Annotated in this window: 29 protein-coding genes (1 of these 29 only partly in view); 6 read left to right on the top strand and 23 right to left on the bottom strand. The window is 68.5% G+C overall.

The genetic code is table 11. The annotated features are described in order from the left end of the window. The 4 genes from GOPIP_RS13220 to GOPIP_RS13200 all read right to left on the bottom strand — a co-directional run. Positions 1-3,789, bottom strand: a 3,789-nt coding sequence (locus tag GOPIP_RS13220) for a type I polyketide synthase (protein WP_006370185.1), incomplete at its 3' end; no start/stop codon positions are given. Then, complete coding sequence (locus GOPIP_RS13215) at positions 3,786-9,368, bottom strand: type I polyketide synthase (RefSeq protein ID WP_244421148.1); 5,583 nt, start codon at positions 9,366-9,368, stop codon at positions 3,786-3,788. The genes GOPIP_RS13220 and GOPIP_RS13215, both read right to left, overlap by 4 nt. A gap of 83 nt (positions 9,369-9,451) precedes the next feature. Then, positions 9,452-11,212, bottom strand: a complete 1,761-nt coding sequence (locus tag GOPIP_RS13210; RefSeq protein WP_006370183.1) for a fatty-acid--AMP ligase — start codon at positions 11,210-11,212, stop codon at positions 9,452-9,454. 534 nt (positions 11,213-11,746) lie between these two features. Beyond that, positions 11,747-12,445 carry a thioesterase II family protein gene (locus tag GOPIP_RS13200; protein WP_006370182.1) on the bottom strand — a complete coding sequence of 233 codons (699 nt, stop codon included), beginning with the start codon at positions 12,443-12,445 and terminating at the stop codon, positions 11,747-11,749. 122 nt (positions 12,446-12,567) lie between these two features. Between GOPIP_RS13200 and GOPIP_RS13195 the strand changes: the two genes are divergently transcribed. After that, on the top strand, positions 12,568-13,191 hold the full coding sequence (locus tag GOPIP_RS13195) for a precorrin-8X methylmutase (protein WP_170320202.1): 624 nt from the start codon (positions 12,568-12,570) through the stop codon (positions 13,189-13,191). A 10-nt stretch (positions 13,192-13,201) separates the two neighbouring features. Then, positions 13,202-14,740, top strand: coding sequence for a precorrin-3B C(17)-methyltransferase (gene cobJ / locus GOPIP_RS13190; protein ID WP_006370180.1), 1,539 nt, complete (start codon positions 13,202-13,204; stop codon positions 14,738-14,740). 52 nt (positions 14,741-14,792) lie between these two features. On the opposite strand, the gene GOPIP_RS13185 is transcribed toward cobJ, so the two are convergent. From GOPIP_RS13185 to dprE2, 4 genes are read right to left on the bottom strand one after another with little or no spacing between them, the layout of a single operon-like run. Beyond that, positions 14,793-15,581, bottom strand: a complete 789-nt coding sequence (locus GOPIP_RS13185) for a cobalt-precorrin-6A reductase (RefSeq protein WP_006370179.1) — start codon at positions 15,579-15,581, stop codon at positions 14,793-14,795. Continuing rightward, complete coding sequence (locus tag GOPIP_RS13180) at positions 15,550-16,347, bottom strand: cobalt-precorrin-4/precorrin-4 C(11)-methyltransferase (protein WP_006370178.1); 798 nt, start codon at positions 16,345-16,347, stop codon at positions 15,550-15,552. Before GOPIP_RS13180 ends, GOPIP_RS13185 begins: the two co-directional genes overlap by 32 nt. Next, a complete protein-coding gene (locus GOPIP_RS13175; protein ID WP_006370177.1) occupies positions 16,344-17,627 on the bottom strand; it encodes a bifunctional cobalt-precorrin-7 (C(5))-methyltransferase/cobalt-precorrin-6B (C(15))-methyltransferase in 1,284 nt (427 codons plus the stop codon). Before GOPIP_RS13175 ends, GOPIP_RS13180 begins: the two co-directional genes overlap by 4 nt. Further along, positions 17,624-18,400, bottom strand: a complete 777-nt coding sequence (gene dprE2, locus GOPIP_RS13170; protein ID WP_435528936.1) for a decaprenylphospho-beta-D-erythro-pentofuranosid-2-ulose 2-reductase — start codon at positions 18,398-18,400, stop codon at positions 17,624-17,626. The genes GOPIP_RS13175 and dprE2 overlap by 4 nt, the downstream gene beginning before the upstream one ends. A gap of 85 nt (positions 18,401-18,485) precedes the next feature. Between dprE2 and GOPIP_RS13165 the strand changes: the two genes are divergently transcribed. After that, positions 18,486-18,902, top strand: coding sequence for a PPOX class F420-dependent oxidoreductase (locus GOPIP_RS13165; protein WP_006370174.1), 417 nt, complete (start codon positions 18,486-18,488; stop codon positions 18,900-18,902). An 18-nt stretch (positions 18,903-18,920) separates the two neighbouring features. Here the strand turns inward: GOPIP_RS13165 and GOPIP_RS13160 are convergent, their stop codons facing one another. Further along, positions 18,921-20,039 (bottom strand): M24 family metallopeptidase, encoded by a 1,119-nt coding sequence (locus GOPIP_RS13160; RefSeq protein WP_006370173.1) that lies wholly within the window; start codon positions 20,037-20,039, stop codon positions 18,921-18,923. A gap of 121 nt (positions 20,040-20,160) precedes the next feature. On the opposite strand from GOPIP_RS13160, the gene GOPIP_RS13155 reads away from it, so the two are divergent. Continuing rightward, the gene (locus GOPIP_RS13155; RefSeq protein WP_035727973.1) at positions 20,161-21,129 is read left to right on the top strand and encodes a 5'-3' exonuclease; all 969 of its coding nucleotides are present in this window, start codon (positions 20,161-20,163) and stop codon (positions 21,127-21,129) included. A gap of 39 nt (positions 21,130-21,168) precedes the next feature. On the opposite strand, the gene GOPIP_RS13150 is transcribed toward GOPIP_RS13155, so the two are convergent. The 11 genes from GOPIP_RS13150 to dop all read right to left on the bottom strand — a co-directional run bounded on the left by GOPIP_RS13150 (position 21,169) and on the right by dop (position 33,850). Then, positions 21,169-22,224, bottom strand: a complete 1,056-nt coding sequence (locus GOPIP_RS13150; protein WP_006370171.1) for a DUF4333 domain-containing protein — start codon at positions 22,222-22,224, stop codon at positions 21,169-21,171. Positions 22,225-22,455: 231 nt separating this feature from the next. Next, on the bottom strand, positions 22,456-25,296 hold the full coding sequence (locus GOPIP_RS13145; protein WP_050955264.1) for a DEAD/DEAH box helicase: 2,841 nt from the start codon (positions 25,294-25,296) through the stop codon (positions 22,456-22,458). A gap of 91 nt (positions 25,297-25,387) precedes the next feature. Further along, positions 25,388-26,383, bottom strand: coding sequence for a twin-arginine translocase subunit TatC (tatC, locus tag GOPIP_RS13140; protein ID WP_006370169.1), 996 nt, complete (start codon positions 26,381-26,383; stop codon positions 25,388-25,390). 11 nt (positions 26,384-26,394) lie between these two features. Then, complete coding sequence (gene tatA / locus GOPIP_RS13135) at positions 26,395-26,667, bottom strand: Sec-independent protein translocase subunit TatA (RefSeq protein ID WP_006370168.1); 273 nt, start codon at positions 26,665-26,667, stop codon at positions 26,395-26,397. Between the two features lie 90 nt (positions 26,668-26,757). Then, a complete protein-coding gene (locus tag GOPIP_RS13130; RefSeq protein ID WP_006370167.1) occupies positions 26,758-27,765 on the bottom strand; it encodes a helix-turn-helix transcriptional regulator in 1,008 nt (335 codons plus the stop codon). Next, a complete protein-coding gene (locus GOPIP_RS13125) occupies positions 27,765-28,763 on the bottom strand; it encodes a helix-turn-helix transcriptional regulator (protein ID WP_006370166.1) in 999 nt (332 codons plus the stop codon). The genes GOPIP_RS13130 and GOPIP_RS13125 overlap by 1 nt, the downstream gene beginning before the upstream one ends. Positions 28,764-28,779: 16 nt before the next feature. Then, on the bottom strand, positions 28,780-30,138 hold the full coding sequence (gene pafA, locus GOPIP_RS13120; protein ID WP_014360026.1) for a Pup--protein ligase: 1,359 nt from the start codon (positions 30,136-30,138) through the stop codon (positions 28,780-28,782). A gap of 84 nt (positions 30,139-30,222) precedes the next feature. Continuing rightward, a complete protein-coding gene (gene prcA / locus GOPIP_RS13115; RefSeq protein ID WP_006370161.1) occupies positions 30,223-31,038 on the bottom strand; it encodes a proteasome subunit alpha in 816 nt (271 codons plus the stop codon). Next, positions 31,035-31,904 carry a proteasome subunit beta gene (gene prcB / locus GOPIP_RS13110; protein WP_006370160.1) on the bottom strand — a complete coding sequence of 290 codons (870 nt, stop codon included), beginning with the start codon at positions 31,902-31,904 and terminating at the stop codon, positions 31,035-31,037. Before prcB ends, prcA begins: the two co-directional genes overlap by 4 nt. Then, positions 31,901-32,092, bottom strand: coding sequence for a ubiquitin-like protein Pup (locus GOPIP_RS13105; RefSeq protein ID WP_006370159.1), 192 nt, complete (start codon positions 32,090-32,092; stop codon positions 31,901-31,903). The genes prcB and GOPIP_RS13105 overlap by 4 nt, the downstream gene beginning before the upstream one ends. 258 nt (positions 32,093-32,350) lie before the next feature. Further along, positions 32,351-33,850 carry a depupylase/deamidase Dop gene (dop, locus tag GOPIP_RS13100; RefSeq protein WP_006370158.1) on the bottom strand — a complete coding sequence of 500 codons (1,500 nt, stop codon included), beginning with the start codon at positions 33,848-33,850 and terminating at the stop codon, positions 32,351-32,353. 159 nt (positions 33,851-34,009) lie between these two features. On the opposite strand from dop, the gene glgP reads away from it, so the two are divergent. Then, a complete protein-coding gene (gene glgP, locus GOPIP_RS13095; protein ID WP_170320201.1) occupies positions 34,010-36,565 on the top strand; it encodes an alpha-glucan family phosphorylase in 2,556 nt (851 codons plus the stop codon). Positions 36,566-36,598: 33 nt separating this feature from the next. On the opposite strand, the gene GOPIP_RS13090 is transcribed toward glgP, so the two are convergent. From GOPIP_RS13090 to GOPIP_RS13080, 3 genes are all read right to left on the bottom strand, one after another. Then, positions 36,599-39,151, bottom strand: coding sequence for an FHA domain-containing protein (locus GOPIP_RS13090; protein ID WP_006370156.1), 2,553 nt, complete (start codon positions 39,149-39,151; stop codon positions 36,599-36,601). Between the two features lie 193 nt (positions 39,152-39,344). Next, entirely contained in the window at positions 39,345-41,186 is a 1,842-nt protein-coding gene (gene arc, locus GOPIP_RS13085; protein ID WP_006370155.1) for a proteasome ATPase, read from the bottom strand. Between the two features lie 173 nt (positions 41,187-41,359). After that, a complete protein-coding gene (locus GOPIP_RS13080; protein ID WP_006370154.1) occupies positions 41,360-42,190 on the bottom strand; it encodes a tRNA (adenine-N1)-methyltransferase in 831 nt (276 codons plus the stop codon). A gap of 191 nt (positions 42,191-42,381) precedes the next feature. On the opposite strand from GOPIP_RS13080, the gene GOPIP_RS13075 reads away from it, so the two are divergent. Continuing rightward, positions 42,382-42,860, top strand: partial view of a RecB family exonuclease gene (locus GOPIP_RS13075; RefSeq protein WP_035727954.1) — the 5' portion only. It continues 436 nt past the right edge of the window; only the first 479 of its 915 coding nucleotides appear in the window; its start codon is at positions 42,382-42,384; the stop codon falls past the right edge of the window.

Here is a 42,860-nt window from a genome sequence, read left to right as displayed (position 1 = left end):
GGCGACGAGCGGATCGAGACGTGTGCCCGGAGTGCGCGAGACGGCGACGACGGTGTGCGCCCCGCGGTCGGCGAGGTGAGCGATCAGGTGCGGGCCGATGTGTCCGGTGGCGCCGACGACCAGATGTGTCTGTCCGGTGATCGGTTCTCCCCCGACATCGTCGGACGATCTCACGCCCGCACGCAGTCGCGGGACACGACGTGCGCCGGCCCGGTAGACCACCTGATCCTTGTGATCGTCGGCGCCGATCTCGTCGAGCAGATAGCGTGCGACGACGCCGCCGGGGACCGAGGCGTCGACGTCGAGGACACCGCCCCAGATCTCGGGATGTTCCAGCGCCAAAGTGCGTCCCAGTCCCCACAGGGCGGCGTGCGCGGGGACGGCGTGATCGCCATCGGCCAGCGGTGCGCCGTTGCGGGTGATCAGGTGCAGCCGGGGTCGGGTGCCACTCGACACGGCAGCGCCGACGAGGCGACGCGCCACTGAGAACAACCGATATGCCGGTTGCGCAGAGAACGGATCCGCCTCTGTGGCCGGGGCGAAGATCACACGATCGGCGCCGGAGATGCTCTGGCTCAACGTTTCCGAATCGTCCGTATCGTCGGCGAATGTATCGGGGTCGATCGGGATGATCTGCGAGCCGCCGGGAAGCGTGGCGCGCAGCACGGTGATCGACTCCGTATCGACACCGTCACCGACGATCACCCAGCGCTGCGGGTGCACGAGCGTCGAGGTGCGGGGTGCCGGCATCGTCGGCCAGGCCAGGTGATGCCACCACGATCGGGGGACGCGACCGTCGGCGGGATAGGAAGGTGACCCTGCTCCGGGCCCCGCCGACGCTCCCGGGGATCGGGTGGGTGTGGGCAGCCAGAACGGCGTGTGTCGCCACGGCGTGCGCGGTAGTACCGGATGCGGTTCGGCCGGATGCGGGGTCGACGGAACACCCTGGGCGGCAGCGTGATACGCGCGGTGGAACGAGATGGTGTCGTCACGGTCGCGGTGCAGTGTCGCGACGACCTCGGCGTCCTCGGCCCCCGACTCCTCCAGGCATTCGACGAGCGCCTGGCCGAGGATGGGGTGCGGGCTGATCTCGACGAAGGTCGCATGGTCTTCGGCACCGCGGGCGACCGCCTGTGCCAGCCGTACCGGCATCCGCAGGTTGTCGGCCCAGTAGTCGGCGTCGACCACCGGAGCGGCGGAGTCCGCGGATGCCGGGTGCACGGTGGACAGGAACGGTATCCGAGCGGGCCGCGGAGCCAGGTCGGCCAATGCCGAACGCAGTGGTCCCAGAAGCGGATCCATCAGCGCGGTGTGCGAGGCGACCGTCATGGCGACCCTGCGCGCGAACACGCCGTCGGCGAGGACCTCGGCGAGCACCGCGTCGACGGCCTCGGGTGGACCGGCCACCACCGTCTGCCGCGGTGCGAGGTGACCGGCGATCTCGACGCCCGGATGTGCTGCCAGTCGTGCCGCGACCTCATCGCACGAGAGGCGCAGGACCGCGACACCGCCGGCCGGGGCCGCCGACATCAACCGCGAGCGGATACCGATCACGGCAAGTCCCTCGGCGACGGTGAGCATGCCGGCGACGACCGCGGCGCTCACCTCCCCCATCGATTGCCCGATCACCGCGTCGGGATGCACACCGTGATGTGCCCAGAGCCGGGTGAGCGCCACCTGCAGGCCCATCAGTACCGGTTGCACCTCGGCGTCACCGTGCAGGTCGCGGCGCTCGGCCAGAGCGTTGCGCAGTGAGAATCCGACGTGGTCGAGAAAGTCGGCCTCCATCTCGTCGACGGCGTCGGCGAAGGCGGGTTCGTCGGCGAGCAGAACGGCGGCCATCCCGGCCCACTGGGAGCCCTGGCCCGAGTAGACGAACACGGTACCCGTTGCGCGCGCGGCGTCCTCCCGTGGCGGGGTCACCCCGACGGCAACAGCTCCATCCACCGTGTCGCCACCGGCGAGGGCGCGCAGTCCGGCGATCGTGCCCGCCCGATCGCGGGCGGTGACGGTGGCGGTCACCGGCAACACCGCCCGGTGATGATTGAGGGTGTGGGCGATGTCGGGGACCGGGATCCCGGCACCGTCGGTGGTCATCCAGTCCGCGACTGTCGCGGCGAGATCGACGACCCGCTCGGCGCTGCGGCCCGAGAGGACCAGGGTGCTCACCGCCGGGGCGAGCATGTCGACGGGCGGCGGATCGCGATGCACGACGGGTGCCTGCTCGACGACGATGTGCGCATTGGTGCCACCGAAACCGAAGGACGACACGCCCGCTCGTCGTGGTCGTCCGGTACTCGGCCATGCCCGCTTGGTGTCGACGACCTGCAGCCGCAGTTGGTCGAATGGTATGTGGGGGTTGGGTTCTCGCTGATGCAGAGTGGCCGGGATGGTGCCGCGCGAACACGCCAGGACGGTCTTGATGAAACCTGCGATCCCGGCGGCAGCCTCGAGGTGCCCCAGGTTGGTCTTGACCGCACCGAGTAGCAGAGGCGCGTCGGCAGGGCGCCCACGGCCGAGCACCGTGCCCAGTGCGCGGGCCTCGATCGGGTCACCGAGCAGGGTCCCCGTCCCGTGGGTCTCGACGTAGTCGATCTCGCGCACGCCGATGCCCGCGCGGGTGTACGCGGTGCGCAGCACCTCCATCTGCGCGGCGGGATTGGGGGCGAACAGCCCATTGGAATGGCCGTCCTGGTTCACCGCGGTACCGCGGATGACGGCGAGGATTCGGTCGCCGGCGGTGAGCGCGTCATCGAGACGCTTGAGGATGACCGCCCCCGCTCCCTCACCGCGCACGAAACCGTCGGCGGCGGCGTCGAAGGCATGACACGCGCCGGTCGGCGACAACGCGCCGGACTGATCGAAACCGGCGAACACCGCCGGCGTCAACAGTAGGTTCACCCCGCCCGCGACCGCGACGTCTGCTTCACCGGACCGCAGGCTCTGGGTCGCGAGGTGGATCGCCACCAACGACGACGAACACGCCGTGTCGATCGTCAACGACGGGCCACGCAGATCGAGGACATAGGACAGCCGATTGGCGATGATGCTCAGGGCCGCACCGAGATTGCTCCACGCGTCGATCGTCGGCAGGTCGGTGGACGCGAGATACCCGTATTCGCCGGCGCAGGCGCCGACGAAGACACCGGTCGGCGACCGGCGCAGGGATTCGGGTCGGATCCCGGCATGTTCGAGGGCTTCCCAGACGACCTCGAGCATCAGACGCTGCTGCGGATCCATCTTGGCCGCCTCGCGGGCGGTGATCTCGAAGAAGTCGGCGTCGAAACCCTCGACGTCGTCGAGGAAGGAGCCGTGGCGGGTGGTCGAGGCGAGGGCGTCGACAACCTCGGGACGACCGTCGTCGAAACGGTCCCACCGGCCCCGCGGCACGGTGGTGACGGCATCACCGCCGGCACAGAGAAATTGCCAGTACTCGTCGGGACCGCTGATCCCGCCGGGGAATCGGCATCCGATGCCGACCACCGCGATCGGACCGTCGTCGGCCGATGATCGCCCCGCCGATGCCGACTGCGGTTCGACGTGGTCCCCGAGGCACAGGTGGGCCACCAGCGCGTCGATCGTCGGATGCTCCCAGAACTCGACGGGCGAGACCTGCCTGCCGAGGAACTCGGTGAGTTCACCGGAGATCATCACCGAGTCCCGGGAACCGAGCCCGAGATCGGCCAGCGCCACCGTCGGATCGATGTCGCTTGCCGGGCGATCGACGAGGGCGGCGAGCCGCGTGGTCAGCCAGTCGCGCAGAACGGATTCGAGGTCGTCGGCGCTCATCGGAGACCGTGCTCCGCACCCAGCGGTGACGGCGCGGACTCGGCGTCGGCGAAGAGATCGTCGAGCAGGCCACCGGAATCCTCGGCGGGCAGTTGTGCGGCCGGCTCGTCGTCACCGGCGATCCGGGTGGCGAGGTAGTCGGCCAGCGCATCGATGGTCGGGTGATTCCACAGCATCGTCGCCGACAGTTCGAGACCGGCCAGTTTCTCGGCATCCCGGCGGATCGACATGGCCATCAGCGAATTGAGGCCGAACTCGGCGAAGGGGACGTCGGTGAGCAGGTCGGCCTCCGACATCCGCAGTTCCCGGGCCAGGATCGCTCGCAAGCCGTCGCGCAATCCGGCGAGCAGGTCGGGCCTGGCCATCTGCGACCACGACGGTGTGCCAGTGGTGGCGTCGTCGGCGTTCGGTGCGGGCGGTGGTGGCGGGAGAACGACTGCTTGTGCCACACCGGATTCGGAGATCAGGTCCCAGGCGTGCAGTGCCTCTGCCGGGGTGACGGGCCGGGATCCGCGGCGGGCGAGTTCGGCGGTGACGATGTCGGCGTCGACCGCGAACCCCAGTCCCTGCCAGGCGACCCAGTCGATCGTCAGGGCCGGGGTACCGGTATGGCGGCGCAGGCGCGCGAGCGCGTCGAGGTAGGCGTTGGCCGCGGCGTAGCCGCCCTGGCCCGCAATACCGAAATGCACACCGGCGCTCCCGGTCATCTCGAAGAAGTCCAGGCTGTCGCCGAAGACCTCGTGCAGTATCTGCGCCCCGGCGATCTTGGGTCGCATGACGGTGGTCAGTGCGGTGTCGTCGGTCTCGGTGAGCAGTCTGTTCTCGGTGACCCCGGCCGCGTGCACGACACCACGGATGGGTGCGGCACCCTCATCGTCACGACGGCTGAGGAAGGCCTGCACGGCCGCGCTGTCGGCGACGTCGAGTGCGACGACTGTGACGGTGATGCCGCGACTCTCCAGGTCGCGCACGGTGTTGATGCGGTCGCGGAGGATCGGGTCGAGATCGGCTCGGTCCCAGTCGCGGCGCGCCGGCAGACCGGTGCGGCCGACCAGGATGAGCCGGCGGGCACCGTGATCGACGAGCCGTCCGGCGATCACGCGGCCGAGTGCCCCGAGTCCCCCGGTGACGAGGTAGGCGGCATCCGGGCGGCAGCGCAGCATGACGCCGGCGCGTGGTGCGGGATGCGTTGCCTCGCCGCGGGTCTCGGTGTCGTCGCGGGACTCGGGGGTCTGGAGGGGTTCGAGGCTCGGACGGAGCAGCCGACCGTCGCGCAAGGCGGCGATACCGCCCCACGGCCGACCGAGCCGCTCGGTGATCAGCGGCGCCGCGGTGGCCGGATCGGCACCTGCGGCCAGATCGATCAGTCCGCCCCACGCGTCGGGGTGCTCCTCGGCCATCACCGTGGCCAACCCCCACAGCGCGCTCTGGGGCAGATCGCCGGGCGAGTTCGGTTCGCGCACACCGCGGGTCACGATCCACAGGGTCTGCGAGGTCGCGTTCCGGGCCATCCGTGCGATGACGGCGGTGACCTCCGAGGTCATTCCCGCCGCGGCAGCAGCATGATCGGCAGCCAACTGATCGGGGTCCGCCGCGGTGGTGGGAGCGACGTAGATGACGTGGCGGGCGTCCTCGGCCCGATCGCGGCATGGCACTCCCGCACGCGCGAGTGCCACGGCGAGGGCATGCGCGTCGCCGAGCACAGCCACCGCGTCGCTTTGTGCGATCGTCGTCGGTGAGGCCGTGTCGGTTCCGACGTCCTCGCGCCACACCACGGTGCGGACCAGCGACTGCGGATCGGCTTCCGCCACAGCGGATTCGGCCACACCGGGTTCGGCGTCGACCAGGGTGAACCGCAGGCCGCGGACGAGGAGGGCGTCGTCGGCGTCCTCGGTGGATCCGACTATGTCGACCACGAGGTCGGCATCGTCGGACACCACTCGGCGGATGTCGAGGACGGCGCGGGTGCCGCGCAGGGTTATCGGCAGGAGCACCGAGTCGATCCGGGCGGGAACCATCAGGTCGCGGGTCGAGTCGTCGACGAGTCGGGCGACGTGGGCCGCCGCGTCGAGCATCGCGGCCGGCGAGGGCTCGGGTAACCCGATGTCGGCCAGCATTCGGCCGGTGCTGCGCGCGACGCGTGACACCTCCCAGGCGAAGGGCTGCCCCTGCACGCCCCATTCGGCGAGGAGATCTGCGGTCGAGGAGGTCGGCGTCATCGCCACCAGGTCGGCGGTGTCGATCGGCCGGGAACCGTTGTCGGGGTGGGGGCTTGGGCGCCGGCCCGGCAGGGTCGACGATGTCGGTCGCGCGGTGACGTGGCGGACCCACCGCGAGGTGTCGTCGTCGGTGATCGCCGAGGACGAGATGGACACCGAGTCGGCGTCGGCGACGACGTGGATGCGTCGCGGCCGGTCCACCGCGATCGGATGGCGCAAGCCGATGTCGGTCAGCGCGTCGGCACCGAGGTGGGCCGCGGCGGCGCCGAGGGTGGCCACGAGCACCGAGACGGGGACCACCTCGAGTCCGTGCAGCAGGTGATGTCCCGGGTACGGCAGGGCCTCGGGGGTGAGGTCGGCGCGCCAGAGGTGGGTGATGTCACCGACCGCGATGTGCTCGCCGAGCAGGGTGCCCGGTCGTGGGGTGAAGCCGGCGCTCGCCGCACGCGACCGGGAGGAGCGGGCGCGGGTGGCGAACCAGTGCCGGGAGTGATGCCACGGTGTCGTCGGCAGTTGCGGATGCGGACTGGACGGATCCGGTGCCGGGATGTGGCGGCGATCGGTGCGTGCGATGTTCAGATGGGTGTGAAAGGTTGTGACCTCGTCTGCATCACGCAGGAGTGTGGGTACGGCGTGATGATGGATGTCGGAAAGGGTCTCGTCGATCGCGTGGGTCAGTAACGGGTGCGGGCTGACCTCCACGAACACTCCGTGGTCGGCGCCCGCCCGGGCCACCGCCGACGCGAACCGGACGGGATTGCGCAGATTCGCACACCAGTAGTCGGCGTCGAAGGTGGGTTCTCCGGTGTCGAGCGTGGTGCTGAGCAGCGGCAGGTGGGGACGCCGGGGGCTCAGATCGGCCAGTGCCGCACGCAGATCGGGCAGCACGGGATCGATGATCGGGTGGTGGGAGGCGACGTCGACCTCGACCCGCCGGGCGAGACGATCCTGCGCCGCCACCCGATCGACGACGGCATCCACCTGTTCCGGGGCGCCGGCGATGACGCATTGCCTCGGTGAGGCCAGCACCGCGACGGTCACGCCGGGAAAGCCCGCGACGAGTTCGTGGGCGGAAGGGGCGTCGAGTTCGATGAGCGCCATGGCGCCTTGTCCGGCGAGCCGCCGCATGAGGCGCGACCGTGTGGCGATGACCTTCAGGCCGTCGGCCACGCTGAGCGCGCCGGCGACGACGGCCGCTGCCACCTCACCCATCGAGTGGCCGATGACGGCGTCGGGGACGATGCCGTGGGCGCGCCACAGTCGCGTCAGGGTGAGCTGGAGGCCGGTGAGGACCGGCTGGATGTGGTCGATCCCGGTGACCGGGGCACCGGAGCGGACGACCTCGATGAGCGAGAATCCGACCTGCTCGACGAAGTCCGGTTCGATCTCCTCGAGCGCGTCGGCGAAGGCCGGGTCATGGGCCAGCAGACCACGCGCCATCCCGACCCACTGCGATCCCTGGCCGGAGTAGACGAACACCGTCCCGGGGCGACACGGCTGCTCGTGGGCGGCGACGACACCGGGTGCGCTCACCCCGTCGGCGAGCGCCCGCAACCCGATGATCGCCGCGGCATGGTCGGTCGCGACGACGGTCGCGAAGGCGCGTGCGCGATCACGGTGGTGATCGAGACCATCGACGACCTCGGCGAGCGGCACCGAGACACCGTCTCCGTCGAGCCAGTCGGCGAGAGCGCCGGCCGTGGTCGCGATGCGCTCGCGAGATCTACCTGCCACCACCAGGGTCGCGATCGGGGACTTCGGTGATCGGCCGGTGCTGTCCATGCTCCCGGCCGCCGGTCCGGTGAGGGCTTCGGGCTCCGGCGCCTGCTCGAGGACGAGATGGGCGTTGGTACCGCCGAAACCGAAGGCCGACACCCCGCCGCGACGGGGCCTGCCCGTCGTGGGCCACGGTGTCGTTTCGGCCACCACCTTCAGGCGCAGGTTGTCGAAGTCGATGTGTGGATTCGGTTCTGAGAAGCCCGGAGTCGCCGGGAGGCAACCCTTCTCGAGGGCCAAGGCGACCTTCAGGAAACCAGCGATGCCGGCCGCGGCCTCGAGGTGACCGAGATTCGATTTCACCGCGCCGATCAACAGCGGGTCGTCGGCGGGGCGTCCCCGACCGGCGACCGCGCCGAGGGCCCGCGCCTCGATGGGATCTCCGAGCAGGGTGCCGGTGCCGTGTGCCTCGACGTAATCCACCTCGCGCGGCCCGATGCCCGCGGAGATGTAGGCGGCCCGCAGCACGGCCATCTGCGCCGACGGATTGGGCGCCATCAGCCCGTTGGAATGACCGTCGGAGTTGATGGCACTCCCCCGCACCACCGCGAGGACGTGGTCGCCGTCGCGGCGGGCGTCGGCAAGACGTTTGAGTACCACGACGCCGCATCCCTCGGAGCGGACGTAGCCGTCGGCGGCGGCGTCGAACGAGTGGCACCGCCCGCTCGGCGACATGGCGTCGTTGCGGTCGAAGCTGCGCGTGATCGCCGGGGAGAGCATGACATTGACACCTGCGGCGAGCGCCGTCGACGACTCACCCGAGCGCAGACTCGCCACCGCGAGGTGGATCGCGACCAGCGACGACGAACATGCGGTGTCGACGGTGATCGACGGACCACGCAGATCGTAGTGATAGGACACGCGGTTGGCGATGACCGACAGCGCGCCGCCGGTCCCCGACCAGTTGTCGACCTCGGCGAGGTCGGCGGTGGCCAGGAAGCCGTACTCCCCAGCGCAAGCGCCGACGAACACCCCGGTCTGGCTGTGCCGCAACGATTCCGCAGGGATTCCGGCGTTCTCCAGCGCCTCGTGCGAGACCTCCAGCAGCAGCCGCTGCTGGGGGTCCATCTTGTCGGCCTCGCTGGGCGAGATGTCGAAGAACTCGGCGTCGAAGGCATCGATGTCGTTGAGGAATCCGCCCCAGGTGGTGGTGCGCGCCAGCGCCGCGTCGGTCTCGGCGGTGCCGTCGGCGAACGACTCCCATCGTTGCGGATCGACGTGGCCGATCGCATCGCCCTCGGCGAGCAGGAAATCCCAATACTGTTGCGGGCCAAGTATGCCGCCGGGGAACCGACAGCCCACCCCGACGACGGCGATCAGATCATCGGTGTCGGTGACGGGGCGCGCGTCGGTGTCGGGGTTCCGGGCTGCCGGCGCCGAATCGGTGGCCGCCGACCCGGTGTCTCGGCCGAGCGCGAAGCGTGCCAGCGCTGCGACGCTCGGGTGCTCCCAGAGATCGACCGGCGACACCGGCCGGCCGAGGTATTCGGCGAGTTCGCCGGCGAGGACCACCGCGTCGCGGGACCCCACGCCGAGATCGTGGAACGGGGTGTCGACGTCGACCCCGTCGGGGTCGCAGCCCATCAGGACGAGCCGGTCGACGAGCCAGTCACGCAGTTGCCGTTCGGCACGATCGTCCTCGCCCCGATCGGCGCGATCCCCTGACGTCACCGGTGGCCGTCCAGGCGGGCGAATCCGCCGGTCCGATAGGTCTCGCCGGCGGCGGCGCGCCGGGTCTTGCCGCTGGTGGTGATCGGAATCGAGCCGGGCGCGACGAAGACCACGTCGGCCGCGCGCACGCCGTGTCGACCGGAGATCGTCGCCACCACCACCGCCCGCAACTCGTCGAGGTCGACCGGCTCTCCGCGATCCTTCACCTCGGCGATCACGACGAGTTCCTCGGCGTGCTCACCGGGTACCGACACCGCCGCCACGCGGCCCCGGGTCAGCTCGGTGACCGTGCCCTCGATGTCGTCGGGATAGTGATTGCGGCCGTCGATGATGAGCAGATCCTTGATGCGACCGGTGATGAACAGCTCGCCCTCGGACACGACCCCGAGATCGCCGGTGCGCAACCATGGTCCGGCCGGGGTGTCCGAACGCGGATTCTCGATCCAGCCGCCGAACGTCGCCTCGGTGCGTTCGGGATTGCACCAGTACCCCGCGGGCACGTTCTCGCCGTGCACCCAGATCTCGCCGACGCGGTCGGCGGGGTTCTCCTCACGGGTATCGGGGTCGACGATGCGGTAGGTCACCGAACGCTGGGGTCCGTGACTCATCAACACCGCGCCGTCCTGCCCTTCGCCGCACCGCAGCGCGTAGCCCTTCGCCAGCTTCTCGAAGTCGAACCGCACGCCCACAGCCGGAGTACCCGGAACGAGCGCGGAGACATACAGCGTCGCCTCGGCCAATCCGTACGCGGGCCGGACGATGTTCTCCGGCAGACCATCCGGGGTGAATCGGTCGACGAATCGGCGCACCGTGGCATCGTGGACGCGCTCGGCTCCGCACATGAATCCGGTCACCTGGGAGAGGTCCAGACCGGCCAGGTCGTCGGCGGAGGTCCGGCGGGCGGCGAGCTCGTAGGCGAAGTTCGGCGCAGAGGTGAACGACTTGGGATGACCGGCCATCACCTGAATCCAGCGGGATGGTTTCTGCAGGAACGCCATCGGACTGATGTCGACGGTGTGCAGACCCGCCATCACGCCACCGCAGATCCCCAGGAGCAATCCCATGTCGTGGTAAAACGGCAGCCACGACACGAGCGTCGAGTCACGATCGGGCCAGCCGCCGTGATGGGCGAACATGTCGGAGATGAGCTGGTCGAGGTTGATGACCACGTTCTTGTGCGAAACCATCACGCCCCGAGGCGAACTCGTCGACCCCGAGGTGTACTGCAGTACGGCGGTTCGGTCCCGGCCGACCTGGCTGCCGGCGGCGGCGACAGGTGTGTGGTAGTCGAGGGCGTCGATTTCGACGACCGCAGGCGTCACACCGGGCACGCTCTGCGTGTAGGGCAGGATCTCGTCGATGACGGTCGTGGTCGCGAAGACGACCGCCGGCGTGCAGTCGGCCAGAGCCGAACTGATGCGCTCGTCGTGGTGGGCTCCGAACATCGGAACCGACAGCGGCACAACGATGAAACCAGCCTCGAGCGCTCCGAGGAACGCGACGATGTAGTCGAGGCTCTGCGGACTCAGGATCGCCGCCCGGTCCCCGGGCGCGCCGTGCCGACCGAGTTCGGCGGCGACGACGCGTACGCGGTCGTACAGCTCGGCCCACGTGAGCGTTTCGGAGAAGCCGGCCGGATCGACGTCGTAGTCGATGAAGGTGAATGCTGCGGCATCGGGCTGGTCAGCTGCGCGAGCGCGCAGAATCCCAGGGATGGTGTCCTGCAGCGAGGGTCGTGCTCTCCCTCGACTGTTCACTGCTGTCCGTCACTTTCCCCCCGACGGCGAAATGTGTGTCTGTATGCGCGATGTGGCGGCCAACAACCACCGCAGGGTGCATCGCAACGATGTCTGTCGAGCCTCCCCTCCCAAGGAGGCGTTTCGAGTGAGCACGTGCGTCGATTCGACGGTTATCACGACGCGTGAGGTGTTCACGCTGTCGCGATCGTCGTTCAATCACAGCAACTCTCTCGTGAGCCGACGATACATGCACTGACTGTGAAGAACGGTGTCCGAGGGCGTCCCACACGACTTTACTGCCAGGTGTCACAGTGGGATTGAGGGAAACTCCGCCGAATCCGACTTCACCGGTCCGATTCATGCCTTTGCACCGAATTTACGTCGAGAATTCACCGAATCCGCGAAATTCACGGAAAGTCGACAGCGTTTTTCCAGGAATGAATTGGCGTTGTTTCTGAATTCAAACAGCCCCGAAATTCGGTGAGGAATGTCGATGTGAATTCGTGGCGGAACGACGGGCGCGGGTCACCCGGGTCGTGCCCGGGGTCGGCGTCAGTCCTTGGTGGCGGACAGGCGGCGCTCGATGTCGGCTGCCACGTCGGCGAGGTGCTCGGACAGATAGAAGTGGTGGCCGGGGAACTCACGCATGGTGAATTCGGCCGAGGTCCGTTGCTCCCACGGAGCAACCTTCTCCGCGGTGGCGACCTCGTCGTTGTCGGCGTGATACGCGTGAATGGGACACGCCAGCGTCACCTCCGGCGGGCATTCGTAGGCCGTGATCGCCTTGAATCCGCGCAGGGTCGGCAGAATCCGTGACGAGAAGGCCTCGTCCTGCAGCATCGCGGGGTCGAGTCCGGTCATCGCCGAGACCGCGTCGAGCAGTCCACGATCGGACTCCGGGATGTATTCGTACCCACTGCGGCCGGGTGCGGCGCATGCGGAGACGAACAGCGCCTCGATCTGCACCCCGCGCTGTTCGAGGCGGCGGGCGGTCTCGAAGGCGACCAAGGCCCCCATGGAGTGGCCGAAGAACGCCACGCGCGTGTCCGGGCCGAAGGCCGGCAGTTTGCTCAGCACGGTGTCGGCGAGGGCGTCGATACCGGTGAAGGCGGCCAGGTCTTGGCTTCCGTTCTTTCCCGGGTACTGGACCGCCACCCGTCCGATATCGGTGGTGAAGGTCCGTGCGAAGGGCACGTAGAAGGCCGCGGAGCCGCCGGCGTGCGGGAAGATGTACAGCGTAGGCGCGGTCACGCCGCATACGATAGCGCCTCACAGGGCACGCGGGTCCGCGACGATCACCGCCGGCCGGACCGAGTTGGCGCACCGAGCAGATGATCGGTCCCGACGGCGCTGCCGATAGGCTGACGGACATCATGACCGAGTACCTGCGTGATGGCGCCTCCATCTATCGTCGATCGTTCGCGATCATCCGTGCCGAGTCCGACCTGTCCGCGTTCGCTCCCGACGTGGCCGGTGTCGTCGTGCGGATGATCCATGCCTGCGGACAGACCGATCTCACACGCGACGTGGTGGCCACCGAGGGCGTGGTGCGCGCCGCACGGAATGCCCTGACCGACGGCGCGCCGATTCTCTGTGATGCCACGATGGTCGCGAGCGGGATCACACGGCGTCGTCTTCCCGCGGACAACGAGATCCGATGCCATCTCCACGATCCCGCGGTGCCGGAGTTGGCCGAACGCATGGGTACCACCAGAACCGCTGCGGCACTGGAACTCTGGAAACCGGTCCTCGACGGCGCCGTCGTCGCGATCGGAAACGCCCCGACCGCACTGTTCGCGTTGTTGGAGATGATCGACGCCGGGGCGCCGCGGCCGGCGGCGATCGTCGGTGCGCCCGTCGGCTTCGTCGGGGCCGCCGAATCGTGCGCCGAGCTGGCCGCCCGCGCCGACCTCGAGTTCATCACGGTCACCGGCCGCCGGGGCGGGTCCGCGATCACCGCTGCCGCCATCAACGCACTGGCCAGCCCGGAGGAATGAGGCGTCGACCATGGGTTCAGAACAATCGGTGTCATCACAATCGATGTCGTCGCGGCGCCTCGGCAAACTGTGGGGAGTCGGACTGGGACCCGGTGACAGCGAACTGATGACGGTCAAGGCCGCTCGGGTGATCGGTTCGGCCGAGGTCGTGGCCTATCACTGCGCACGCCACGGGCGCAGTATCGCCCGCGGTGTCGCCGAGCCGTATCTGCGTCCGGGGCAGATCGAGGAGAGGTTGATGTACCCGGTGACCACCGAAGCCGCCGACCATCCGGGCGGCTATCGTGGTGCGCTCGACGACTTCTACACCGACAGCGCCGAACTCCTTGCCTCTCACCTGCGTGCGGGCCGCGACGTGGCCCTGCTCGCAGAGGGCGACCCGCTGTTCTTCAGCTCCTACATGCACATGCACAAGCGCCTGGCCGCCGAGTTCCCGACCGAGATCATCCCGGGCGTGACATCGGTGAGTGCGGCGTCGGCGGCAATCGAGGTCCCGCTGGTGGAGGCCGAGGAGACGCTGACCGTCGTTCCAGGCACCCTGCCGGTGCCCCGAATGCGTGAATTGTTCGCGCACGCCGATGCTTTCGCGGTCATCAAACTCGGCCGGACCTTCACCGGGGTGTGCGAGGCGCTGCGCGCGGCAGGCCGGCTCGACGAGGCGTGGTACGTCGAACGCGCATCCACCACCGCACAGAAGGTGGCCCCGGTCGCCGAGGTCGACCCCGCGCAGGTGCCGTACTTCTCGATGGTGGTGGTGCCGGGTCGCTTGAACAACCCGCGCGCAGGCGCCCCCGACCCGCCGCGGGCGGAGGTGGTGGTCGTCGGCCTCGGGCCGGGCGCCGACGATTGGACCACCCCGCAGGTGGAGCGGGAACTGGCGGCAGCCACCGATCTGGTCGGCTACAAGACCTATCTGGCACGTGTGTCGCCGCGGCCGGGACAGCGCATCCACGCCAGCGACAACCGCGTCGAGGCCGAACGTGCCGAGTTCGCACTGGATCTCGCGGCCCGAGGCGCCCGAGTCGTGGTGGTGTCCTCCGGCGACCCGGGAGTGTTCGCGATGGCCTCCGCAGTGTCCGAGGTGGCCGCCGAACCCCGGTGGGCCGATGTGCCCGTGCGGGTCGTCCCCGGCATGACCGCGGCCAACGCGGTTGCAGCGGCGGTCGGCGCGCCACTCGGCCACGACTTCGCGGTGATCTCACTATCGGATCGGCTCAAACCATGGGAGGTGATCGCCGATCGGATCCGCCGCGCGGTGACCGCCGATCTGGTGATCGCCATCTACAACCCGGGGTCGCGCAGTCGAACCTGGCAGGTGTCGGCACTGAAAGACATCCTGACCGAATCGGTTTCGGCAGATCGGGTGCTCGTCCTCGGACGCGACGTCGGCGGCGACGAGCAGTCGCTGACGGTGACGACCGTCGGCGACTTCGATCCGGCTGTCGTCGACATGCGCACGCTGATCATCATCGGGTCGTCGGCGACCCGGGTGGTGCGACGTGGCGGTGGTGATCTCGTCTACACCCCCCGCAGTCACCCGGGTCACTGAGCGCTGGTGGCACGCCGGGCACTCGGCGCACCCGGTGGCGAACCGGCCGATGTCATCCGTCGGTGAGCGTCCGGACCCATGCGGCCGCGGAGACAACGTCGCCGACGGCGGTGACACCCAGCGGTTCGGCTGGTCTTTCGACCATGATCACCCGGACCCCCAGTTCGGCGGCGGCGTCGAGTTTCGGGCGGGTCAACGCTCCGCCGCTGTTCTTGGTCACCAGCGTGTCGATCCGATTCTCCTGCAGCAGTTTCCGTTCGGCGTCGAGGTGATACGGACCGCGGGACCGCAGGATCGCGTGATGGGCCGGGAGCCGGCCGGTCGGCGGGTCGACCACCCGGATCAGGAACCATGCGCCGGTGACCCCGGCGAAGGCGTCGGCGTCCTGGCGACCGGTGGTGAGCAGGATGCGACCGTCGTGACCGCTGACCGCCACGGCGGCGGCGCCGATGTCGGGCACCTGCGTCCAATGGTCACCCGCGCGTGCGACCCACGGTTCACGTCGAAGTCGCAGCAACGGTGTGTCGGTCACGGCACACGCCGTGACGGCGTGCGCGGTGATCGTGGCGGCGAACGGGTGGGTCGCGTCGACCACGGCGCGAACGTGGTTGTCCTGCAACCACCTCGACAACCCGTCGACGCCGCCGAAACCACCGATGCGGACCGCGCCGACGGGCAGGCGGGGTCGGGCGACCCGCCCGGCGAGCGAACTCACGATCTCGATACCGTCGTGGTGCAGGTCTGCCGCGAGGTCCCGGGCCTCCGCCGTACCGCCGAGAATCAGCACGCAGTCGCGGCCCGGCGGTCGGCTACCGGTCATCGGGTTGTCCCCGATACCCATGGGAGTCGTTGCGCAACTTGGTGATCCGAGCGTGGGAGTACAGGTAACTCTCGAGCCGGTCGGGATGATCGGCGGCATCGAGAACACGTCCGACGAAGATCACCGCGGTGCGGGTGATCCCCGCGTCGGCCAGTGCGGTGGCGAGGTCGGAGAGCCGACTGCGAATGATCACCTGATCTGATCGAGAAGCGAAAGCAACTGTGGCAGTAGGGCAATCGCTGCCGTAGACGGGGCTCAGCGTCTCCACGATCTGCGGCGCGCGATGGGCGGCGAGATGCAGCGCGAGTGTCACGCCCGCCGCGGCGAGTTCGGTGAGATCTTCGCCGGGCGGCATGTCGGTCGACAGCGTCGACACGCGGGTGACCAGCAGGCTCTGGCCGATCCCGGGAACGGTCAACTCGTTCTGCAGCGCCGACGCCGCGGCGGCGAAGGCCGGAACGCCGGGCACCCATTCGACATCGATACCCTCGGCGCGGACCCGCGCGACCTGTTCGGCCACGGCCGAGTAGAGCGAGAGATCCCCCGAGTGCAATCGGGCCACATCGTGGCCGGCGCGATGCGCATCGACGATGTGGGAAATGATCTGCTCCAGCGGCATTCGTGCGGTGTCGATGATCGTGGCGTCGTCCGGACACATCGCGAGGATTTCCGCGGGCACCAGCGATCCGGCCACCAGGGCGGTTCGGCAACGACCGAGGATTCGGGCGCCGCGCACGGTGATGAGGTCGGCGGCGCCCGGCCCTGCGCCGATCAGGAACAGGGTCACGACGTCACCGTCCCGTCGGTCGCCTTGGTGCCCGCCCAGCTGACGATCGGCAGTGCCGGGCGCCAGGTGAGGTACCCGCCGAGTGGTGCCGCGGTCTCCACCGCGACCCGACGTAGGGTCGATTCGGTGGCGTCGCTGCGCATCCGATGCCAGTCGGCGAGGATCGCCTGTGTCTCGATCGTCACCGCGTTGGCGACGAGCCGCCCGCCCGGCCGCAGCGCCGCCCACGCGGTGTCGAGCACCACCGGTGAGAGGCCGCCGCCGATGAATACCGCATCGGGAATGGGGGCGTGTACCAACGCATCCGGTACGGCACCACCAATCGTCACCCGTCCCGACACACCGTGCCGGTGGGTGTTGGTACGGAGTCGTTCTGCCCGTGCCGTGTCGCGTTCGAAGGCGATCACCACACCGCCTGGTTGCGCGCGCAACCATTCGATCGCCACGCTGCCGGAGCCGGAACCGATGTCCCACAACGTTTGTCGGTAGGACGGTGCCAACGCGCACACGGTGAGGGCGCGGATGACGGACTTGGTGATCTGTCCGTCGTGCTCGAATGCGCTCTCGTCGCGACCCGGCAGTGTCGAACACCGTGGGCCGATGCAGTCGACGGCGATGATGTTCAGTGGGTCGACGACGGTGGCTGGATCCCAGCTGTCGGCACGTGCGCTGGTCACCCGCTCGCGAGGCCCGGCCAGCTGCTCCAACACGGTGAACGGCGAAGCGCCGAAGCCGTGGGCCACGAGAAGGTCGGCGATGCGGACGGGGGTGGTGGCGTCGCGTGCGAGTATCAGCACGCGCCGGGCGTCGGTGATCTCGGTGAGCACGATCTCCGGGTCGGCTGTGACCGCACTGACGACCGCGACGTCCGCGAGATCCCACCCGAGGCGGGCGCACGCCAGCGAGGCACTCGAGACCGTCGGGATCACCTGCACGCGGTGTCCCCCGACCGCAGCCACGATGGTGGCGCCGAGTCCGTGGAACATCGGATCCCCGCTGGCCAGGAGATGGATGCGGGTACGGCCGGGACCGCCGTACCGCGTGAGCTCGGCGGACGACCCGGTGAGGACGGCATGGAGATGCTCCGACATCGGCGAACGCCAGGCAACGGTCGTGACGCCGAGATCGGGCAGCAGAGCCAGTTGTCGGGCCGAACCGAGGATCATCTGTGCGGAGGTGAGTTCGGACCGCGCGATCGGCGACAGACCGTCCCAGCCGTCGGCACCGATGCCGACGACGACGAAGGTCGAGTCGTCCTGAGCGGGAACGGAATCACTCATCGGGGCAGTCGCCGCCAGATCGCTCTCGGCAGCAGTCGCATTCCGACGAACAGCGGACGCAGGAGGGCCGGTATCCACACCTCGGATCGTCGCTTGCGGTAGGCACGTGCCACCGCGTCGGCGACCTCGTCGGCCGTCACCGACAGCGGTGCGGGTCGGGTGCCCTGCGCCATCAACTCCGCCGTCATGTTGCCGATGACGAAGCCCGGCCGGGCCAACAACAGCCGAACACCACTGCCGTGCAAGGCATCCGCAAGACCGCTGGCGAAGCCGTCGAGGCCGGCCTTGGTGGAGCCGTACACGTAGTTGGCGCGGCGCACCCGAATCCCGGCGACCGAGGAGAAGACGATGATGGTCCCGCTGCGCTCGGCGCGCATGGCCGTCGCGAGCGGGGTAAGCACACTGATCTGGGCGAGATAGTCGGTGTGCGCGATCTGCAGGGCGTGGGCCACATCGGTTTCGGCGCGCGCCTGATCGCCGAGGATGCCGAACGCCACGATCGCGATCCCGATCGGGCCGTGCTCGCGGGTGAGGGTGTCGATCAACGCGGGGTGGGTCGCGGTGTCGTCGGCGTCGAAGGCCACGGCGACGACGTCGGTCGCTCCCGCCGCGAGCAGGGTCTGCCGTTGGGGTTCGAGATCGTCGGGGCGGCGGGCGGCGAGCACGACGATCCGGCCGGCACACAGCCGCTCGGCCAACGCCACACCGATCTCGCTGCGCCCGCCGAAGACGACCACGGTCCCGCGATCGGGCTCCACACCCTCGTCTGCCACGGGATGCAGTATCGCATCGCGCGGGCGCCCGCGAGGTGCCGGGCATCCGGCGCGATCACCCACGCACGGTCGCTACCGTGAAACCATGCCACGCACGCGCGCCGATCTCGGCTCCGACGCCCTGTCCTTTCTCGCCGAGCGCCACCTCGCGACCATCGCGACCCTGCGCGCCGACGGCACACCGCACGTCGCGGCCGTGGGATTCACCTACGACGAGGCAGCGGGGCTGGCCCGGGTGATCACCAGCGACGGCAACCAGAAGGTACGCAACGTCGAACGCGGCGGATACGCGGCGCTCACCCACGTCGACGGGCCGCGCTGGCTGACCCTGGAAGGGCCGGCCAGCATCCGTCGCGAACCCGAGCAGGTCACCGATGCCGAACAGCGATACGCCCTGCGCTACCGCGAACCCCGGCCGAATCCGCGGCGGGTGGTCATCGAGGTCAGCGTCGAACGCGTGATGGGCTCGCGCACCCTGCTCGGCACCGAGCCGCAGCGGTGAAACGCCCGCCCCGGGAGCTCAGAGCACCACGAGGTCGTGCGGCCGGACGTTGAGTGCTTCGTGACCGTCGTCGGTGACCACGACGATGTCCTCGATCCGCGCACCCCATCGGCCGGCGAAATACACTCCCGGTTCGACACTGAAGGCCATACCCGGGCGCAATAGTAGATCGTTTCCGCCCACGATGTAGGGCTCCTCGTGGACCGACAGGCCGATGCCGTGCCCGGTGCGGTGGATGAAGTTCTCGGCCAGCCCACGCTCACGCAGCAGCTCGCGGGCGGCGGCGTCGATCGACTCGGCGGTGACGCCCGGACGCACCGAATCCACCGCACGCGCCTGGGCCTCCTGCAGGGCGGCGTAGGCGTCGGCGATCTCGACCGGCGGGGGTGTGAAGCAGTAGGTGCGGGTGGAATCGGAGTTGTACCCGGGCTCGACGGGGCCGCCGATGTCGATGACGACGACATCGTCGGGCTCGATCACCCGGTCGGAGTATTCGTGGTGCGGGTCGGCGCCATGTGGTCCGGAGCCGACGATGACGAACTCCGCCCCGGTGTGGCCCTCGTCGACGATCGCCGCGGCGATGTCGTCGGCGACGTCTTTCTCGGTGCGTCCCGGCCGCAGCCATTCACCCATGCGCGCATGCACCCGATCGATGGCCGCGCCGGCCCGGCGCAATGCTTCGATCTCCGCGTCGTCCTTGATCATTCGCAGTTCGCGCAACACGTCGGTGGCCAAGGCGGGGGTGGCGGCGACCCGCTGCGCGATCGGCACGAGGTGCAGGGCGGGCATCGCGTCGGACACGGCGAGCCGTGGGTGGTCGGGCAACCCGGCCAGGGCCAGCGCGTGGGCGTCCTGACCGTCGACCCAGTCGACGATCTCGATACCGAGATCGTCGGCGGCCGACTCACGCACCGAGGCCAGCTCCAGACGCGCGACGACCAGGCGTGCGGTGCCGTCGGCGCCGATCACCAGCGCCGTCAACCGCTCGAAGGTCTCAGCGCGCGAACCGATCAGGTACCGCAGGTCCGGGCCGGGCGAGACGATCAGGGCGTCGAGTCCGGCGCCGGCGGCCAGTTCGGCCGCGCGGGTCACCCTCGTGCGGTACACATCGGAGTCGAATCGCGAAGCGCTTCCCATGCGGGCAGCCTACGCGGACCGCGGCGCTGCGACGGATTCGACGCCACCGGCGTGGGAGTGCCGCGCGGATGACAGAGTTGTGGGCGTGACCGACACCGGACGATCCACCCACGGCACCCTGATGCTGCTCGACGGCGCCAGCTTGTGGTTCCGCTCCTTCTTCGCGCTGCCGGAGAAGATGACCGCGCCCGACGGCCGGCCCGTCAACGCCGTCCGCGGTTTTCTCGACACCATCGCCACCCTGGTGACGCGCGAAGAACCGACGCGACTGGTGGTCTGCCTCGATCTCGACTGGCGACCGTCGTTTCGGACCGACCTCATCCCCTCGTACAAGGCGCACCGAGTCGCCCAGCCGGGCGGCGACGCCCACGGTAGTGGCTCCACAACCGTTGATATCGAGGAGGTTCCGGACACCCTCACCCCGCAGGTCGACATGATCCTCGACGTACTCGCCGCGGCCGGAATCGCCACCTCCGGCGCAGCAGGCTGCGAGGCCGACGACGTGATCGGCACGCTGGCGTTCGCCGAGTCCACCGACGACGTGATCGTGGTGAGCGGCGACCGGGATCTGCTGCAGGTCGTCGCCGACGATCCGGTCCGGGTGCGTGTTCTCTATGTGGGACGCGGGCTGGCGAAGGCGGAGATGATGGGTCCGGTGGAGGTCGGCGAGAAATACGGCGTGCCCAGCGAGCGTGCCGGTGCGGCGTATGCGGAGATGTCGATCCTGCGAGGAGATCCGTCCGATGGTCTGCCCGGGGTGAGCGGGATCGGCGAGAAGACCGCGGCCAAGCTCATCAACGAGTACGGCGGACTCGACGAGCTCGAGACCGCGGCCGCCGATCCGTCGTCGGCATTGACGCCGCGAAACCGCAAGGCGCTCATCGCTTCCGCCGACTATCTGAGCGCTGCACGCACGGTGGTCTTCGTCCGCACCGACGCGGAGACCGTGGAGAGCACCGACGGCGACCGCCTACCCGCGGCACCGGCGGATCCGGAGTGTCTGGTCGAACTCGCGGCCGAACTGGGGATCGGGTCATCCGTCGGCCGCTTGTCCAAGGCTCTGGGGTGGGATCTCGACGTGCCGCGCTGATCGCGTCCGGCCGCATGTCGTGGTGTGGCCCCGGTCGGCTCAGCTGGTCGGTCGCGCCACCTGGTACTTGCCGTCGTCGTCGAGGAAGGTGACCTTGACGTTCTGTTTCTGGCCGCCGACGGTCACGGTGCATGTGAAGGAGTTGCCCTTCTTGACCTTCTGGCCGGAGGGGCAGCTCACATCGGAGACGTCGCTGGCCTGATACTGCTCGGTGAGTACCTGTTTGACACCGTTCTGCGCGGCGGTCTGATCCAGTTCCCGCGGCCACCACCACAGCCAGCCGGTGACCACGATTGCGATCGCCGCGACGATCAGGACTGCGCCGACCGCGATCAGCCCCTTCCAGAGCCCCTTCTTCTGCGCGGGTGCGGCCATGCCGGCGAACTGGTCGCCGGGTGCTCCATACGCCCCGTAGGGGCCCGGCTGTCCGGGCTGTCCCGGTTGCGGCTGGCCGAACTGACCGAAACCCGCGGTACCCGGCTGACTCTGTGCCCCGTAGGGCGTGGTCCCCGGCTGCTGGCCATACGGCGCACCCGCCTGCGGGGCCGCAGCGCCGTACGGCGCTTGGGCGGCAGCGCCGTATGGCGCTTGGGCGGCAGCGCCGTACGGCGCACTCGCCTGGCCGGGCTGCTGGCCGTACGGCTGGGGCTGACCGAACTGCTGGGGCTGACCATGGGGCTGGGCCTGGCCGAACTGTGCGGGCTGCCCCCCATACTGCTGCGGCTGGCTGGTGGGCGCCATCTGGGTCGGGTTGTACTGCTGTCCGCTCCCGTCGCCGAATCCCGTTGGCGCCGAGGGGGTTCCGTAACCAGGTGCAGGGTATCCCGGCTGTGCCGGCTGGCCGGGTTGTTGGGGAGGAGCGGGCTGCTGGGGTTGGGCGGGCTGGGCAGGGTATCCGGCGGGAGTGGCCGTGGTCGGCGGCGCCTGCGGCGGTTGCTGCACGTGACCCGGAATCTGCACGACCTCGGTCTTGCCGTCGGATGCGGGTCCGGTCGGGTTCGCGCCGGAGTCGGGTGTGGCAGGGTTGCCCGGACCCGCGTCACCCGCCGCCGGTGTGCCCGGAACCTTGTTGCTGGGGTCTTCCGGATTGGTCATCTGTGGTCTCCCGCCTTCGCTGCGCCGCTTGGCGTGCGCGTGTCGCCGATTCGCCCGACTCCATGGTCGGCGAACTCCCCCCGAGGTGCACCCGGCCTGTCCGCCGGCATCAGCGCGGGAGGTCGCCCACCGGCCCGATCAGCAAGAAACGTTACCCCAGCGACCGCCCTCGATCACTCAATGCGCCCGACGGCGACGAATGGTGTCGATCGGACGACCGAATATCGACGGTCAGCCCAGTTCGGCAGCGACCACGCCGCGGCGGATGGCCCCCACCGCGACGCGCGCGGGGCGCGCCAGCGGCGAGTCCTCACCCACGCACAGTCGGATCTGTTCGAGCAGGTCGACGACCTGTCGATTCCATCGGACGAAATCTCCGGGCGAGAGCAGATGTCCGCGTTCACCGGCCGCGGCGAGCGCCTCGGTCAGCGACCGGCCCGACACCCACAGCGAGACCGCAACGGAGAAGCCGGTGTCGGGTTCACGGGTCGGCGAGACGTGGTGGCGTGACTCGACGGCGGTCACCGATCGCCAGATCCCGACGGTGTCGGCGATCGCCGTGCGCAGTGCCGGATTGCCGCTCATCGCGTCGGCGCCGGAATAACTCTCGCGGCGCGACTCGAAGACCATCGCGGCGACGACGGCCGCCAGGTCCGGCGGTGAGAGCTTGTCCCAGATCCCCGCCCGGATGCACTCGGTGACCACCAGGTCGCTCTCGCTGTAGATCCGGCTGAGCACCTCGCCGGTCGGCGTGACACGCACGGTCTCGTCGACGTACTCCACATAGCCGAGTTCACTGAGCACCCCGACGATGTGGTCGAAGGTGACACCCAGCGTCGAGGTGCGCGCACCGATCCGCGCCTGCGCGTCGACGATGTCGCGCAACAGCCGATTGCGTCGTTCGGCCAGCCGGAACAGATCGTCGGAGGCCTCGATGCCGTGGGCGGGATGCGCCTTCAGCGCGTGCCGGAGCCGCTTCAATTCGGCGTCGTCGGCGGCCTCGGCACGCTTCTTGCTCCCGCGCCCCCGGGGCATCTCGATACCGGTGGAGCGCAGCGCCGTCGCGAGGTCGCGGCGACCTCGCCCGGTACGACGATCGGCGTTGCGCGGCAAGCGCATTCCGCCGAGGACCTCCGGCGGATTGACGAAATCGGCGACCCCGACGCGACCACACCAGGCGTCCTCGGTGAGCACCAGGGGTTTCGGGTCGACCGGCGCCCCGGCGGTCTCCAACACCACCGCGATCCCGCGATGGCGCCCCGTCGGCACACCGATGACCGCACCCCGTTTGAGCGAGGCGAGTTCGTCGGCGATCGCGTCCCGACCCTCGACGCGACGCCGGAACCGCAGATCCCGTTCGCGGCGACGGATGTCCTCACGCAGGGTGATGTATCCGAGGAAGCCTGCGTAGGGTTCCTCGGAGCCGTGCGCGACCTCTGCAGCGTCTGCGGGGCCGGCCGTGTCCGCGTCGACGCCGATCGGTCCCGGATCGATCCCCCGGCGCTGCGCAGCACCGGCGAGCTCGACGTCGAGGCGCCGCAACTGGCGGCTCATCTCGTCGACCTTGCGCGCCTGACCGACCACCGAACGGTCTGCCTGGAACTGTGCGAAGGAGCGGTTGAGCAGGTCGCGCGACCCGGCGAGGCCGAGTCGCCCGATCAGATTCACCGCCATGTTGTATTCCGGCGCAAAGGAACTCCGCAGCGGGAAGGTGCGCGCACCGGCCAGCCCGGCGACCTGCTCCGGGATCAGTTCCGGTGACCACACGATCACCGCGTGTCCCTCGACGTCGATCCCGCGTCGACCGGCGCGGCCGGTCAGCTGGGTGAATTCCCCGGGGCTGAGGTCCACGTGCGCCTCGCCGTTGAACTTGACGAGCCGCTCGAGTACCACCGACCGGGCGGGCATGTTGATGCCCAGCGCCAGGGTCTCGGTGGCGAACACCATACGCACCAGTCCGCGGACGAACAGCTCCTCGACCGTGTGCCGGAAGGTCGGCAACAGACCGGCGTGATGGGCGGCGAACCCACGTCGCAGACCCGCCCGCCACTCGTCGACACCGAGGACATCGGCATCGGCGGGTGAGAGTTCGGTCAGATGCCGATCCACCACGTCGTCCACCGCCGCGACCTGATCGGGGGTGAGCAGGTTCAGACCCGACCGCAGACACTGCGCCAGCGCGCCGTCACAACCCGCGCGGGAGAAGATGAACCCGATCGCGGGCAGCAGACCTTCCTTCTCCAAACGTGCGACGACCTGCGGCCGGGGCGGACCCGGCTTGCGTCGGGGACGGCCCCGCCCGCGGCGCCCGCGCTGGTCATCGTCGTCGTCGAGGAGCATCCGGTGGCGGATGAAACGCTTCAACTCGGGATTGACCTTCGGCCGATGATCACCTGCCGCACCGCGGGAGTCGAACAGATCGAACAGGCGGCTGCCGACCAGCATGTGTTGGGTCAGCGGCACCGGCCGGTGATCGTCGACGATGACCGTGGTGTCGCCTCGGACCGTTTGGATCCACTCGCCGAACTCCTCGGCGTTGCTCACCGTCGCCGACAGGCTGACCACCCGTACCGAGGGCTCGAGATGCAGGATGACCTCTTCCCACACCGCGCCGCGGAACCGGTCGGCGAGGAAGTGCACCTCGTCCATCACCACATGCGACAGGCCGTTCAGCGCCGGCGAATTCGCGTAGATCATGTTGCGCACAACCTCGGTGGTCATCACCACCACCGGCGCGTCGGAGTTGATCGAGGTGTCGCCGGTGAGCAGCCCGACCGACGCGGCACCGTGCACCGCGACCAGGTCGGCGTACTTCTGGTTGCTCAATGCCTTGATCGGCGTGGTGTAGAAACACTTGCTGCCCGACGCGAGCGCCAGGTGCACGGCGAACTCACCGACGATGGTCTTGCCCGCACCGGTGGGGGCACAGACGAGGACGCCGTGGCCGCTCTCCAGAGCGTGGCAGGCGCGGATCTGGAAATCGTCGAGACGGAAGTCCAGGCGGGCGACGAAGGTGTCGAACGCCGAACCCGCGGTGGCGGAGGGGGCGTCGAGCCGGTCCGAGGAAGTCATCGACACCAGCATGTCACCTTCGAGGCCATCGGTGCTCTCTGTGCAGCTCCGTCGTGGCCCGGTGAGACGTGGCCGGTGAGAGGTCGGTGGGTCAGAGGATGTCGTCGAAGGTGGATGCGTCGCGCACCCGGGCACGCGGCGTGCCCTGCTCGGTGGGGCGGCTCCCGGTGCTCACGCCGACGGCCGGCTCCAGCCGCGAGGCCACCGGCGGCGCGGACGGCGCGGGGATCGTGCTGGCCTGGTCGTCGGACAAGGCGTCCCACTCCTGGGTGCGGCGGGTCTTGCGGCGATCGTTGACGCGGGCGATCTGGATGGCTACCTCGAGCAGCACCGTCAACGCCAGGGACAACGACAGCATCGTGAACGGGTCCTGGCCGGGGGTGACGATCGCCGCGAAGACGAACATGGTGAAGATGAGCCCGCGCCGCCACGCCTTGAGCTTCTGATAGCTGACGACCCCGACGAGGTTGAGCGCGACGATGAGCAGCGGGAGTTCGAAGCTCACGCCGAAGATGATCAGCAGGTGGATCATGAAGCCGAAGTACTGGTCACCGGCCAGAGCGGTCACCTGCACGTCGTTACCGACGGTCAACAGGAAGTGAAAAGCCTTGGCCACCACCAGGTACGCCATCACGGCGCCACCGACGAACAACACCGCCGCCGCGGAGACGAAACTCATCGCGTACTTGCGTTCGTTGGCGTGCAGGCCGGGGGTCACGAACTGCCAGATCTGATACAGCCAGACGGGGCAGGCCAGCACCATGCCGGCGGTCAGCGCGACCTTCAGACGCAACATGAACTGGTCGAAGGGGCCGGTCGCGAGGAGCCGACAGCTACCGTCGGCGGTCAGCGTCGCCCGGGTCGACGGCGGCAGCGAACAGTAGGGTTCGCGCAGCAGATCGCCGAGGGATGAGATGCCGGGAATGCCGTGCGAGTACCAGATGAAGCCGACAATCGTGGTGACGACGATGGCCGCCATCGCCACGAGGAGTCGGTACCGAAGCTCCTGCAGATGCTCGACCAACGGCATGGTGCCGTCGGGGTTGAGCTTGCGTTGTCGCTTACGCGGGTCGAGTGGGATCCGCACGCCGTACGCGCCTAGGCGGACTTCTTCGTGTTGTCGGCCGGCGCGTTCGGAGCGGCCGCGTTGTGCGTCGGCGTCTCCGAGGAGGTCGGCAGTTCACGCGGCGGGGCGGGTTCGGCTGCGGTCGGTCGGGTCTCCCCGTCCTTCTGCATCTCCTGCACTTCGCTCTTGAAGATCCGCATTGACTGGCCGAGTCCGCGTGCGGCGTCGGGCAGCTTCTTCGATCCGAACAACAGCACCAGAACCACCAGCACGATGACCCAGTGCCACCATGACATTGCACCCATTGAACTACCTTTCCCCGTCATTTCTCGGCCCGAGCGCCATCGTACCCCGCACCCCGGGCCGCCCGTCACCGCAAGTGCGACGACTCGTGATCACGCCCCCGCCGGGCCGGTCGTATAGCGAGCCCGGGCGCGCGCGGCCTCGACGCCGATCGCCGTCGCCATGTCGGCGTCGTCGACGACGCGCACACGCCCACCGAATCCGAGGAGGAAGCGGGTCAACCAGTCCGCCGAGCCGTAGACCAGGCGAGCCCGGACCGGCGCGGACGGATCGGGCCGATTCTCGATCGGTTCGAGTGGTTCGACGGTGTAGTAGTCGAGAATCCACAACTCCGAGGAGTCGATCTCGATGTCCACCGACGGAAGGTCCGGGTTCTCGGTGAGAATCGGCGACTGCACGGTGTGGCGTGCCTGATCGGGCGGTGCGGCCGGTTCGTCGAGCATCACCGCCTCGTCGATCCGGTCGAAGCGGAACAGCCGGACGCCCTCGCTCTCGCGGCACCACGCCTGCAGATAGGTGTGACCGTCGACGGCCTGCAGCGAGATCGGGTCGATGATCCGCCGGGTCACCACGTCGCGGCTCGCCGAGTAGTAGTTCAACGCCAGGGCACGGCTCGACCGCACCGCCTCCCGCACGATGCGATAACGGGGTGACTCGGTGAGATCGTCGCCGGAGGCCGAGGTGAGAGGTACGAGTCCGGAACCCCCGGCGGCACCGGGTGCCGGGGCACCGACCGCCTGCTCGATCTTGGCGATGGCCCGCCCGGCCGCTTCGCGGTCGAGAACACCCGGGGTGTCGACGAGCGCACGCAATGCCACCAGCAGGATGCTGGCCTCGGTCGGGGTGAGCCGCAGCGGCCGGTCCATCCCCGCGGTGAATCCGACGTGTACGTGGCCCTCGCTGAACTCGACCTCGATGAGATCGTCCGGGTAGTAGCCCGGCAGGCCGCACACGAACAGTTGCTCGAGGTCCTTGGTCAGCTGGCGCTCGGTCACCCCGAGATCGGCCGCCGCCTGATCGATCGAGATGCCGTCGTGGGCAAGGAAATACGGGACGAGCGCAAGCAGGCGGCTCAACCGGGACGGTGCAGCCTGGGCCATCAGGCACTCACCTGCGTCAGGGTGTCCAGAGCATCGATGACGATCTGCCTCAGTTCCGGTGGCGAGAGCACCACCGCGTCGGCGCCCGCGCCGAGCACCATCCGCGCGAGACCGGTCAGCGAGCCGATCTCGATGTCGAGGATGTCGCCGGGTTCGCCGTCGTGGTCCTGCGCGGTCTGGCCGGTCGCATGTCGCCGTAGGCCCGCGGCGCGCCCATGCGCCACCCATACCCGCGCCGTACGGCCGTCGGCTCCGGCTGCGGATTCGACCGCCGAGGCCACGATCGCCTGCAGATCGGTGCCGTCGGGGACGGTCACCGAGCCCGGCTCGCCGACAGCCGTCACGTCGGTGAGTCGGCTCAGCCGGAAGGTGCGGGTGTCGGCGCGGTCCCGATCGTGGCCGACGACATACCAGCGGCCCCGATGGGTGACCACACCCCACGGTTCGAGGGTCCGCGGCATCCCCACCGATCCCGATCCGGCCCGGTAGGTGAAAGTCACCGCGCGTTGCGCCTCGATCGCCGGCAACAACGCACCGAGGGTCGCCTCACTGCCCATCGACCTCGCCGAATCACCCGCGGAGACGCCGATCTCGTCGTCGGCGCGGACGTCGAACCCTGCGGCCCGCAACTTGAGGACCGCGGTCTGCGAGATGGCCGAGATCTCCGGGGTGTCCCACAGCGTGGCCGCCATCGCGATCGCCGCGGCCTCGTCCCGGTCGAAGGAGATGTCGGGCAACTCGTAACTGTCACGATTGATGCGATACCCGTCGAGCCCCTGCCCCATCGCCGAGGGCCCGGTCACCAGCGGAATGCCCAACTCCCGCAACTCGGTCTTGTCGCGTTCGAACATCCGGTTGAATGCCTCGGCCGACTGTCCGTCGTCGTGGTAGCCGACCACATTGCGTCGGATGTACTCGGCGGTGACGAACTGCTTGGTCGCCAGCAGGCAGATCACCAGATTGAGGAGCCGCTCGACCTTCGAGACCTTGGTTGCCACCCGTCGAGCCTACGACTCACATGGACGCGATCAGGCGATCGACGCGCTCGTCGACCGACCGGAACGGGTCCTTGCACAGCACCGTTCGTTGCGCCTGATCGTTCAGTTTGAGGTGGACCCAGTCGACGGTGAAATCGCGACCCGCCTTCTGCGCCGCGGAGATGAAGTCGCCACGCAGTTTGGCCCGGGTGGTCTGCGGCGGTTCGTTCACCGCGGTCTTGATCGCCTCGTCGGTGGTGATCCGGCGGACCAGACCCTTGCGGGACAGGACGTCGAAGACACCGCGACCGCGTTTGATGTCGTGGAAGGCCAGGTCGAGTTGCGCGATCTTCGGGTCGGACAGATCCATCGAGTACCGGTCCTGGTAGCGCTCGAACAGCTTGCGCTTGATCACCCAGTCGATCTCGGTGTCCACCCCGGAGAAGTCGCCGCTCTCCACCGCGTCGAGCATCCGGCCCCACAGATCGACGACCATGTCCATCTCCGGATCCGGGCGCCGGTTCACCAGGTGTTCGACGGCGCGCGCGTGATACTCGCGCTGGATGTCCAGGGCGCTGGCCTGCCGACCACCGGCGAGCCGGACCGGGCGACGCCCCGTGGGGTCATGGCTGACCTCGCGGATGGCACGAATCGGGTTGTCCAGCGCGAAATCCCGGAACACCACGCCGGCCTCGATCATCTCCAGCACCAATGCCGCCGAGCCGACCTTGAGCAGCGTCGTCATCTCCGCCATGTTGGAATCGCCGACGATGACGTGCAGCCGCCGGTACTTCTCGGCGTCGGCGTGCGGCTCGTCGCGGGTGTTGATGATCGGGCGGGAGCGCGTGGTCGCCGACGACACACCCTCCCAGATGTGCTCGGCGCGCTGCGACAGACAGAAGGTCGCCGCCTTCGGGGTGGCCAGCACCTTCCCCGCGCCGCAGATCAGCTGCCGGGTCACCAGGAACGGCAACAGCACATCGGAGATGCGGGAGAACTCGCCCGCCCGCACCACCAGATAGTTCTCGTGGCATCCGTAGGAGTTGCCGGCCGAATCGGTGTTGTTCTTGAACAGGTAGATGTCACCACCGATGCCCTCGTCGGCCAGGCGCTGCTCGGCGTCGATCAGCAGATCCTCGAGGACGAGTTCACCCGCCCGGTCGTGGTTGATCAGCTGGACCAGACCGTCGCATTCGGCGGTCGCGTACTCCGGATGCGACCCGACGTCGAGGTAGAGCCGCGCGCCGTTCTGCAGGAACACATTCGACGACCGGCCCCACGAGACAACCCGCCGGAACAGATAGCGGGCCACCTCGTCCGGACTGAGCCGACGATGACCGTGGAAGGTGCACGTGACACCGAATTCCGTCTCGATGCCCATGATTCGACGCTGCACGTGATCAACCCTACCCGCGCGCCGCCCCGGCGACCTGCCGGACGCGCGACGCGAAATCCCCATCCGCAGCCGGGAAGAAAGTGCTCACTGCGGCGCGGGATCGGTGGAACCCGCGGTGGACTCACCCGGCTCATCCGAGGTGCCGACGCCATCGGTGCCGACGCCATCGGTGCCGGCTCCGTCGACACTCGCGAGCAACTCCGCGACGCGTGCGGCGGTGAGCCGCTTGAACGCCCGCCGGGGCCGATTGCGGTCGAGGATCGCGACCTCGAGATCACCCGGCGTGAGTTCCCGGGGCGTGGCCGCGGCACCGTTACCCGTGTCGGTGGGGGTCGCCAGCGCGGCGACAGCCACCGACAGTGCATGCGCGAGATCGAGGTCCGCCGCATAGCTGTCCTTGAGGGCGGCCGCGATGGATTCGGTGGCACCGCCCATCACCAGGAACCGCGTCTCGTCGGAGATCGAGCCGTCGTAGCCGATCCGGTACAGCTGCGAGGGCTTCGGCTTACCGGGTCGGGCCACCTCGGCGACGCAGAGTTCGACCTCGTAGGGCTTGGCCTGTTCGGTGAACACCGATCCGAGTGCGTTGGCATAGGTGTTGGCCAGGCTCAGCGCCGACACATCGTTGCGGTCATAGCTGTAACCACGCATGTCCGCGAGCTGGATCCCGGCCTTGCGCAGACTCTCGAACTCGTTGTACTTACCGACGGCGGCAAATCCGATGCGATCGTAGATCTCACTGGTCTTGCGCAGCGTGTTCGACGGGTTCTCCGCGACGAACAGCACACCGTCGGCGTAGGTCAGGATGACCACACTGCGGCCGCGGGCAATACCCTTGCGCGCCAACTCCGAGCGGTCGCGCATGATCTGCTCGGCACTTGCGTAATACGGAAAGGTCACCGCGGATCTCCTTCGTGCTCGGCGGCGCGGCGGTCGATGATCGCACGCGCGGCCGCCTCGATGGCCTCCGAGTCGACCTCGTGGGCACCCTGCGCACCCACCACGACCGCCAGCGGGAAGATCTTGCGAACCAGATCGGGACCACCGGTGGCGGTGTCGTCGTCGGCAGCGTCGTAGAGGGCCTCCACGGCCACCGCCAGCGCGCCGTCGGCGTCGAGATCACGGCGGTAGAGCTTCTTCAGCGACGATTTGGCGAACACCGATCCGGAACCGATGGCGGTATATCCGCCGAACTCCTCGTGACGGTCGCCCGCGACGTCGAAGGAGAAGATCCGACCGCGCTCGGTCGGGTCGTCGTGATCGATGTCGTAACCGACCAGCAGCGGGATCGCGGCCAGACCCTGAAGCGCCGCACCGAGATTGCCGCGCACCATCGAGGCCAGCCGGCTCACCTTGCCGTCCAGCGTCAGCGGCACACCCTCGATCTTCTCGTAGTGCTCGAGCTCCACGGTGAACAACCGGATCATCTCGATCGCGATACCCGCGGTACCGGCGATACCGGCCGCCGAATACTCGTCGGTGATGTAGACCTTCTGCACATCCCGCGTGGCGATGAGATTGCCCATGGTCGCTCGCCGGTCGCCGGCGAGCACCACCCCGCCCGGATAGCTGACCGCCACGATGGTGGTGCCGTGCGGGATCTCGGAGGTGTCGGTCGCGGCGCTCATGTGCTGTGCTCGCGCCCCCGGCAACTGCTCCGGAGCGTGCACCCGGAGGTAGTCACTGAACGAAGAGATGTCCGCGCCAAGGGAAAGAGCCGGTCGCCGTACGGGATTGGGGAACAGTGAATCGAACCCGTCGCTCACTGGCCGCCCTTCTGGACATAGGCACGCACGAAGTCCTCGGCGTTCTCCTCGAGCACGTCGTCGATCTCGTCGAGCAGATCATCGGTGTCCTCGGTCAGCTTCTCGCGACGTTCCTGACCCGCACCGCCGTCCGAGCCGAGATCGTCGTCGTCCCCGCCGCCGCCGCGCTTGGTCTGTTCCTGCGCCATCTGCACTCCTTAGTGTTGGCGAAGCCTCCGGCTTCGCGTGTGTTCACGCCCGAGAGCACCACTCTTCGTCGTCGGAGACGTCGCTCGCTGCGCTCACTGGTCTCCTCCTCCTGCATCGCGGTGCGACGCGAACACGCCGTGCCACCATCACCCGAGCCGTATACGGGTTGTCGTCGTACCCGCTCGCTGGTGTATGACCACACTACCGGCGCAGACCCGTTCTGGGCGGTCGGAACACGACGACGTCCGCGACGTCGATCAGGTCGTGAGCTGCTCGACGAGGTCGGCCGCGGAGTCGACGGAGTCGAGGAGCTTGCCCACGTGGGCTCGGCTGCCGCGCAACGGCTCCAGCGTCGGGATACGCACCAACGAGTCGCCGCCGAGATCGAAGATCACCGAATCCCAGCTCGCCGCGGCGACGTCGGCGCCGAAGCGTCGCAGGCACTCCCCACGGAAGTAGGCGCGGGTGTTGGTCGGCGGTTCGGTGATCGCCCGCGTCACCTGAGCCTCGTCGACCAGACGTTTCATCGATCCGCGCGCGACGAGCCGGTTGTAAAGACCCTTCTCCAGGCGCACGTCGGAGTACTGCAGATCGATCAACTGCAGGCGAGGCGCCGACCAGCCGAGGCCCTCGCGCTGCCGGAAGCCCTCCAGGATCCGCAGCTTCGCCGGCCAGTCGAGGATGTCGGCGCACTCGAGCGGATCCCGTTCGAGACGGTCGAGGACATCGGCCCACGTGGCCAGGACGTGCATGGCCCGCTCGTCGTCGGAGTGTTCCCGCTCGTGGAACCCGACGCACCGGTCGAGATACTCACGCTGCAGCGCCAGGCCGGTGAGTTCGCGCCCGTCGGTCAACGCGACGGTCGCGGCCAGGCTCGGATCGTGACTGATCGTGTGCACCGCCTGCACGGGGCGCGCGAGTTCGAGGTCGGAGAAATCGACTCCGGCCTCGATGAGATCGAGCACCAGCGAGGTGGTGCCGACCTTGAGGTAGGTGGCGGTCTCGGCGAGATTCGCGTCGCCGATGATGACGTGCAGACGCCGATAGCGTTCCGGGTCGGCGTGCGGCTCGTCACGGGTGTTGATGATCCCGCGTTTGAGGGTGGTCTCCAGCCCCACCTCGACCTCGATGTAGTCGGAGCGCTGCGAGAGCTGGTATCCCGCCTCGTCGCCGGACTGTCCGATGCCGACGCGGCCGGAGCCGGTGATCACCTGACGCGAGGCGAAGAACGTCGTGAGACCGCCGATGACCGCGGTGAACGGGGTCTCCCGGTTCATCAGATAGTTCTCGTGGGTGCCGTACGAGGCACCCTTGCCGTCGATGTTGTTCTTGTAGAGCTGCAGACGCGGGGCGCCGGGCACACTCGCGACGTGGCGTGCGGCGGCCTCCATGACCCGCTCCCCCGCCTTGTCCCAGATCACCGCATCCATCGGGTCGGTGACCTCGGGCGCGGAGTACTCGGGATGGGCGTGATCGACGTAGAGGCGCGCGCCGTTGGTGAGGATCATGTTCGCCGCCCCGATCTCGTCGGCGTCGATGATCGGTGCCGGACCCGAGCCGCGGCCGAGGTCGAATCCGCGCGCGTCACGCAGCGGCGACTCCACCTCGTAATCCCAGCGCGTGCGCTTGGCGCGGGGCACCCCCGCGGCCGCGGCGTAGGCCAGCACCGCCTGGGTGGAGGTCATGATCGGATTCGCGGTCGGGTCCCCCGGAGCCGAGATACCGTACTCGACCTCGGTGCCGATGATTCGCTGCATGCATCCGAGCGTAGAGGTCGGAGGCCGACGCCACCGATCCCACCCACCTGGGCATCGTTGGTCGGCACGCATGCACCGTGTGTCGGGATCGGGACGAGCTGATGAACGCCCGCCCCGCTTGCGGTGCGTCCGGTCGCCGACGTCGGTAGCGTCTACGCCGTGAAAGCCTTCCGCCGGTTCACCGTCCGCGTACCGCTCCCGGCCCCGCTCGCCGACCTCGACGTCCTGGCCCGCAATCTGCGCTGGGTGTGGCACAGCGACACCCAGGATCTGTTCGCCACGATCGACCCCGATCTGTGGCAGTCCTTCGCCGATCCACTACGCCTGCTCGCCGAGGTCGATCCGGCGCGACTGGCCGAGCTCGCCGACGACGACGGCTTCCGCGGTCGGCTCGAAGCACTGCGCGCAGAGCTCGACACCTATCGGGCCGAACCGCAGTGGTTCGGCCGTCAGGAACGCGACGGGGTGCCGATGCCCCCGGGTATCGCCTACTTCTCGATGGAATTCGGCATCTCCGAGGTGCTGCCGATCTACTCCGGCGGCCTGGGCATCCTGGCCGGCGACCATCTCAAGGCGGCCTCGGATCTGGGCCTGCCGCTCATCGGGGTCGGCCTGTTCTACCGCTCGGGCTACTTCCGGCAGAGCCTCTCGCACGACGGGTGGCAGATCGAGCGATACCCCGTCAACGATCCGGGGCTGCTGCCGCTGGACCTGCTGACCGACGGCGAGCATCCGGTCGACGTGACCGTGTCGATGCCCGGCGGACGCACCCTGCACGCCCAGGTCTGGGTCGCGACCGTGGGCCGGATCCCGTTGCTGCTGCTCGACACCGACATCCCGGCCAACGACGATGAACTGCGTTCGGTGACCGACCGGCTCTACGGTGGCGACCAGGATCATCGGATCAAACAGGAGATCCTGCTCGGCATCGGCGGGGTGCGCGCCCTGCGCGCCTTCATCGCGGCCACCGGCCGCCCCGAGCCCACGGTGTTCCACATGAACGAGGGACATGCGGGCTTCCTCGGCTCCGAACGCGTGCGCGAACTCGTCGAGTCGGGCCTCGACGTCGGCTCCGCGGAGTCGGTGGTGCGCGCGTCCAACATCTTCACCACCCACACCCCGGTCCCCGCAGGCATCGACCGTTTCGGCAAGGACCTGGTCTCGTTCTACCTCGACGCCGACCCCGGTGGTGGGTCCCGGTTGCTGCCCGGCCTGTCCGCGGCGACGGTCCTCGAACTCGGCAATGAGGGTGATCCCGGCGTGTTCAACATGGCGCACATGGGTTTTCGGCTCGGCCAGCGGTCGAACGGGGTGTCGCAGCTGCACGGCGAGGTCAGCCGAGAGATGTTCGCCGGGCTCTGGCCGGGCTTCGACGCCGACGAGGTGCCGATCGGGGCGATCACCAATGGCGTGCACGGCTTCACGTGGGTCGCGCGCCCCTGGCGCGAACTCGTCGGCGCCGACGAGGACTCGGCGGCATCCCGGTACGCCGAATTGTCGGCGGCCGATCTGTGGAAGACCCGGCAGACGCTGCGCGGCGGGCTGGTCGACGAGGTCCGCCGACGCGCACACGCCAGCGGCCGGGACCGCGGATTCAGTGAGGTCGAATTATCCTGGACCGCTGATCTTTTCGACCCCGAGGTGCTGACCATCGGCTTCGCGCGCCGCGCCGCGACCTACAAGCGGCTCACGCTCATGCTGCGCGATCCCGACCGTCTCAAGCGCATCCTCACCGACCCGCAGCGTCCGGTGCAACTGGTCATCGCGGGCAAGGCGCACCCGGCCGACGACGGCGGCAAGGCGCTCATCCAGCAGGTGGTGCGTTTCACCGAGGACCCGGCGATCCGCGATCGCATCGTGTTCCTGCCCGATTACGACATCTCGATGGCGCGGCACATCTACGCCGGCTGCGACGTCTGGCTCAACAACCCGGTGCGGCCGATGGAGGCCTGCGGTACCTCGGGGATGAAGTCGGCGCTCAACGGCGGCCTGAATCTGTCGATCCTCGACGGATGGTGGGACGAGATGGCCGACGGCGAGAACGGCTGGGCCATCCCGTCGGCCGAGGGCGTCACCGACGAGAACCGGCGCGACGACCTCGAGGCCGAGGCACTGTATTCGCTACTGGAGAACTCGGTCATCCCGTTGTTCTACGCGCGTGAGACCAGCGGCCTGCCCGAGCGATGGGTCGAGATGGTCCGGCACACGCTCTCGGTTCTCGGTCCGAAGGTGCTCGCGTCCCGGATGGTTCGTGACTACACCACCGAGCTGTATGCGCCTGCGGCCCAGTCATTCACGGCCGCGGTCGCCGACGACTACGCGGCCGCCCGCGACCTCGCCGCCTATCGCAGGCGCGTCGAGGCGGCGTGGCCGTCGGTGATGATCGCGGGGCTCGACGAGTCCGGCGACCCGGGTGCCCGGCAACTACAGCTGACCGCCCAGGTCGGTCTCGGCGGGATGGCTGCCGACGAGGTGACGGTCGAAGCGGTTCTCGGTCGGGTCGACGACGCCGGCGACATCGTCGAGCCGACCGTGTCGCCGATGAGCCCGGCCGGTGGTCCCGACGCCTCGGGTCGGGTGGCCTTCACCACGACGATCACCCCGCACCGTTCCGGTGTGCTCGGTTACACCGCGCGTGTGTTGCCGCGCCAGCGGCTGCTCGCCGACGACGCCGAACTCGGACTCGTGCGGTACCCGGCGCCGGCCGGCGGGTGAGAGAGACGGCTCGGAGACCCCCGCGTCTGCGGCTCAGCGCTTCTTGAGCCGCAGACGCGAATAGGTGAACACATACAGGATCACCGCGATCACCAGCAGCACCCCGAACGCCAGTCCGGCGTGAGCGGGTGAGGTCTGCCAGAGTGAGACCTTCTGGGTCGCGTCGGGATTGATCGTGGGCAGATCGACTGCGCCCGCCGACGCCACGTAGCCCCAGTACGACGGGAAGATCCACGAGAGCTGTTGTAGGCCGGGCTTGTCCAGCGCGAACAGGCCACCGCAGAACACCAACTGCACCATGATGATGATCACCAGCGGTGGCATCGCCTGCTCCTGCGAGCGAACCGCCGCCGAGATCGCCAGACCGACCAGGGTCGACACGCACGCCAGCGCGGCGATCGCAACGAACAGGGCCACCGGCGGCGGCACCAGCGGACCACCGAGATGCGGCAGCCCACGGCCGGCGAAGGTGATCGCGACCATCACCGCGCTCTGCAGCATCGCGGTGCAGAAGAACACCACCACCTTGGCCCACAGGTAGGCGCCCGGTCGCAGCCCGACCGCCCGTTCGCGTTCGAAGATGTCGCGCTCGCCGACCAGGTCGCGCATCGTCAACGCCGCACCCATGAACGCCGCCCCCACCACCAGCACGACGAGGATCTGCACCGCCTCGACCGGGTCCTTGGCCGCCGGACGCGGCGGGATCAGGTTGGGGTCGGCGGCCATCTTGGCGTTGAATCCATCGCTGCCCGGGATGACCAGCGTCAGCAGGCCCAGCACCACCGGCAGCAGGACCAGGAACGCCAGGTAGCCGACGTCGGCGAAGATCAGGCGTATCTGCCGGCGACCGATCGTGCTCGACTGTCGCGTGAAGCTGGTCTGCGGCACCGGTATCGGGGGCCCCGGCGGTCGCGGCGGTGGTGGTGGTGTCGGCGCTCGTCTGCCCTGCAAATAGCGCATGTGCGCGGTGTCGGGGGCATCGGCGACGAAGGCGAAGATCTCCGCCCAGTCCGAGGTGCCCATCGCGGCACCGACCTGTGTCGGCGGTCCGCAGTAGGCGGTCTTTCCGCCCGGCGCCAGCAGCAGCACCTGGTCGCACATCGACAGATAGGTCAGCGAGTGGGTGACCACCAGGACCACGCGGCCGGCGTCGGCGAGGCGGCGCAGCGTCGACATCACCTGGCGGTCGAGGGCCGGATCGAGGCCGGAGGTGGGCTCGTCGAGGATCAGCAGCGAGGGCCCGGTGAGCAGTTCCATCGCCACCGACGCGCGTTTCTGCTGGCCGCCGGAGAGCTTCTCGACGCGTGTGTCGACGTGCTCGGTGAGCTGCAGCTCGGCGAGCACACCGTTGATCACGTTGTCGCGGTCGGCTTTCGACAAATCCGGCGGCAGACGCAGCTCGGCGGCATAGCGCAGGGCCTGGCGCAGGGTGAGCTTGTGGTGCAGGACGTCCTTCTGCGGCACCATGCCGATCCGGGTGCGCAGCGAGTCGTATTCCTCGTGGACGCTGCGGTTCTCGAAGGTGACCCGCCCGCTGGTCGGCGAGTTCAGCCCGGCGACGATGCGCGAGACCGTCGACTTGCCTGCACCCGAGGGGCCGATCACCGCGGTCAGCGATCCGGGTCGGGCCGAGAACTCGACGTCCTGCAGGAGTTTCTTACCCCCGTCGACGACGAGGCTCACACCGTTGACCTGAAGGCCACCGGCGACCACATCCTGGGACTGGCCGCGCATCAGGCTTCCGCCGGACACCACGAAGTCGCTGTTGCCGATGGTGACGACATTGCCGTCGGTCAGCCGAACCCGTTGCACGCGTTGGCCGTTGACATAGGTACCGTTGACGCTTCCCAGGTCTTCGATGTACAGACCGTCGGGTCGGGACAGCACCCGGGCGTGATGGCGCGAGGCGAGTACGTCGCTGACGACGATGTCGTTGTCGGGGGTGCGGCCGATCGACTGTGAGCCGGCCAGCGAGATCGTCTCGCGGCCCGGACGTTCGGCGCGTCCGGGCAGCTGGTAGATCGCCGAGACGTTCTGCTTGAGTGCCTGCAGGTGCGGCGCATCGGCGAGTTCAGCGGGCATCGGCGCGACCGCCCCGGGTTCGTAGGAGCCGGGCGCCGGCACACGCATCGGTATCCGAGCAGAACCTGCAGCGACCGGTCGTGGACCGGATCCCGCCGGGCCGGGCGGGGCAGGAGGTGGGCGTCGTGGGGGTTGCGGCGGAGGCGGGACCGGCGAACCCGGCCGCGCGACGGCGCCGTACGGCTGCCCGGCGGGGCCCGCCGCCGGCGGGGCGTCGAGCGCCACCTCGACGAGCGGGCCGGTGGTCGCGTCACCGAGCCGGAAGCCCGCGCCGCCGGTCAGTGGCAGTTCGGACACCCGTTGCGGACCATGGAAGAAGCCGTTCGTGCTGCCTGCGTCGACAGCCCACCAGCCGGTCCCCCGCCACTCGATCGACAGGTGATGCCGAGAGACCAGCGGGTGGTTCACGACGACGTCGTTGTCGGGGGTACGGCCGATACGAACCCGTGGCGAATCGCCGAGTCGGTGCGTGATCCCGGCGACCGTCAGCCGGCCGGGGATCATCGAGACGCTGCTGTTCATCACCGACAGACTCTAATGCGTCCGAGGCCACCCGTCCCCGCCTCGTCGTGTGCATGACGGACAAATCGGGGGTGTCGGCGAAAGGTGCCGACGACACAGGTGGGGGTCGGACGAGAGCTGCCCACTCCCGAATCGGGAGTGGGCAGCGCCGAGCCGGTCCCGGACCGGTGTCGACCTAGAGGTACTGGCCGGTGTTGGTCTCGGTGTCGATGGCGCGGCTCGCGCCCGAACTCTTGCCGGTGACCAGCGTGCGGATGTAGACGATCCGCTCGCCCTTCTTGCCCGAGATCCGGGCCCAGTCGTCGGGGTTGGTGGTGTTGGGCAGATCCTCGTTCTCGGCGAACTCGTCGAGGATCGAGTCGAACAGGTGCTGCACCCGCAGACCCGGTGCGCCGGTGTCCAATTGCGACTTGATGGCGTACTTCTTGGCCCGGTCGACGACGTTCTGGATCATCGCACCGGAGTTGAAGTCCTTGAAGTACATGACCTCTTTGTCGCCGTTGGCGTAGGTCACCTCCAGAAAGCGGTTCTCATCACTCTCGGCATACATGCGCTCGACGACCTTCTCGATCATCGCGTTGACGCATGCGGTCCGGTCGCCTCCGAACTCACCGAGGTCGTCGGCGTGCACCGGTAGTGACTCGGTGAGGTACTTGGAGAAGATGTCGATCGCCGACTCGGCGTCGGGACGTTCGATCTTGATCTTCACGTCGAGTCGTCCCGGCCGCAGGATGGCGGGATCGATCATGTCCTCACGGTTGGAGGCACCGATGACGATCACGTTCTCGAGGCCTTCGACACCGTCGATCTCGCTGAGGAGCTGCGGGACCACGGTGGTCTCCACGTCCGAGGAGACACCGGAGCCACGGGTCCGGAAGATCGAATCCATCTCGTCGAAGAACACGATGACCGGGGTCCCCTCCGACGCCTTCTCCCTGGCCCGCTGGAAGATCAGGCGGATGTGTCGCTCGGTCTCGCCGACGAACTTGTTGAGTAGTTCGGGGCCCTTGATGTTGAGGAAGTAGGACTTGGCTTCCTTGGCGTCGTCGCCGCGCACCTGGGCGATCTTCTTGGCGAGCGAATTGGCCACCGCCTTGGCGATCAGCGTCTTACCGCAGCCGGGAGGACCGTAGAGCAGCACACCCTTGGGCGGACGCAGCGCGTAGTCGCGGAAGAGATCCTTGTGCAGGAACGGCAGCTCGACGGCGTCGCGGATCTGCTCGATCTGCCGACCGAGGCCACCGATGTCCTCGTAGCCGACGTCGGGCACCTCCTCAAGCACGAGATCCTCGACCTCGGCCTTGGGGACGCGCTCGAAGGCGAAGCCCGCCTTGGTGTCGATGAGCAGGGAGTCACCGGGGCGCAGCTTGCGACGCTTGCCGTCCTCGCCGTCGACCTCGCCACGTAACGGCTCGGCCAGCCACACCACGCGCTCCTCGTCGGCGTGCCCGACGACGAGTGCGCGGTTGCCGTCACCGAGAACCTCACGCAGCGTGCTGATCTCGCCGACCGAATCGAAGTCGCAGGCCTCGACGATCGTCAGCGCCTCGTTGAGGCGCAGGGTCTGACCCTTGTGCAGCACCTCGGTGTCGATGTTCGGCGAGCACGTCAGGCGCATCTTGCGCCCCGAAGTGAACACGTCGACGGTCTGGTCCGGATGGATCTCGAGCAGCACGCCGTAACCACTCGGGGGCTGTCCGAGCCGGTCGACCTCTTCGCGCAGGGCGACGAGTTGCTGACGCGCCTCTTTCAGGGTTTCGAGGAGCTTGGCGTTGCGGGCGGTGAGGTTGTCGACGCGATCCTGGAGATCCTTCGGATCCGACGCCCGGGTGAACGCCGAGCGCTCCCGTTCCGCACGCGCCGCGGCCAGAGGCGGGGTGTAGGCAGGGGTGAACGTCTCCCCCGCATCGACGTCGCGCGTACGCGCGGGGTCGACGTCGCGCGCATGCGTGGACTCGCTCGGGTCATTGCTGCCCGTGTTCTCCACCGAGGCTTCATGGCGATCAGATTCGGTCATTACTGACTCCTCTCCCCGGCAATCGCTCCCAATGGAGCGCTTGCGCCGTAACACCACGCTACCGGCAGGAGAGAAGAATCGCCGTGCACTGTGCGAGGAGAGATGTTGATGGTGTGTTAAATGTGCGTCTTCGCAACGTATTAGCGATGTTTCCGGCGCGGCGGTGCGCGGATTCAGCCCCGCGTGGGGCGCCGTTGCGGCCGGAGCGTGGTGGTGCCCTCGGCCAATCGTCGTGCCGTGATCAGAAACGCGGTGTGTCCTTGCATTTTGTGTTCGGGCCGGACCGCGAGGCCGACCGCGCTCCAGTCACGTACGAGCGACTCCCAGGCCCGAGGCTCGGTCCAGCACTCCTGGTCGCGCAGCGCCTCGATGACACGCGACAATTGCGTGACCGTCGCCACATAAACCGTCAAGACTCCGCCTGGTTTCATGATCGAACGCACCACATCGAGCGGCTCCCACGGCGCGAGCATGTCGAGGATGACGCGATCGAATTGCTCGGTGACGGCGATATTCGCCAGATCGTCGATCACCAGCGACCAATTCGCCGGATGGCCGCCGAAGAACGTCTCGACATTGCGCTGGGCATGCTCGGCGTGATCTTCGCGGATCTCGTACGAGGTCACCTCGCCACGCTCGCCGACGGCGCGCAACAACGAGCAGGTCAACGCACCGGACCCGGCACCGGCCTCGAGCACTCGCGCACCGGGGAAGATGTCACCTTCGGTCACGATCTGCGCGGCATCCTTGGGGTAGATGACCTGTGCACCGCGGGGCATCGACAGGACGTAGTCGACGAGGAGCGGACGGAGCGCCAGGTATTCGGTTCCGCTCGTCGCCGCGACGATGCTCCCCTCGGGCGCGCCGATGAGGTCGTCGTGTGCGATCGCACCGCGGTGGGTGTGGAACTGTTTCCCGGTTTCCAGGATCACCGTGAACTTGCGGCCCTTGGCGTCGGTGAGCTGGACCCGGTCCCCGACGACGAACACGCCACTCGACGCCATCAGGTGGTGCTCTCGCGCAGCATGGGGGTGTTCCTCTCGGGGCTGGTGTTACATGTGTTGTCTACTGTGGCAGGACGTTTCCACTGTCGAGGATGTGGTCCCCCACCGCGCGCGGCGCTTGTCACCGACGCTCGCGGCGTTTGTCGCCGATGTACTCGGGTTTGTCACAGCCGCGCCCTACCCTGCCAAATGTGACGACCACAGTTTCTCCCGGGTCCACCCAGGCCACTGCTGCACCCGCCCCGGCCGCGGGCGGCCCGACCCCGGACGAGGTGTCCGCGCCGGGCTCCGGGCGCGGTCTCGTCGGTCGGCCGTTGGCTCTGTCACCCTCTCGTGCCGCCGACTTCAAACAATGCCCGCTTCTCTATCGCTATCGTGCGATCGACCGGTTCCCGGAGACACCGACGAAGGCCCAGACCCGCGGAACCGTCGTCCACGCCGCACTCGAGAACCTCTTCGACATGCCGGCGTCACTGCGCACCCAGGAATCCGCGGACTTTCTGGTGGAGGGGGCCTGGGCGGCGCTGTGCGAGGCCGATCCGACGCTGGCCGAGTTGATCGGACCCGGCGATCACGAGGCCTTCCTCGCCGAGGCGCACGGACTCATCGAGAACTACTACCGGATGGAGAATCCGACGGCCTTCGATGCGGCCGCGGTGGAAGAACACGT

The organism is Gordonia polyisoprenivorans NBRC 16320 = JCM 10675, assembly GCF_000241325.1.
In the GTDB taxonomy this organism is placed as follows: domain Bacteria; phylum Actinomycetota; class Actinomycetes; order Mycobacteriales; family Mycobacteriaceae; genus Gordonia; species Gordonia polyisoprenivorans.
Note: the sequence above shows the minus strand (reverse complement) of the source record. Positions and strands in the feature narration are given on the sequence as shown.

Bases quoted from the DNA above. Each gene is read 5' to 3' on its own strand.
- GOPIP_RS13155 (WP_035727973.1), top strand. From the start codon at position 20,161: ATGCTGCTCGACGGCGCCAGCTTGTGGTTCCGCTCCTTCTTCGCGCTG.
- GOPIP_RS13130 (WP_006370167.1), bottom strand. From the start codon at position 27,765: ATGGCCCAGGCTGCACCGTCCCGGTTGAGCCGCCTGCTTGCGCTCGTC.
- dop (WP_006370158.1), bottom strand. From the start codon at position 33,850: ATGCAGCGAATCATCGGCACCGAGGTCGAGTACGGTATCTCGGCTCCG.
- arc (WP_006370155.1), bottom strand. From the start codon at position 41,186: ATGACCGAATCTGATCGCCATGAAGCCTCGGTGGAGAACACGGGCAGC.
- tatA (WP_006370168.1), bottom strand. From the start codon at position 26,667: ATGGGTGCAATGTCATGGTGGCACTGGGTCATCGTGCTGGTGGTTCTG.
- GOPIP_RS13165 (WP_006370174.1), top strand. From the start codon at position 18,486: ATGCCACGCACGCGCGCCGATCTCGGCTCCGACGCCCTGTCCTTTCTC.
- GOPIP_RS13195 (WP_170320202.1), top strand. From the start codon at position 12,568: ATGACCGAGTACCTGCGTGATGGCGCCTCCATCTATCGTCGATCGTTC.
- GOPIP_RS13185 (WP_006370179.1), bottom strand. From the start codon at position 15,581: ATGGGTATCGGGGACAACCCGATGACCGGTAGCCGACCGCCGGGCCGC.
- GOPIP_RS13080 (WP_006370154.1), bottom strand. From the start codon at position 42,190: ATGGCGTCGAGTGGCGTGTTCGTCGTCGGGGACCGGGTCCAGCTCACC.
- cobJ (WP_006370180.1), top strand. From the start codon at position 13,202: ATGGGTTCAGAACAATCGGTGTCATCACAATCGATGTCGTCGCGGCGC.
- GOPIP_RS13090 (WP_006370156.1), bottom strand. From the start codon at position 39,151: ATGATCCCCGGCCGGCTGACGGTCGCCGGGATCACGCACCGACTCGGC.
- GOPIP_RS13175 (WP_006370177.1), bottom strand. From the start codon at position 17,627: ATGAGTGATTCCGTTCCCGCTCAGGACGACTCGACCTTCGTCGTCGTC.
- GOPIP_RS13105 (WP_006370159.1), bottom strand. From the start codon at position 32,092: ATGGCGCAGGAACAGACCAAGCGCGGCGGCGGCGGGGACGACGACGAT.
- GOPIP_RS13160 (WP_006370173.1), bottom strand. From the start codon at position 20,039: ATGGGAAGCGCTTCGCGATTCGACTCCGATGTGTACCGCACGAGGGTG.
- GOPIP_RS13215 (WP_244421148.1), bottom strand. From the start codon at position 9,368: ATGGGCTGCGACCCCGACGGGGTCGACGTCGACACCCCGTTCCACGAT.
- GOPIP_RS13150 (WP_006370171.1), bottom strand. From the start codon at position 22,224: ATGACCAATCCGGAAGACCCCAGCAACAAGGTTCCGGGCACACCGGCG.
- GOPIP_RS13145 (WP_050955264.1), bottom strand. From the start codon at position 25,296: ATGACTTCCTCGGACCGGCTCGACGCCCCCTCCGCCACCGCGGGTTCG.